The following is a 57,671-nucleotide window of genomic DNA, read 5'->3' on the forward strand; positions in this document are numbered from 1 at the left end:
CCCCCAACATCCGTTGATATAGATAGCATCAGGTCAATTTTTGCAACGAACCTGTTCGGGACTATTGTCCTTACACAAGCAGCAATGCCCTTATTAAAAAAATCTAATGCTCCCCGGATTGTAAACGTTTCAAGTGAACTGGCATCGCTCACCCTCCACGATAATGAACACTGGAAATTCTACAGCTTCAAAGATGCAGGTTATGGACCTTCAAAAACTGCCCTGAACGCGTATACCGTAATGCTGGCATATGAATTACGGGATACAGCATTTAAAATAAATGCAGTTGATCCGGGATATACAGCAACAGAATTTAACGGATTTAAAGGTACCGGGGATGTAAGCGATGCAGCTGACCTGATTTTTAAATATGCAACACTTGATCAGTCTGGGCCTACTGGGCAGTTTCATAGCAAAGAAGGCCAATTGCCATGGTAATCCGGGGCGAAGCTAGCCGGACTCCAATTGCAAATTCGTCTCCGCCGTATGTGTCTATCAATTTTTGGTAAGGGTTATGCTGCACAATTTGGTTTTGATAGCTGTGGTCGCCCACAGCATTTTAAATCCAGGGACTCCTCAAGCACGGCAGCCATACGGATTTCTGCATAAGCAAGCGATGCTTTCCAAAAAATAAAAGTAGTGATCATAGGTCCGTTGTGCAACTCCATTGCCAATTATGCCAAAGTGTTAAAATAATAACTGTGCAAATGGTTTTCTGCCATTACTGCATTCTGGGTGAAGTGGATAAAAGCCAATGGATCCCCTGGTTTACTACGCAGCGCTGCGATCAGGGCAAGCACTTTACTAAAATTCCAGGCAGGAATCCTGCACGATATAAAATTGGAATTTTTCTCCTCCGATGTGACACCTATCAATTCGGTAATAAAGGGCATCTTTGTTATTTTTCTGAATGGGTACAATTGCCTTCCATACCCTTTCAGACCACTTCATGTTTAACAAGTTTTTTAGGGTTGAAAAAATGATTTAACGGCCCGTTGCCTTTTCCTGTCCTCACATCTATTCCCCCGGATATCGCCTGATGCACATAAGTTTGTCCCAATTGCACAGCTTCATGAAGGTCTTTGCCCAGAGCTAAATAACTTGCGATGGCACAGGACAAGGTACATCCCGAACCATGGGTATTACGAGTGGTAAACTTTTCAAATTCAAAAGTGTTTACCCGGCCTTTATCATCAAAATACAGGGAGGTGATTGTTGGGCCGTCCATGTGTCCCCCTTTCAGCAAAAGGTGCCTGCATCCCAATTTTAGTATCTTCTCGCCTGCGGTGTACATATCTTTTAATGTCTTCACTTTGGTTTTCGCCAATATTGCAGCTTCATCCATATTGGGCGTGATAAGCAATGATATTGGAAACAATTGTTTGATGATGGCTGCTACTGTTTCTTCCTCTATCAATTTGTCTCCACTTGAAGCAACCATTACAGGATCAAAGACAATGGGAGTGCCAGGATATTTCTTTAATGTTGCTGCGATTGTATTGACAAGTTCGGTGGTGTGAACCATTCCGATTTTAATTGCCTGTGGAAAAATATCATCCAAAACCGTTTCTATTTGTTCTTTTATCGCTACGGTAGGGATTGGATATATTGCACTGACGCCTTGTGTATTTTGCACCGGTAAGGCGGTAAGTACGGAGGTGGAATAACAGCCCAGGGCAGAGGCTGTTTTTATATCTGCCTGTATGCCTGCTCCGCCGCTTCCATCAAAACCTGCAATGGTCATGACAGAGGGATAACTATATTTTTTCATTTTGGTTTTATTATAGCTTCTTTAAGTTGATAGGCTGCTTTTTGCGGATCCTCGGCACTGCAAATCGCTGAAATAACAGCAATGCAGTCGGCGCCAGCATTCATTACTTCCCTTACATTCCCAGTACCGATCCCGCCAATAGCAATAAGGGGTTTTGTTGTAAGCTGCCTGATTGTTTCGATGCCTTTTAATCCCCAGCTGTTCACGGTATCGGTTTTGGTTGGGGTATCAAAAACCGGGCTTACAGCTAAATAATCGGCCGTGGCCGCTTCTTCGGTTTGAAGCTGGTGCAGGTATTCTACGGAATAGCCAATGCTCTGCCAGGAATGCCATGTTTTGCGTATTACCGTAGGTGGGATGTCGTTGCAACCCACATGTATCCCAAAGGAATTGACCTGTTGTGCTACCTGCAAATTGTCGTTGATGACAAGGGGAATGTTATAGCTGTCCGTTAGTGTTTTCAACCGCCTGGCACTTCGCAGGTAATCTTCCGTATTCAAATGCTTTTCCCTTAGCTGAACCATATCCACGCCGCCCAATATGGCTTCTTCCACTACCTTGAGCATGCCCAATTTGCAATTGGCCTCAGAAACAACCAGATACAGTTTATAGGGGAACCTGGGATTATTCATTTTCGCTTAGTTTTAAAGTACCGGTGAATTCCTGCTCGGTAATGTGGTAGGGTTTGCCTAAGATCTTAAATTGGGGCGTTCCCTGGCCTTTACCCTGTCTTTCTGCCACCTCTCCACATATACCCAAAAGGGCTATTGCGGAACAAATGGCCTGATAAACATCATCAATTAGCGCAATAAAATCCCCGGTCACCGCCGTGGAAAAACAACCCAGACCAATTACTTTTGTCATCAGGATATTTCCATTATAAATAAAAGCCTGCTTTCGGTAACCAACAATAATGTAGGTTTCTCCCGAAACACAAACAACACTTCCATATTTTCGCTGAAGCACTTGTGCCGCATGCCCGGCTTCACCGCTGTTTGCAGTACTGTAACGTCTTTAGTATGTACATCTTTGGCCTGGCAATAGCTTAAAAGGGCTATTTCCCAAGCGTAAAATCCAGTATTACGATATTCCACGATTCCTCGCCATCGTTATAGTTGCCAATCGATTTAAAACCGGCTTTGTAGTGGGCCTTTAAAGACACCAGGTTACGGGATGAAATTTCCGTAACACACAACTTATAATGGTTAGCTACCATCTTCTTTAAAGATTGATACAATTGGTTCATCAGGCCCAATCCCCTAAACTCTTCGTCCACACAAACCTGTCCACCGACCATAAACTCATAATCCGTTAATAGCCGTCCCTGGTATTGACAATTTTCAAACTGCGCAAACATAGGAGTCAAAGTTGGTAAATAGTATTGCATAGCGCTATTCATAGCCAGGCAATACCCAACAACTTTTCCATTATTTACTGCAATCATTTGAGGCATAACTGAAGCCATTGTATTTAATATTTCCGTAGAATGTTCTGCAAAAAGAAATCCATCTTGCACCTGTTGTTCCTCACTCAGGTATTGTTTGTGGTTGCGTTTTTGAAGATCAACAATTTGGATAAAGTGTTCATCCGTAGATGCGGCCTGAAATATTATGTTCGCCAATTTTTTCATTATTAATTTTCCTTAATTAGGGATTTTCGTTTTATCGTTGCCAGTTACCAAAACTCCGTTTGGTTGATGATGGCTTTTTCCAGGATAACAGGAATGGAATTGCCTACACCCTAACGCGAAAATACCCGGGATTAATCAGGGCTGTCACATTACTTAGTGGGGCTGGTAAGCTATGGTACTTTTTTTTGTCATTCATTGTTGCAGGGAATTTTCTTCCGCAAAGTTTCCTCTTCACCAAAGCTATGTGTATTATCCATATGCCAACTGATACAAGTTGTGAATTTTTAACCAGTACAGTTTTGCTGTATTGAAGCTATACCCACAACTGTATCGCTTAAACAGTTAGGTTCTGTATTGGCAAAGCCATACATTTCTTTGCTTTTTTTGTCGGGTTAAATCATATACCCAAATGAACGCAGATAAAGCAATCCAAAATACTGTTTCTTCATTAACAAATCCAGCCCCTTCACTCTCTTTGGTGGTAATTTTATCGCTGGGTACTTTCATCGTTTTTTTTCAGGGATTTATGGTTGCCCCTATTTTACCCCAGCTTTCTTCCCTTTTCGGGGTATCTGTCCGGCATGTAAGTTTCATCGAACCGGCTTATCTGTTAAGCTATGGTTTTTCTACTTTAATATATGCCCCGTTATCGGACAAATACGGACGGTTTCCCGTCATTATATTTTCCATTAGCGGCTTTATATTAATGACTGCCTGTACCGGGTTTGCAGGTACAATCAACCAAATGATGGTTCTCAGATTGTTGACAGGGCTGATAGCTGGCGGGGTGGCACCCACCACAATTGGCTGGATCGGAGACAGCTTTCCTTATCAAAAACGGGGGCATGCATTGGGTGTCTTTTTTGGCTTCATGGCCGGTGGCACAGCGTTTGGTTCGAGCTCTGGCGCATTGTTGACAGCTTTTCTGGGATGGCAAATGTTGTTTTGGATTGTTGCGGTAATGGGCTTGTTGATTTTGGCAATCCTATTGATAAACTATAAAAAATTTGGGCAGCAAAAAAGTGGTAATCCATTCGGTTTCAAAAACACAATTATTGCTTACAAGGATATTATTGTTCTACCACGGGGGTGGCGAACTTATATGTTTGTGCTTTTTAATTCGATGTTTCACAGCGGGGTATTTGCATGGGCGGGATATTTCTTTTTTAAGAACTACCATCTGAGCGAAAAAGGTGTTGGTTTAGCATTGCTTGGCTATGGTATACCTGGATTGCTTTTGGGACCATTTTTAGGTAAACTTGCCGATAAATATGGCCGTAACAGGATTATTCCGATAGGCATTTGTGTAGGGGCATTTTCAGCGTTTCTATTTGGCATGAACCTTTCACTATTTTTTTCCGGTATTTTGGTAGCCACCCTGTCTCTTGGCTTTGATATGACACATCCTCTTTTTGCGGCGATCATTACCACGCTTTCCAAACAAAAAGGAGTTGCAGTCGGGTTGTTCGCTTTTGTTATGTTTATGGGATACGGTTTGGGCAGTTTGGTATTCAGCCTTATTATAAACATAGGGTTGAATGAAAGCTTTAAACTATTTGGATTTATAGCCATTATTGGGGCTGTAGTATCTGCTTTTACTTTTAAGAATGTGAAATGAACTGTTTTCAAATGTTATCATTCCAAAATTTTAGCAGGATCCTGCTGACCATTATAATACGCGGTTTCCAGCTTCTGGAAAAATGGCTGTGTGCAACTACCCTAGGGCATGATGTAAAGTCTGGTATTACTACAGCCGGGGTATTCCAGCAAAATAGTCCTTCCCCATTTAAGTGGTTATCAATGATAGACCTGGTCCTTTTCATCACCTTTAGAAGTATAAAAACTTTTATAACCGGACAGCCGGGCAAACATTCAAAATCAAAGCGCAGCCTAAATGCGGCTGCGCCTTAACTGTATAAGCATTTAAGTTATGATCGTAGTTGTTTTTCACCATCAGGGCTGACCGCCACCACCCATTGCGCCGTATACCTGACCGGTTGAGTAACTGGCATCATTGTCCGCGAGCTGTACATAAATTGAACCCAGTTCGGCAGGCTGTCCCGGTCTGCCAAGTGGGGTTGCCCCACCAAATGATTTCAGTTTCTCCATGGTGGCTCCGCCGCTTACCTGTAATGGTGTCCAGATCGGTCCCGGGGCCACCCCGTTCACCCTGATTCCTTTTGGTGCTAGCTGTTTGGCCAGTGAGCGAACAAAACTTGTGGTCGCTGCTTTGGTCTGCGCATAATCGTAAAGTTCTGCGGAAGGGTCATTTGCCTGCTCCGAGGTCGTACCAATAATTGATGAACCGGGTTTTAAATGCGGAAGTGCTGCTTTGATCAACCAGAACGGCGCATAAATATTGGTTTTCATGGTCCAGTCAAATTCTTCCGTACTGATATCGAGTATCGATTCATGCGTCTGCTGTCTTGCCGCATTGCTGACCAGGATATCCAGTCCTCCCAGTTGTTTTACCGCATCTTCAACGAGTTTCTTACAGAAATCCTCGCTCCGCAGATCTCCGGGTATGGCAACGGCTTTTCTTCCAGCTTTTTTGATCAGTCCGATCACTTCTTCTGCATCTGCTTGCTCATCAGGAAGATAGTTGATGGCAACATCAGCTCCTTCCCTCGCATAGGCTATTGCAGCAGCCCGCCCCATTCCCGAATCACCTCCCGTGATGAGGGCCTTTCTTCCGGTCAATCTTCCTGATCCTTTATAACTTTGTTCACCGTGGTCGGGTTTGGGCTCCATTTTACCTGAGAGTCCCGGCCAGGGCTGTTTCTGTTCTTTAAAAGGTGGACGGGGATATTTCATTTTGGGATCATCCAGTGGAACTGGTCCCTGCGCTTCTCCTGCCGTATTTCCCGAAGCGTTAAACAAAGGTGCTGCAGCCATTGCCGCGATTCCGGCACCGATACCTCCAAGGGCAGTCCTGCGCCCGATTTTGTTATTTTTTTCGTTTTCCATGGTCATATAGGTTTTACCATAGATAACCCTGTTTTTCATCGAACAGTTTGATGTTTTTGATTTAAGCCATTGACCTAAAGGATTACGGTGTTGGTAAACGTTAAATATGGGATTTTGACCATACCCGTTCTTTGCATTGCGGACAGACAGGAAAATGTTGGCCTGCGCGGTAGTTTGTTGTGTAACCGCAGTTCCTGCAGCTGAACGCTCCCGATTGACTGACTGTTTTGCCTGCAGCTATATAGGTGCTCCCCGACAGGTATTCTTCGGGCAGAATACTCAGACCGGGCCTGATATCTGGTTTCGCATAACACCAGACCGATACCAGTCCCGAAGTTTCAAAAAAGGCATCTTTGATCTGCCCCAGCTGTTCCACGTCCTTACTCCTTAAAAAGCGGAAAAGATCTTCCTGACTGAGGTTATTTTTGGATAGGCTTTTAAGCACGATCATGCCGTCTTTAACAAGGCAGTCCGGCCTGCCCTCCATAAACTGTTCCAGCCGTTTATTCCTGTTGATTACCCATTCGGCCCCGATCTGCAGCAATGCAACAGTAGTAATGACTACAATACCGTGGAGAATCGGAATATCCTTGCCCATCATCGGATCACCTACCGCTGAACCAAAACAGATAATGATGGCCAGCTCCAGTGTCGAAAGCTGTCCCATACTCCTTTTGCCAAGCAGGCGCAACAGCAGAATGGTATAGCAGTACATGACTGCCGTCCTGAAAAGGATCTCCAACAGAAAACTGTATGGAAGGTCCCCGAAAAAAATCCTGTGGAAATCAAAGGTCTGAAAATCTTTCATGCAAGGTTCTGATCAGTTCTACATATCAATCCAGACAACAGTCCTTTTTCCTAAATGGTTTTAAGTCCTTTTCCATTAACCGGCCGGATGGGTGACCAAACAAGCTCCTTTCACTTAAAAAATGGGGATTTTCAGCTTTACAAATTCCATTACCGGATCGTTTTATCCCGCGGTGTGATTTTACCGGTATCTGCCGAGCGTGCGCAGGAGGCGAGGCATCCGGGCCGTCCGAAGGACGGCGGCCGGATAAATTATAACAATCTGGCCCTTTACGATCACATTGTTATATCCACCTTATTTTTTCCTACACCTTTATTGCGGTTGTTTTAAAACCCGCAAGGTTCAGAAAGAATCCCCTGTAGCAGAGCATACCTGTGCGGAACATTGTCCATAAAAGCGAAGCCCCCAAATCTGCCAGGCTTGAATTGATGAACAGATCCTGCCTGCCCAAAGCCTGCGCCAGGGAACAGCTTGGCAGCTCGTCTTCCCCTGAGGCTTCCAATAAACTCCCGTATTGTTCAATAATTGTCGGAAGTGTGCCGATAGTCCGGAACTTCTTGGATTCGGGCTGTTTGATTTCTCCAATGGTGGACAGCAGCACCTGCCCTGAATCCCTGCTATTCCCAAAGTCCATCCAGTACATCGGATTATCCCTGTGTTGCCCTTTCAGTGCTGTTTCAGCGAGCAGACCAGCAATACCCAATCTCGCAGCTACCGTATCTACGCAGGATAAAGTAATATTGGCTGTCGGTTGGTCTTTCACATGATCCAGTTGACCGGAATAGGCGCAATCAAATGCTTCCCACGATGTCCCAAAAAAACGGTTCACCCGATTGATCAGCGCAACGGCTTTGTTCATTCCTATTTCGTGGTGTGAAAAAAGCTGTCTGCCCAAATTTGGTTGTTCCACGCTGTCGGGGTCAAATGCCCTGACCATCAGCCCTGCATGGCCGAGCTGCATAAGCGCATGGTTAATCCTTGCCAGTGCCGTCAATAGTACACTTCCTGTACCGCCCACACCAATCAGATTGACCGAAAAGGGGTTAGTAGGATGCAGAAAATAATGTGGTACAATGTGTATATTTTCTCTATCTATGTTTTTTTCCGTTTTCATTTCAGTACGTCCATTAAAGTTTTTGCTGTGCTGTTCATCTCACCTACAGGGAATTTCTGCCCCGTAGCGGTCTGTTCTTTCCAAAGCCTGTCCAAATCCCCCTTGAAAGCACCACCACCAATCAGGTGGCTAAAGGTGCTATCAAAGAAATAGTGTTCCCACATTTTCAAAAATGTACTCAGACTACAATCGGCTGGGATTTCGATTTTCACATTACCGAAGCACACCGAAGCGTTTTCATACACATTGAAAAAAGGGGCATGATACAACGCAGTTTTTTCCTTTGGTCTTTTATTATCTGCCAATGCCCATACCGATAGCTGTTTTCTGTCCGCTTTCCATAACATGGGGGGAACATAGGCTATACCGTCAGAAATATGAAGCCCCTTTATAAAATGCAGTTCTTTTTTCATCATCGGTGTATGCCATACCGCGCTTCCATCCTTCCCTGTCCTCAAATGCAGGACGCAGGATGGCAAAAGCCCCCGATGATGCAAAAAGCTTTCCCCTTTCACCTGGGCGGAATCGAGTGCTGATGCCAATGACTGGCTTTCCTTTAGCGAAAGCGGATGCGCATTTAAGGCCATCCCCTTAGCATCAAGGTCATGGCTTTCGATGTAATAGCTGTTATCGCTTTCTGCCCTGTAAACCATTAGTGCCTTAAAGGGCACATACAGGTCAGTGATTTTATCCATTAGGTTCTCCATGTTCCAAATCATATAATACATCACTCAATCCATGCAGGATTTCAAAAAGCCTGCGTTCATAATCCATATCGTGCAGTGGATATTCTTGCCTGCTCTCAAAAAACTGGATGCTAACAGGCTCTTCAATTACCCCATATTCGTTGAGTTCGGCATTTACCGTATCGAACAGGTGATCCTGCAAACAGTCCACACCGCTCCAGTAAAAACAGAGGTACTGCTCTGCCCTGATATACCCATCATCGTAATCAGTCTCTATGGGCGGCCGCATCCTCTCCATAACCGACCGATCTGGATAATCCCTTTGCAAGGCCACAAGTTTATTGGCGCAATCCAAAAGATCGGTTTCCGTTTGGGTTTTAGCCTTGAAACGCCTTACACGCTCCTCAAATTCCATTACCTCTTTTTTTGCCGACATCCTGCCCAAAGTATAATCCCCCCTGGCATACATCATTTCAAAATGATCGGTCATAAACTGCCGTTCCTGCTTATCCTCGCTGTAATCATCATCGGTCACCCATTCCTCGATCATTCCGTAAATGCCTTCGAGATACACATAATCCTCCCTAAAATGGGGTACACCTGTAATCTGATACAGGTAGGCCATTACGGAAAGCAACAGGTCTGCAAAAGCCTTTTGTTTACGGGATTTTAGCAGGGCGTAAAGTGGGGAAACAGGCAAGTAAAAAAGCGTCCTGCCTGTATCGAAAGTTTTTACCGTGACTAAGCACCTGCGTTCCTCCTCTTGCAGGAATACCAGTTCCAATGCCGCTTCCCTGCTTTCCAATTGTTTTTTCAGCCTGTTAAAATCCTGTATAATATTGAGCGGATAAGGCATATCCCTATCTCTGCTGCCAGCATCTCTATCCCCTTACGGATCGACCCATACCGTCTCGCATATTCATAAACTTTCAGTTTCTCCGACTCTTCCGTCGTATAGGTTAAATACTCCTCAAGCGATACTTCCGTCCTATACACCTGCGAATGGTTACCCAATACAAAAGCCACTTCTTTATACTTCCTGCCAGGCTCATTAGCCCTATTCATCGAAAGGATTAATGATTTATCCTTGTCGGACAATCCCAGCAGCGCCTGTATCTGCTCAAACCTGTTCTGGTATTTGCTCTGATCGAGCAGTATCTTACAGTCAGCATTATTGATGATGGCCTGTTTAACGATCGGAGAGGAAATAATATCTTCGATCTCCTGCGTCACCACCACGGCCTCACCAAAGAACTTCCTGACAGTCTTAAATAAATATTTAATGTATTCCGCCATGCCCTCTTTGGCAATCGCTTTCCAGCATTCCTCGATCAGGATCATCTTACGCACGCCTTTAAGCTTTCTCATCTTGGAAATAAAAGATTCCATAATGATCAGCGTCACCACCGGAAAGAGTATGGGATGATCCTTGATTTCATCGAGTTCGAAAACAATAAAGGGTTGGTGTAACAGGTCCAGGTTCTCCCTGGCATTGAGCAGATAATCAAATTCACCGCCCCGATAATACGGCCTGAGCACATACAAAAAATTCTGGATATCAAAATCACGGCTGCTTACTCCCCTATCTCTTAGGGCCTCTGAATAGCCAGCTCCCAAAAACTCATAAAAGCTATTGAAACATGGGAAGACATCACCTGAAACGGACAAATGCTCAAAATACATCGTCAGCGCATTGCTCAATCCCACATACTCTGACCTTCTGTATTCCTCATCCTCCTTCTTCCATAGCGATAGCAAAAGCGTCTTCAGGCTTTCCTTCTTCTCGGTATCCAGCACTTCCCCTTTGCTCAAGTAAAATGGATTAAAAGCTATGGGATCAGACTCACTGTAGGTAAAGTAATAGCCACCTACCAGCTCACATAAGCCGCGGTAACTGTGCCCAACATCAACGATCAGCATGTGTGTACCCTGCTCAAAATAACTGCGTTCTAGGTGGTTGGTAAAAAAGCTCTTCCCACTGCCACTTCCACCAATAATGAATTTATTACGGTTAGTGATCCAGCCCTTTCTCATCGGCTCATCAGAAAGGTCTACATGCAAAGGCCTTCCGGATAACCGGTCCCCCATCCGTATCCCAAAGGTAGAAAGCGAGGACCTGCAGTTACCCTCCAGGTTAAAAAAGCAGGCCGCCTGCTCTGGGAAAGTATCAAAGCTGTCGTTCATCGGAAAATCTGCCCCGTTGCCCGGTATCCCTGCAAACCAGATCTGTGCCGCACCTTCACTTTCCTGCTTTGCGACAGCATCCATCTTTGACATGGCCGATGCCACCTTGTTCTTGATCTCCCTTCTCACCGATATATCCCTTGACCAGGCCAAAACATTAAAATGCGCCTTAACCGGAATCCTCGACATCGCAACAGCTTCCGACAGGTAATCATTTACCGCATCCCTAGCTACCGCATTTTCCCTGGAATAACCCGCCAACGATCCCAAACGCAGCTTTTTAGCTTCAAGCCGCTTGATTGTTTCCTGCGCGTCACCCACAAACACATACTGGTTACAGATGTGCTCGCAGTCCAGCAGCTGCCCCAAAGGCGCTGCAAAACCGATCGAAAACCTGCTCTTATCGGTTGAATAAGCATCATAGTCGATCCTGCTTCCACAGATTGCTGGCAACGATTCCACATCGCCCAGCGTATATAACTCCAAAGGCAGATCCCCTACCTCCAGGCCATCCTTTACCCTGATGTCCCTGACCACACTCATCTCATTCTGGCCCAACAAAAAACAGTATTTTTCGATCAGGCCAGGTTTTACAGCGGTGCCGGCCAGTGCATCATCACCCAAAGCCTCAAGGCTCACAAAACCGCTATCCACCAGAATCTGGCAGAACTGGCTGCACCTGTCCCTGAAATCTTCCATAGCGCTCCTTTCCACCGCCTGCACCGGAACTAAACTCTTGCGCAGGATATTGCTGTAAGCAGAACTGGAAAGCTTTTTCCCGGAAGGACGTTTGCCCAGCATCAAAAAACAGCTGTGCTCAAGATATTCCCGCTCGGCAAAATACCGCTCTGAAGACCTGGACAAAAATGCATCCCCACAAGTCTCAAAATCCGCTTTCACCTTTTCCCGCATGAACCAGTCCTGTTTGTGTAAAACCGAATAGGCTGGTAATACCCTGATCGCACGCACCCATACTTCATGGAAGGCTTCATAGTCGCTCGCTGACAGGGAGAATATCTCCGGCAGTTTCAGCTCATAGGCATAAGTGATATCTCCTTTGCGCGAAAGGATGCAACCGTTCTCGATCTTGTAGATGGGAAATATGTTCGCTGATTCGATCATAAGGTGGTTACTTAAAACTTAATTATTTATTTTTTTTTGACCAGGTTATGCCTCGCTCTCACCCCGTCCCACATCCTCGCCCCTTACCTGAGTATCATTTCTATTTGCCAGGCGAAACCAGGTTCTAACCCAGTGCAGAATCATTTGACATTTCAAGCTTTTATTTCGCAATGGGTCAGAACCAGGTTCAAACCCAGCCGATAAAAACTCTTATAGATTTTGCTTTAGGCCGGCCCTGGATCAAACCCGGTCCATAAAAACTATCCTTCAGGCATTCAGAAGAAAATTTGTGCAGCTCATGTCTTTACTTTTAGCGAAGTAAAAGTCCTCCTCGAGCGGAAAACAATCACTTTAGGCAGCGACCTCCTCGCCAGGTACTTCATCAGCCCGTACTGCACGAAACGCCTGCTCAAGGCAAACACCCCATAAAACAGCAGCGTACCCAGCCCCAATATCACCGGCAACACCAGAAAAAGCGACAGGCCCAAAATGTACAGCCCCGCAAAGGTGATCAGCAAGCCCACCAGCCCCGAGGCCAGGTAAGCGATATACTGCGCTTTTAATCCCTTAAAAACGATTGGCCTAGAAACACCTTTATTGATCTGGAATACCCTTGCCATAGCCTATATCCCGAAAAACGATTTCAAAACAGTGGCCACGACCACCAAAAATATACAGCTCCCAAACCATGCCGCTGCCAGTTTATTCGTATCGGTAGCCATCTCTCTAAAACCTGCATCCGCACGCATTCTCAGCGTCCTTTTACGGTATGTGGTAAACAGCAGTCCCAAACACCACAGCAGCCCGACTGCCCCATGACAGCATAAAAACTGTCCCCATGTAAATTGTGCCAACATAATCGTAAATTGTTCACCCTAGCCCTATTGCCCTGGCGACAGTACAAAGTTGCTTCACCGACAGGGCGTTAGCAGGTAAAATGGGGTCAGTACCCTGATATATTTTACCCACTGTTATTTTACTCCCCTAGTTTCCAAACCTAAAGCCTTACCGTAAAAATCCCCGCCGGGCTTGAAAACTTTCGGAATGGGAAATAGGTTAGGTTAATCTGGACAATAAAAGAAGCCATAATATTTTCCGCACAGCAACCTCAATCGTTTTACACGTGGCTGGACTAATCGTTCTGCTCTGATTTTTATATAAAGTACTCAGCGTGCTGCTGCTTGGGATTTTTGCGGTTGTACTGGGAATTATCATCAATGCCCCCGGTGAGCAGGTTGCAAAGGAGAGGGATGAAACAATGGCTAGCCGCCTCATTGTTTTTACATTGATCTTTTTTACCGCCGGACTTCTTAGGTGGATGGTCCGTACCCCATTTAAGCGATCAGCTCGATGTCTTTCTTTTCGGAACTGATTTAAAAGATTGGTTTTTATATCATATCCATTCGCCGGCGCTTGTTGCATTATCGGTAGGCTACTGGGCTCTGGTTACTGATCTTCTTTCTGCTGCTCGATGAGCTAGTAGCGGATTTCCTGATGCCAAAGTTCAGGTCTTCTACTATGAATATCCGACCGATGCGCTCGCTATTCCTCCTACTGGTAATGGGCGCTGCTTTCGGCCTGACAGGTGGCTTACTGGCCACACCGATGGCTGCGGTAACCAAGGCTATCTTGACGGGTTCTATACCAACTGCCAACTTACAGGATCCGGAAGTCAAAAGCCGCGTTGATGCTGTGGTTTATCCCTAGCAATACAATCCTGATATACAAAATTGGTAAAGTAATATACTTTTTTTTATTCTTTACCATGCATCATTTTCGTAATGTTTCTAAAAAACCGTTGCAGTAAAGTACTTTCCTCCGTAATGATCTCGGCATCCGCCTGCATGCCGTTCTTAAGTACAATTTTATTTAAAGGATCCTTGATTTCGAAATTATCGAAATGAATTTTTGCAATAAATACACTATCCCGATAGGCAACATCCGAAATATAGGTTAGCCGTCCCCTAATCATGCCATATTGCTCAAAAGGGAAACTGCGCATTTTAATCAAGGTTCTGTTCCCAAGATGGATTTTACCCATGTTATACTGCGGTATCTGTACTTCACCAAAAAAATTTACATTCCCCGGGTTGACAACAAATACTTCTTGGTTTGCCGCAATATTTTGATTTTCTTGAACAATACCTGCATAACTCAACCTTCCCGTTACCGGAGACATTAAAGTGTACTTTAACAGCCAAGCATCACTATCTGTAATACATTTATTCAATGCTTGTATGAACCTGGCCTTTTCATCAGAAATAAGGTGCTTTAACTCAAATAGCTCCTTCTCTTTTGATGCATATCCAATAGCGTTATTTAAGATCGCTGTTTCTGTTTGCTGCAAGGGATATTTAGCCGCCAAATATTTATTTTCCTGCAGGGTAAATTCACTTCGGGATATTACGCGATTTTTATAAAGTTTCTGGTAAGCTCGGTATTCTTCTTGCTGGTTTGCAAATTCCTGCAACTGAACCTTTTGTTGCGTAAAAATCTGGCTTTTCAAAGCATTGTAGTTTTTGAGATCTTTATTTATGAATGCCATTCTGTCTAAATAGTATCCATTAGTTTGTGTTGATCGGTATTGCAGGTATTCCTGATGAAAGTTCTGATAGCTACCTTGCAGCTCTCCAAGATTTAGATCCGTAGGCAAATTCTCCAATACACTAACATTCAGCACACTGATCTGTAGCTTTTTGAGATATTTATTTAGTCTTAGTATGTCATCGGCATTTGCGGTGCTTTCAAAATAAGCCAATAACTGCTTCTCTTTAACCATTGCGCCATCAGGAACCAGTAACTTTGTCAATTTTCCACTCTGTACTGCAAGCACTTGCTTTGGCGAATTAAGGCTATTTACTTTGAGATTTGTCCTGACCACATCCGGGTATTCGATTAAAGCAGACATCAGAACTATTCCAATCAAAATGGTAAAGACAAGCGTTATTCCCCAGCGCAAAATCCAGGATGGAATACTAGTGATTATCTCCTGAACCTCTTCACTATTTTCCTCTGTGTATAAATATTCACGCGGCATTGTTACTCTAATTTTCTAGTTCTAACTGATTTCTCACCAATTGGTAATACTCACCTTTATTTTTGGTGAGCTGGGCATGGGTGCCCTGTTCGATAATCCTACCCTTATCTAATACGATAATATTATCCGCATTCTTTACTGTACTAAGCCGGTGTGCAACAACAACCACCGTACGATGCTTAAAGAAATTTTCCAAATTTTCCATTATTACTTTTTCATTATTCGCATCCAATGAATTAGTCGCTTCGTCAAAAAAAATATATGTTGGATTCTTGTATACCGACCTTGCAATAAGTATCCGTTGCCGCTGGCCCTGGCTGATCCCGCTTCCTGCCTGTCCTATTTTCGTATTGATTCCCAGCGGCAGGCTTTCGACAAAATCATTGATATTTGCAATCTGAATAGCATGATCCAGTTTTTTTTTATCAGGATATTCATCCCCAACAGCTATATTCCTCTCGATTGTGTCTGAAAATATAAAACCGTCCTGCATGACAACCCCACATTCTCCGCGCCAGAAGCGATAACTGACCTGCTCAAGGTGGGCCGCCCCAACCCTAATCTCGCCCTTTTGAGGCTCATAGAAACGCAGCAACAACTTTAATATGGTTGTTTTTCCGCTCCCACTCATGCCAACAATTGCCGTCGTTTTCCCTTCCGGTATATTCATGCAAATACCTGAAAGTACAGGTTCGTTTCCTGCCCCTGGATAAGTAAAGGAAAGATTGTGGATCCTTATCCCTTTATCAGTCGGTAATTCCTTTAGGAAAACACGCTCCGAAGGCTCCTCATCACCCATTTTATGAATTTCATTCAATCGCTCAAGGCTTATTTTTGCGTCCTGTAACTGTTGTAGAAAACCCAAAAATTGCTCAACTGGGCTATTCAACTGCCCAATGACATATTGGATAGCCATCATACCTCCCAAAGTTAGCTGCCCATCGATAACGCTTTTTACTACAATAAACGTGATCAATATATTCTTGCCCTCATTGATAAAAAAGGCACCCGTTTGCTGTATCTGGCCCAATGATAGGCTCTTGACGCTAAACTTAAATAAAACAGCCTGAATCCGTTCCCACTCCCAGCGTTTTTGCTGTTCACAGTTGTTTAATTTTATTTCCTGAATCCCAGTAATTAACTGCATAATAGTGCTTTGGTTTTTTGCTGCCGCATCAAAGCGCTTAAAATCCAATTCCCTGCGTTTTTTCAAGAATAAAACCACCCAAATAGAATATAGAATACTGCTGAACAGAAAAATAAGGAAAATACTGATATTGTACCAAGCAAGCACGAAGGCAAACACCAATAAATTGACCATTGAAAAAATAACCGTCAATGTTGACCCCGTTAAAAAGCCTTGGATACGCCCCTGGTCATTCATCCGTTGCAAGATATCTCCTGTCATTTTGGTATCGAAGAAGCTCATCTTAAGCTTCATCAGCTTGATGATAAAATCTGTAAGGATTGAGATATTGACCCGTGTACTAATATGAAGCAATATCCAGCTTCTAATAAAATCCACACTCATCCGGCCTAAAAACAGCATGGTCTGAGCAATGAGAATCATATACACGAAGCTGATATTTCGGGTATTTATCCCGGTGTCGACGATACTTTGCGTTAGAAAGGGAAGAATCAGTTGCAGCAAGCTTCCAATGAGAAGTCCTATAAATAACTGTACAATAAGCTGTCGATACCTACGCAGATATCCCATTAAATATTCCAGGCTTAAACCATCATCCTTATCTGGCTCCTGCATAAAAAAACCAGGTGTCGTTTCCATAGTCAAAGCAATACCTTCCTTACCTTCATCACCTCGCCTGGATATCCAATGTTTTATAAACTCTGAAAGAGTGTATTCGATTAAGCCTTTGGCAGGATCAGCAATATGATACCTTTCGGAATGCCCATTTCCCTTAAAAATCAAAGCATTGGTGTCAGATATTTTGTATAACACCACGAAATGATTCTGATCCCAATGTAACACTACCGGAAGCTCTATTTTCTTAAGCTTTTGAGGACTGACCTTAATACCGCTGGTCCGGAAACCAATTTTTTCTGCTGCCTCGCTTATGCCCAGCATCGAAACGCCGGATTTACTCAGGCCCGAGATTTCCCGAAGTTTCTGCAAACTCACTTTTCTGCCATAATGTGCTGCAACCATCCGTAAGCAAGTTGGTCCACAATCCATTTGGTCAGGTTGTTTAAAAAATTTAAAGGCCATTTATACTTCTTAAAAAATTAAAGGTTGAGATATCGATTTAAAGGTTCATAGAAGCACGAACACGTCGTCCTCTCCTATACGAGCTACCTTTTTATATCCTTTGAATACCATATATTCATTAAGTCCAGTATTATGATAAGTATTCTCAACTGAAATAACCGAAATGGAAGTTTTTGAAAAATCAATACTTTTTATTATTGAAAATTCACTGCCTTCAGTATCAATGCTCAAATAGTCGATGTGTTCGATAGAATGGTCCAGAACCAACTGTTCAAAAGTATAGCAATTAACAGGCATGATTTCAGATTGCTCGCCAAAACGTTTCAATTCATTCTCAATTCTCAAAAGATGCTGCGAACTGAACTCTCTTTTCAGACCGCTTAACATTTCCATTTTACCAGTCATACATAAAAATTCCTCGACTCCCGGTTGTGTTGAGAGACAAGCATTCAGTGTTACACAACTTCTATTTCGTTTAAGGTCAGGGTAAACTTTTGGATTGGCTTCGATACATATTCCGTTCCAGCCCCTTTTAGATTCAAGGAAGTAGGTATTGCTATACTTGATACCATCATAAGCTCCGATCTCCATAAAAAAACCGTTACGCTGTTGGTCAAATATTTCCAGGTCAATTAAAAAATCCTGGCCGTTCTGTGAATAATAAGTTCTATTCATGATGGGTTTATTTTAGTTAGAACCGGGATTGCTGGTATGGTCACGGAACGACATGCTTGCTAATAGCGCTGTACTACGCCCTAAGAATCTCATCAGATTACCCATCCACAAACATACCCAGATTCTTGGCAGGCTATCCAACATGTCGAGTTCGCCTCTATGGATAATGAGTTGTTTGATAACGAGCATTTTGTAAGGCCGGAGATTTTCGAGATTCATACGCCGGATCCGAATCGCGGAATACCCCTCCATCCTCCAAAACCTTAGGCTTCCGTAGCCAATCCTAAAAGATTTTTTCAAAAACTGGATAAGCCTCTTAGCAGGATAAAAAGCAATTGCCTTTTCACAATAACCAATAGTCAGTCCATTCCTGGTTGCTCTTTTAGACCAGATCGCATCACCGTTCGAGCGTATTTCCTCATCGAACAATCCGTTTACTTCAAATGCACTGGCTCGTATAAATGCATTACCACCAGGCAATCCACCAGACTTCACCGAATTCTCTACATTAACGAACACCAGCGAGTCCGCTATCTCGGAAATACGGTAGGCATCAGAAAACTCAAAAATAATCCTTCCCGCTACCATATCTGTTTTGTTTTCGTTAAGGCTTTTGACTCCCTCTTTCAACCAGTTCTGTGCCGGAAAACAATTTGAGTCCAATAATACAATGATGTCCCCCAAGGCGTTGCTTATACCGATATTTCTGCAGGGATACGGGCTTTTGTACCCAGTGAACTCAAACAACCTGGTAAAACTAAAATCGGTTAAAAACTTTTTGAGACTCGATAGGTTTTTAGACCCATTATCGATTACAATCACTTCAAATTTACCAATGGGATAATCCTGGATACTGATACACCTGATACAGCGCTTTAGTCTCTCCAGGTTATTAAGGACAGGGATTACGATTGATATGAAATCATTTTTATTGTTCATTGTATTATTGGTTATTTGATATTATGATGATGCCACTGTGTCTGCGAATACTTTAAAAACAGTAATTACATAATCGATTTCTTCTTTTTCTGCACCAATCCTCCTGAGCACATTTAAAAACTTGTTTTCCCAATTGATGACTGGGTATTTCACCATGTTAACGTAGAGTCCCAAGGTTTTACTGATAAGAGTTTCAAAAGATTTTATCACTTCATCCTTCTCATCACAACCTATCCAGGCTACTACCTCTGCATAGTAATCGGTAATCAGATTACAACTTGCATACAGCGCATTCTCGACTTTATGTGCCGTAAACGATCCTTTAACGTATATCGAATCTGGTCTATCGGCTCCAAATCTCATCCTTGCTCCCTTAAGGAGAGCACGTATATTAATTTCTACATCCTGTAGCCGCTGATAGGCTTCATTCCATCCGCCGATCTTTTTGATAAATACCCTGTCCCAAACCACTGAAGTCGTGTGCCATGGTATTTCATGTCTTATAAAAGCAGATATTAGTTGCGCAGGGAGATCGGACTCCCGGGAGAAAAGACCAGTTTTCATACTACCGTCCGAAATTTCGGTCTTAAAGACATACATATCATAGTCACCGTTATCATAAATGAATTTCATCCGATCTGATATACAATTTTCTTCCAGAAGATCATCGGCATCCAAAAATATCAGTCGGCGAGATGAACTCATGGCAATTCCTAGATTTCTGGCGGCATTTGCACCTTTTTTCTCAGAGTTGAATATTTTGAACCTCTTGTCCCGCTCTTTGAAGCTCCTGTATATATGATCAGAACCGTCGTCCGAATGGTCGTTCACAACAAGGCATTCCCAATTCATTTCAGTTTGATATGCCACCGAAAATAGCGTATTCTCTAAAAATGCCACGGCGTTGTGGACAGGTATGATTATACTAAATAGTGGAACTGACATCATAATTTGCAAATGTTCAACAGATCTTTCTCATGCGCGGCAAGCCAGATCAAGTTCATTGGATGGAGGGTTGTTAATAGACGTTTTTTTTGGGCCCTGATGTACCTGATACTTTTTGACCATAAATTATCGCTGATAGATCGAATGATCGTATCTATAGACTCTTGTGGACGTCTTATATTTATCTTTACGAACGAGCGTTCGTCTATGAACGATTCAATGTCCATGCAGCCATCATAAAAACATAGGTTCTCCGCAATGATGGGATCAATTATCTTTTCGGTGAAATAACCATATTCAAACGAGTTTTCACACGCCAGATGATATTTGTACGGCCAGAGTCCTTCATATTTATCTATTATTCCACCCCGATAATTATCGATATTGGAAAAGTAAATTTTCCCATGCGATTTCCCCCAGATATCCAGCCCTTCGTCAATCATCTTGTCCAGGTAATAGACAAATTCCAATCTCGCCTGATGTCCGCTTAGATAATTTAGATCACTTGTAATAATAGACAAAAGCTTATTTTTACGGATAGGGCTTCCTGAGCCTTCAAAATCAGTTCTCCCCAAAATTTCCTTGGGGAACCAGGGCAAGGGAAGATACATCTTTTCAGTCCTACCAATTGAATGGGTAACCCTATTAGGTGAAGCAGGTGGTTCAGTTAACATGGTGATACATTTCACAGGATCATAGTCAACCGTATTTTTGTGTGGGCTTGTGAAAATAATCATCTTATCGTAGCTATTGTCTGTAACAAATTCCAAATCTTTCCAACGAAAGTTTCCGGACAGGTATCTTCCCGAAATCAGTGTTCTCAAGCTTTCATCATTCCTTGCAAAAGTGGTAAGTCTAATTTTCATGCATTTTATTTTATTTAAGCCAGGCTTCCCTCCAGCCATACTGATTCTCACTGTCTAAAGACATCAGATGGGTGTAGATTCTCCGGGGATCTTGGTGGATATTTCTTATTTGGTCTTGCAGTTCTATCTCCACTTCCCGATACATTTCCGATTTGCATCGTGGCATAACATTTAAAATTGATCTCCAAGCCGTCAGATGATTCAAGGACTCCGATTGTCGCAAACGCTTATCTACAAAGGCGTCCTCAGTTATTTTTAAAATGGCTGAGATGGCCCTGACTACAGTTTGGTTACCGATTTTGGTTGGTTCAATTTTTGAAAAGAGCAAGAGGATTTGGCTCAACACGACAACGTTATCACGATTAATGCCTGCCTCAAATATTAAAGATTCTGTCTTTTCACAGATTCTTTCAATAAGGATACATAAACACTCAACATTACATATCATTCGGAAAAACAAGTCGTGAGTTTGTTGATTTGAAATTCTTTTATATAGATATAGCGCCATTCCTACATCACCACCCTCCAGTCCAAGATTTGGATTTTTTTTCATCAATACATTCAGGTATACCTGGTCGTCAAGATCCATAAGAAAACTGTGGGTATCCATTTCGATGATACTATTAGCGGCAAGGTATTCGGTCATCCATCCGAAACCAATTATGCCTGATGAAAAAGTCCAGTCATTCAGGTCAGCGATCTCTTCAGCGATCTGATAAAAAAGTTCGCTAGCCTTTTGCTTCAAAATCAAGTCTCCTGACTTCAACCCTGCAACACTGTAGGCCAGGCACAGGCCGAGCTTACCACAATGCAGCCCGGATCCCATGAGGTTCAATTTTTCGAGATCTGCTAACATACATATCGATATGCGGTATCTTCAAGATAAAGTACCCGTTGTAGGAATCCCAAATTAGTAGATTGATCAGTCTGATCATCGATTAAGACATCTAGAATTTCGGTTAGGTAAATTTTACCTCCCATCATGCAACTCACATCAAAACCATATGGTTTCAGGGTTAACATTTTCCCTTCGTTCTGGGTGAAGAGATCTATATCCAACAGTTTTGCAAACATAGAATGGAAAAGTGTATCTATTTGCAAAATCCGTGTATATGGAACTACCACCACGTCTTGAGCTTTAACCATTCCACAGGCATTTGCTAACTTTTCTATACTGATAAAAATATTGTAGGATTGAACTATTATAAAGTTTGAGTTTATCTTGGGTATTATCTTCGCCCTTTCCAGGGCCGAACAATGTGAAGGGACAAAATAATATTTTACATTTTCATTAATGCAACAATCACTCACATGTTCGCATACGCCCACCTCCAGCACAAGGATATCACAATCGATGTTGGTCTGTAAATATTTCAAAACTGTTTGAAACTGCAGGACATCAAAAGCGTGGTTAGTCTGGCAAAGAATGACCATGGTAACATCCAGCATTTCCATTCTCTGTACCAAGTTGGATCCCACATATGCTGCAATTTCCCTAATCACCAGGAAACTGGCCGAATCACGGTCGATATGTGAAAAGTCATCAAAGAACGGTGTACAATGGTGGTAATTATTTTTCCTGAAAAAACATTTATTGGAGAGCGGAAGACTCCCCGTATAATGCACAATCATTTTTGCAGCATCGATAGGATCGTTTGCCCATAAAAAATCCAGTTCAGGATGCGTTTCGGCGTCAACTCCTATCCTGGCAGCCTCCCACCACAAACACCAAATATCGGCACACCAAGCTTGTAGCTTTGGTCCGTCCACTATCTTTTCATTATGCTCGCTAATCAGGTTAAACATTTTTTCACAGTTTTCCTCAAGGTTACTCCAAAAACGACTGGTCAAAGATTTCAAAATATATTGCGCGCCTCCCGAGTGATGACTGCGATTCACGATCAGTTCAGATGGAACCCCAACCAATTGGCACATCTTTTCAAAAAGTTCCTCACCGCCAACCTTTTTCAGGTGACTCGGCCCTGTGTAACTAGCTGTGTCTGAACCATACCACTTTGGGTCATCTGTGAAAGAACCAAAATGGGGTAGTTTGGTGAAAATGATATCAGAGTCATGATAGAATATAACATCACTTTCCAACCACGGAAGTTCATGAAAATGCTTTGCTATGATGTGCGGGCGTATTGATGAGGCATATCTGGTTGCCCTTCGAGTGTCACCATAGCAGAAAAAACTTGCTTGTTGGTTAGCGCTTATAAATTCGGAAAAGAATGGGGACAATCCTTTTGTAATATCATAAGCAATAAGCACATGGATATGCTCCGAAGCCACGCCAAGCCTGTTCAGATTATTTAACAACAATTTAATTTGCCATAAAAAATAAAAGCTATCGGGCTGTGCAGATAAGTAGATCATATGAAAACAGCTTTTAATCAGTTAGTCTCACTATCGGAACCAGCTTTCCTGTAATAGTCCCGTATTTTTTCTTCCAGGCCGATAATCCTATATTCATCATCGATTTTATCAAATTTAGATATCAGCGACCCATTTTTATCAAATAAGAGGATACTGGGAATGTAATCAATATTCCATTTTCTGCCCAGGGGTATCCCATCGGGATTTTTTAAGTCGTCTATTGTGAGTAGACGATTAGGTATATCCCTAAAGTTGATAAAAATATCGTATCCATTTTTTTTAACAGCTGATATCCAATCATCATTCCTCTTATCAATTGATATTGTGATGACTTGTAAACCATTCCTCGAATATGTATTATATATTTTTTTAAGATTGGGACTCGATTTGATGCATGGAACGCACCAACTTGCCCAAAAGTCAATTATAACCAGGTTCTTTCCAATGAAATTACCAAGTTTGACTGTTCGATTCTGGTCATTTTGTAATACAACTGACTCAAGATTATAGTTATTGTTAAAATTGACCAACTGATCCCCTGCTAATCGGTTATTAATCCTGAGTAAATTATCTTTTCCTAATCTACTTTCCTTTACATCTCCCGCAAAGCCTTGGTAAATTGATTTGATCAGAGAGATTGGGATAGACCGGTCAGTAATAAATTCGGTAAATAGATATGCACTGGCATAAGATCTAGGATGGTTTTTAATAAAATCTATTTTATTGGATTTGATATTTTTAAGCACTCCAGCTAATTTGGACTGTAACTGATCCCGTTGGCCTACAAGCATTGTAGTGGTATCGTTATTAGCAGACATTTTTATCCTGTTATTATATATAGCCCTTTTCATTGACAGGCTCTTCATCTCCAATACAAGTTTACTATTTTGCTGACCTAACAGATCCATGTCTCTTTGGGTATCAGATCCTGTAATTTTAGCATGAGGAAAATTGTTTTCGGCAATAGAAATCGACATTTTTTTAGGTTCAAGAAAGAATCTTACGGTATTGGGATCTTCATAATTTTTGGTTTTTACCATTCCTGTCAGCATTGCCAAGGTCGGTTGTTCGATATTACCTTGAAAATTTAATTTGCCATCTCTGATGTAACAGGTGTCGATTATGTTTTTACCTTGATTATCAACAAAACGAAGGACGACGAATTTGGTTGAATCACCCGTTAATTCTCCCGATATTTGAAATGACTTATCAGTCACTGTTTTTTGTGCTGCACAATGCAAAATCGCCAGGCTAGAAAGCACCCATCCTACAAAAAAAACCAAAACTACTCTCATAAACATCTTGTTCTTCTTTCTTACTAAAATTATGTTTTATTTTTAACAAAGTTGTGCCGGAGTAAATCCGGCACAATTGTTATTCTTTTGGCCCACATTCCCCCGGATCTGTCGGAGCTCCCCCTACATTCTTGCAGGAAGGACAATCAGACACCTCGCTACATCCGGTATCATTGAAACACGAAGTAACAGTTGCACATCCGGTTGAACTTGTATCAAGATTAAATCCGCCAAGCACATTTTTCAGTTGGCTACGAGTAAGAATTTCCCCATCAAGAAGAATTTCCTTTTTTAAAACTAATTTTTTCATAATTTTCTTAGTAATTGTTTTGAAATAATAATCTCAAACGCCCGATTATTTAGGCTGCACAGTTTTATAACCTAGGCTGGTTAGCGGCACTTCCGTTTGCAACCGTAAGTGTCATTATTGTACAATTTCTTTGGATACCCTGAGCCTATGCGATAAGGTACTCTATATCGTCCAATCTATAAGGATGGGAGAGTCTCTGTCCGTTGATAAAGAACGTGGGTGTATTTGTAATTTGCGCATCAAACAGCCACTCATTCTGGATTTTCGTTACTTTTTTGATAGCCTGTGTACTTTTAACGGGATACTTGTTCATCAGGAATTCTAACTTATGCCCGTTCTGGTACCAGTCGTCTATAGCTTCTGCTATCGTCCCCGAGTCATTTGTCTGCAAACTTAAAGCACTGAGGTATTCAATCACTTCGATCCTTGGGTCATTAACATAGGCAGAAACTGTGAATATTATCTCCAGTGAAATATCATCACGATAGCTCAGCCATTTTCTCAACGTTTTATGGGCTTCGCCACAGGGATTGCAATATAAATTGCTTGCCATTGTTATTGTTGTTCTGGCTTCAGGGCTCCCTAGTTTTATGGACACAAGGTTTTCTGGAATGTCAAAATGACCACCTATCGCAAGGAAACTATCAAAAAGCTTCGTGTTATTTTTGAAGCCATTTAACTGTTGTTTCATAAAATCAGTTTGATAGGCTTTAAAAAGCATGGGTTTAACCAATGCCCAGAGGGATACAATTATCAGAAGAATTGAGACAAGGGTAATGATGTGTGCTGAGGAGAAACCTGTCAGTTCAAAATGTCCGGACAGAGCAAATGCACCTGCGTCCAACCAAAGTATTGCCTGTACACTACAGCATAGAACACACCAACTTTTTTTCAAGTACTGATAACCGATAGAATAAAAAGAATATGGCAAACAAGCCAAAGCAATCCAAGAAAGTATATTGGCTGAACCAGGACTGAAGATGATAGCGGTGATGGTAAAGGAGAAATAAAACAATCCTATCTCACTCCAACTCAGCCAGTCCGTAAGATTCGCTGCAGAGGATTTTAGTATTGTATTGCACCCATTTTTCTTTCCGATACTGCAAAGATTTTCGATAAAGGGGTTTTTTGAATCTATGCTGTGACCGATTAAAAATATACTAAAAATCAACCCGGCTGTTTTCAGCAAAAGATTTGTCCATAATTTGGAATTAGTAATTTCAATCCCAATAAAAAAAATGGCACTTAACACACATATGGATATAAAAAATGGCAGTCTAGCCTTTTCCAGATAGCCCATAACAAGATTCTGAAAATACAATTGTTCACCACTTGTAGCATCCTTTTCAGCATAAAGCGCTATCCCGTCCCATTCCTTGTAAAAGTTTTCTTCACTTATCCCTAATTTATTTTTTTTACCGTCACTGAAGTGTACATTGCCATCAGAAATATTGGTGACCACGATGAATTTACCAGGATTATCTGATTTAAGTCTACAGATAAAAGGGCTGGGCAGGTCTTTTTTGTTGGCAAATCCAGGTTTCACCTTAAAGGCAATATTTGGAATCCCAAAATTCGACAGGCCATCTGCCATGCTGAGCATACCTGGATAATCCGGATGGTTTGAAAGGCGTTTTTTTATCGAATAGCCACTTACACGTGCGCCAAGTTCTTTTACCAGCTTTTCAACAACCAAGACACAGTTAACTTCATTCATTAGGAGCGTTTTAAGCGTTAAAACTAAACTATTAGTGATGGCAATCTAAGCGTTTTTTTTTCTTACTATCACTACAATATTAACGCAAACGTTTGTTTTCTGAAGATCAATATCATTCAGAAATAGCCCTATATCAATCAAAACCTGTAACCTTACGCATACAATTCAGTATCCATTAAAAAATGATGACTCCTATTCGATCATTTTACAGGACAAACGATTAAGTAATGATAAATAGTCAGTAATTTAATTCCAGTAACGATTTTTCAACTATCTTGAACGGTAATACCATTGCAAGCATACCTGGCCTAGTTATTGTGAATTGGCGTAATGTGAATACTTATCATTTACACAGCGGTGGGGTTTTATTTTGACTCATAATAACCGATGCAAGGATGGGGAATGGGCTATTCTAAACAGGTTTAAAATCATGATTTACATTGGTAGCTTGCAAGCTTTTATATTATCTAAGAACATGACCCATGCTGAATCTTCCCTAACAGCTTTGTCAGGCAATTAGATCATCTATTTGCCTGTTATCATTTTGGTTGATTCTCTTTTAATCAGGTTTGCGGCAACTTTCACCCTGCAAAATGTTTTTTCATCTGCCCGCAGGCCCGTTAGTTCCCTAAGAAGTATATCTACAATACTTTGTCCAATATTCTCGGCCGACTGGGAGATCGCTGTAACCGGTGGGGAAAGATATTTAAGGAGGTCAAAGTCATCGAATACAATAATGCCTTTTGTTTTGAATATGTTTATTTTATCCCTTAAAGCGATCTTCAGTACAACTTCCGTTAGTTGGTAAGATGCAAATATCAATGCTTCCAGATCGTCTATGGCATGATAGAAATTAGCTGTTGCAACCATCGAAGAAATTCCCTCATCCAGCCTGATAATGACCGGGATGATATTGTGATCACCCACGGCTTTCAAGTAACCGTCCAATCGCTCTGACGCCCCACCTTGATTGCTATGCGAGGTGACAAATCCAATTTTGGATAATCCCTGCGTAATGAGATGCAAGGTTGCATGACGTACTGCGTTATAGTCATCAGTTAATACATAATTCGCTTTGAGGTCCGCAAAGCCCTGGCCGCAGATCACAACCGGTATATTTGAGGAAATCAGTCTCTGCAGTTGCTCCTTCAGGCTAGGAATCCCAGCTATAACATATCCATCTACACACCTGCCCTTTAAGATCTTGAGCGCGTTTTGAAAATTCCTGCCTTCTTTTCCCAGACTGATCATCAAAATAGTGTATCCATGATCAGCCATTCTGCTCTCTAAAAAGCTCGCGAGTTGTGAAAAGAAGGGTAGGGAAATATCACTGACAAGAAAACCGATGATATGTGATCTTCCCTGCCTAAGATTTTTTGCAAGGGTATTTGGCTGGTAACCAAGCCTGGATACAGCACTAAGAACCCTGTTAATCATCCCCTTACTAATATTTTTCTCAGGACCTTTGCCATTGATCACAAATGACACTGTTGCAGTTGATACACCCACTATCTGCGCAATATCCTTCATGGATATTTTCGTTTTTTTCATAAAATATTCCACCAGAAACTGTTTTTTCTCCTTCCCAGTTTAATCCTGTTATATAGGATAAATTGCTAGCTACATGTTATTCCAGGCACGATAAAACTCGCTTATTATCAAAAAAAAAAAGGGGGAAAATTGTAAGCAAAAGGATAGAAAATTGGCTCTAATTGGTTGTTTATCTTAGGCAGTATCGGGCACGCTCTAAATTTTTCTTTGTAACTGAGCGTAGGATATTATTAAACCAAACTGGATACTCCGCTTCGTTAAGTAAAAAAATCCGCGACATCTGCCCTTGGTATCTATCCTAAACTTGATTACCTTTTACAACTTGTGCTCTGGTCACCGGGGCATCCTTAAACTGTTTAAAAACAGGCAAGCAAAAATATTTTAACCAGAGCACAATAAAAGCTCCATTATTACGCTAATATTACTGAGAGCGTTAATTTAGATTAAACGGGAACCATTCTTCTGATCGGTTCCCGTTTTTCATTAAGGTCCACTATTTTCCGTGTGTTAGTTGTTGAAACCTTAGCATGATTTTTCTATCCTGGAATACCACAGGTTCAATTAAGGTTGACCTTAGAGATAGCCTTCAACTGCCATTATTTTACTTTGTCCCGGAAACCGTAAAGGTTCCATCAGTCCCGACCTTATGGATATGAAATTTAATTACGTCTTGGCCATTTTCTGCAAACTAAAAATGAACCTTATCTGATGGATTATTCTACTAATACCAGGTCCTGACCTCACCCTACACCTGAACCCTTATTTGAATACCATCTCTACCTGACCGGTCAAAATCTTGGTTTCCTGACTTATCTCACACGCCAAATCCTTATCCTAAACCCAACCCTTCCAGCTAATGCTATTTATTTGCTAGGTATTTACCTTGTCCTAACCAGCGCAGAATCATTTTGGTATTCATCTTATTTTCGCTATGGCTCAGAACCACATTTAAACCCAGTCCATAAAAACTATCCTTCAGGCATCCAGAAGAAATTTGTGCAGCTCATGCCTTTACCTTTAGCGAAGTAAAAGCCCTCCTCGAGCGGAAAACAATCACCTTAGGCAGCGACCTCCTCGCCAGGTACTTCATCAGCCCGTACTGCCCGAAACGCCTGCTCAAGGCAAACACCCCATAAAACAGCAGCGTACCCAGCCCCAATATCACCGGCAACACCACAAAAAGCGACAGGCCCAAAATGTACAGCACCGCAAAGGTGATCAGTAAAGCCACCAGCCCTACAGCCAGGTAAGCAATATACTGCGCTTTTAATCCCTTAAAAACGATCGGTCTAGAAACACCTTTATTGATCTGGAATACCCTTGCCATAGCCTATATCCCGAAAAACGATTTCAAAACAGTGGCCACGACCACCAAAAATATACAGCTCCCAAACCATGCCGCGGCCACTTTATTCGTATCGGGTTCTCCCGCATTCCACTTATTGAAAACTTTGACTGCGCCTATGATGCCAACCACTGCACCGATGGCATACATCAGGTCACATCCCGTATCAAAATATCCCTTCACCTTATTCGCCGCTTCCTGTATCCCGGCATTCCCATCCTGCGCCATTACGCCTATTGCCAATACCAGCAGCAGCATGGAAAAGATGTAGATTACCCTTAAAAAATATGCACGCTTTTCTTTCCTTTTCGCTTTATTCCTAAATCCCATATCCCAAACCCATCAAATGTTATCCCCTAATTGTTTCCCAACTTTTACCTACCCCGTTTTTCTTACTGCCAGGAATCACCTGGTCACAAAAAATACCCTCTCTTGGAAAGATTAGCAGGTTTAATTCCACAACCGTTCCAGTTCATCTTCACTGATCGCGAACGGTGCACTGTCTTTGATAAAAGCATTTACTCTTGCTATACAAGGGCTTGAACCCAATGGTCCAAACTGAGCCTTTAATTCCGAGACCATTCCAAAAAAATCCTGCTTGTTGCCATCGTTGGCTGCTAGTATCTCATAAATCTCCCTGATGCCTGCCGTCAGGTCCTCGTAAAGGCCACCAGTAGTTAACTCACCATCCGCAACCTGATCGGCCCCGTCATTGTCTTTTTGCGTAGGGGCAAATACCAGGTTTCCACTCGCCACCCTTTCCATTCCCTGCTGTGGCTTGGCCTTGCCCATCAGATCATGATCTCCTGCCCCCCCTCTATCCTGTTGATTACTTCCGGCTGGCTTTAATCCCTGTTCCTGATCAGCAACAGATGCTCTTATCTTCCTTTCCCGAACACCTGCATCAATTACACTATCATTAGATTTCCCTTTTTTCTCCTGGACAGGACCAGGTCTATTATCGTGTACCGGATCATTTTGAGACCTGAACTTTAAAACACTGCCTGCTCGATCTCCATGTGCCCCTAAACCCAGCAACGCCAGCGCCTCTTTTCGGTAAGCGGTAAAAAGCAGCCCCAGATACCACAGCAGGCTTACTGCCCCATAACAGCTTAAAAACTGTCCCCATGTAAATTGCCCCAACATAAGTTTGAATTGTTTCACCGGGCGGCTCCATTGCCCTTCCGACAGAACAAAATTGGTTCAGATGCCGAGCCTTGAAAGGTATAAAGGGGCAGTACCCTTACATATTTTTTATCCAGCGCTGATTGAGCTGACAGGCGTTTCTCCAGCGGTATAACCGGCCAGGTAAAACCATTTTTTTACCTAAAAAGGTATCTCCATTAAAAGATATAGGGCTAGTGAACATATCGCAGGCAACACCATCCCCTCTGCTCTATCGAATGAAAATCTTGGGTATAAAAAAACCACCGCTATGGGTGGTTATAATCCTTAAATGAGGTATTATTTATCGCGATTGATATACACCTCGATTGCAATACTTATCCCAACACAGATCAGGATAAAAACAATACTCCAGGTACTCATCTTTTTTCTTTGATATAGGAAAAATATGCCTTTGCATTTGCCGAGAAATTCAGCCTGTATAGCGCCAGTGAATAAACTACCAACCCCACAAACAACGGTATCTTATTTACTATCGGCGCATCTTCAAATACCGGAGGTATAAGTATTACCAAACCGATTGCTGTAAGTACACTGAAAAGGTTCCTTGCCCAGCTATAACCCTGAAAAACTAGATAGAGGATCAAGACAGTAAGCAGGAACCTGATGGTATCTACCACAAGTTTATCCTGATCCACATGTCCAAGAGAGACATGATAGGTTACCGATACATATAAACTAAATAAGAGAATACTTGCCAGGGAGCGGAGAATGTCATTCCTGCCCTGTTTTTCCATTTCGTCCATGAGATGCGTTAATTTATTCTGATAAGCGAATATAACAATTCGCCGTTTTTCTCCCAAAAAAACATGGATAGCATGTAGTCCTGGGATTGATCAATCTCTTTTGAACGCACCTGAGTTCCCAAACAAATTCATGATTTAAAAACCTAAAATACATTCCTTGAAAGCACATCTGTATCCTCAACGATCTTTTCATAATATACCACCGGTTCCTTACCCAACCTAAGCGTCTCCCTGAGGCCCCGGCTTACATCTAATGGATAGTATGCAAAAAAGTAAAAATCATTAAATTCTTCTGGAACGATCTTGAAATGCAGTATGGTATCTATTGGCTTTGCCGGAAGCGCTAAACGTTTATAGTTGACGAATAATACCATACTGTTTGCAGTTGTTTTTGAGACCTTAAGGTGCATCTCCATTACGTTCATTTCTATGCCCCTTATCTTGATATTATTTTCCTTTCCTGCCACTAGCTGATAGGAATAAATGCTTCTCGGACGGACATAATCTTCATTCTCTACCATTGCCACATCATAGCTGTGATAGTTCCCTTCAGCAGTAAAGTCCATCGAAAAATTTACGTTTTGATCAGCGGTGACATCCATGAGCTGATCTGAACAGCTCCTACTGCCGTTTACCGAAAGGATTTTACAGCCGAGCAGCATCACCTTCGCATTCGCCAGACGTTTGTTTTTTGCACTATCGATCACATAACCCTTTACGGTAGTCCTAACGCCTTGCTTCACTTTTTTGCAGGAAAACAAACTTAAAATTGTAAAGACCACCAGAGAGAGCGTGAAAATAGGTTTCATAAATATCAGTAATTCTTGAAGTTTAAAAATAGCGGTAAATTATCTGACTGATGTTAAGCAGCTGTTAACATCTCAGTACCCACATATAATCCTACACTGCCACCTAAAAAAGGCAACAGAGTGATTTTTCCGGTTATTTTAGCGCTGTTTTGATTATGCCGGCAAAAGTTGCCGCCCAGATGGCCCCTTCTCGGTCCTTTGTGATCCGCTCGATATTGACACTGGGAACATTGGAATTTTCGGTGGTGTAAATTTCAGTCTTTTTGCCCACAATATCATATCGGATAATGCCGACGTTGTTCTGGCTAAGCCATAATATATTTTTCTCTTCATCCAGGAAAAAATCGTTGATGCTGTTTCCGGCAAACATTGTTGGGTTATCCTTCCACAAACGCTCCCATTTCCCATCTGGCGAAAGCATATACATTCCTGCCGCTGTACCTTTTTCATTATACAGCGAGAACCAGAGGTTGCCTTTTTTATCTTCCCACATCTTGGATATGTAAGCCTTCGATAGCGGTGAGGATTTATCGTTTAATGCTGTGTTCTTACCTTTTTCAATAATGACATTACCATCAAAAGTACCAATCCAGGTACGGCCCTTGCTATCCACAAACACTCCCAGAACCCTGTCAGATGGCAGCTTTGAGTTCTTCTTGTTCATCACGCTCCATTTGCTGCCGTCAAACTTGGCTACCCCCTCCCATGAAGTAAACAAAATATTCCCCTTAGGATCAACTACGATCTGTCTTGCCCAGTTAATGGGTGAATTCAGCGAATCAAACCTGGTCCAGGTACGGTTATCATAGCGGTAAACATCATAGCCGATCACAAACCATTTGTTATCCTTTTGATCAACCGCCATATCCCTAACCGGTTCAGTCTGAGCCTTATTGTATTTCGTTGCAGAGATAATAGTATTGCCGGAATTGAAATGCTGCCATTTGCCCGATGATATTTTCACGATGCCGTTATCGGTTCCTATCCAGACATCCCCCTTTAAATCGGTAGCTACGGCCCTGCTCATATCCCATGGCAGTTCCGAATTACCCTGGGTAAATACCTTCCAACGCTCACCCAGCTCACCTTTTTCACTTCCCTTGCGGTCCGGAGTGCCGGCAGCTTTCATATTGGACTGGTTGGTAAAGTTAAACGTCCTTCTTTTGGCACGGAATTTCCCACCCTCAAATTCCATGATGAGTGATACAGAGCTATTCTGCTTCTTCGTGCCCCCTATTGCAGGTGTCCAGTTTTCAGTAGCATTGACCGATTGTTTGATACCGAGTTCAGCTGAACCCAGATTGGTCTTGTTATCGATGCTCAGCAGGCAGGGCTTGCCTTGCTGGTCGACCAGGATCTGCATTTCTATGGTACCTTTAAGCGTGGCAAGGTTCTTCTCGCCAATCACGCGCAGGATATTCTGGAATACGGTCTTAGGTGGCTGCGCCTGGGGACTTCCACAGTCCAGGCAGAATTCAGGAAGTTTGCAATCTTCAAACTTTTCGGGGTAAAGATTCTGCGCGTTCAGCAGCGCTGGAAAAAAACTTATTGCAATAATGTATAGTATCTGTTTCACGGTTTTTATCTTTTATTTCATGTTAATAGCATTGCAGTATACACCATGTTTTCTCAAAGCGTCTTGCCTCGAGATCTGCTTCCTTGATCCAGAAATACAGTCTCCCGCTATCTCCCCACATATAATCATTTTGCTCATTGCTATCGATCTGTAGCAACAGCCGCCAGTCTTTGGCATTGGGTTCCAGCTGGGCAGCTCTTGGATCGTTATAGCCCGAGGGGTCACCACAGAAAAGCCCATTGGTCACCAGCTCACATTCCAGCTCCATCTCGTTCTGTATCACATCAGGCTGTCCCAGCAGCTTATTAACGTTCTGTCCTTCGAAGCTATCCATGATCTGTTCGGCCTTGTCCTTACCCATCTCATCATAAACATGATGATAATAAGCTGGCAGGCTGATTTCCGACCGTGCCCCGATCCCGCAGGCAATTAACTTCGCATCTGCATCAATATCTCGTGGAAAACCCCTTCTCTCTAATAAAGAAAGATCTCCTTTATGATAGATGACCCTAAACCTGTTCTGGTCAGCCGGGTCAAATCCCCAGGCCATCTGGTCCTGGCAATAGAAAAAATACAGTATGCCATTATCCGGGAGCGTGCTGCCCGTATCAAAAACACAAAGCTCGGCAAAATTGACCTGGGCGATAAAAGACAGGGATCTCGGGGTCTCAATCTTTTTTTCCCTGTTCAGGAAAAGGAATCTTTTTTCAGTAGTAGTGGTGGTAATCATTTCGGTCGGCCACTCAAGCCCCTGTGGAAGGTCTGGCATCCCGCCGATCTTGGTAGAACCTAAAGCGATATCCGCTTCCGCTACTGATTTTGGATATAGCCTGATGCAGTCCCTGGAATATTGTAAGAGCTTTTCCAATTCTCCGCCCAGTCCCCGGACTGCTAACCTCTGGTGTAATTCTGTTCTTGTCATTTGTTTTTAAGCATTGACTACGGCAATAATGATATTGTTGATTGCGCTGTAAAATGCTGACGATATATTGTCATTTCGAGGCGGGACTTGTTGGCCTTCAAATTCGAAGCGATAAGCCGGGTAAGCGTTCCTTTCATGTTTACTTGAGCGGGTTAGATAAATAATAGGTCACGAAAGATATATTTTTCATTTAATTACTCAAAATTATCTGCCGGTATCCTCATCAGGCCTGGTATATGATCATGCAAAAACCATACGATCAGTTGATATCACATTTTACCGTTTCCATCGATGCAAGCTCAAAGGTAAGGTTCACCGATTTCGCCCCGGCTGGTCTGGTACGGTGCTTAACCATTGCAGGAATGGTAAATAGTTGCCCCGGCTTCAGCTCCACCGTGCGGTCCTCCAGGTCAATTAACAAGTTACCTTCTATGGCCATAAAAGTTTCATCAATATTGGGATGGTAGTGCCAGTAAAAAGGTTCCGTCATTACCCCCACCCTTACCACGTGGTCATTAAAGAAGGATAGCGGGATATTTTTATAACTGCAGATACCGGCTGTTTCCTGCTCAATATCGATTACGGTAAGTTGGGGTATGGTTTCATTCATTTCTTATGGGAGAGAAGTTGCTTATGCCCCCCCCCCCTGCAGAGCCCTATCTGTCCAAGGACCGCGTTACCGGTAATTTTCCAACACGTAAATTTAAAAAAAAACTGAATAACAGCAATTTAAAGCGTCATACTACTACCCATTTTCAAAAACAAAATTAATTAACTGATAACCAATATATTGACTGCGTAAATTTTCTCGTCCTTAACAAAAAGATAAAAAACATTGATAACCAAATTTTAAACCCCTGAAATCTACGACAAAAAGCACACCCAATAATGCCCATTAAGCAAATGTTAAAGCCAAATAGCAGGTTTGCCCTTAAGGGCATGGTGCTTACATAAATACACAATTGTTATCGTAGTAAACTCGTTATTGCTCAATCGCAGTCCTAGATTGGGTAAGAACCTAAAAGTGTGCAACAGTTTTCATTCCAAACTGTGCACCGAGCTTTTTACCATTATCACATCTCCATTTCAGTTTCTCTAGTGCAAACAATCTTTTGAATCCGACCACGCTTTTCAAAAGCTTAAAACTACATAAAATGAGCCGGTTGACCACTTTCAAGCGAAATCGAGCGAACAAAATATAGGCCGAAAAAGCTGGCACGATGGCTGGAAACCAATGGCCACTTTTAGCGAAACCCCATACGTAAAAAATGCGTTTTAGGCTGTAGTTATAGATAACAGAATGAAATAAATATATTTGTTTAATGATGCAACAATTAAGCAATATCGAGATCACCGGCAGAATGCAAGAAATACGCGCCCAAGTTGCTGCACTTTTGCAAGAAGAAAAATTTATAGAGGAATCAATCTTATTTATAGAAAGCCATTTTAAAGAACAGGGCGCTATTGCTAATTATTACGTTTCAACCAAACATTTGAACGTACTCCAAGATATAATTCTTGAAATGGAGCTCAGGGAAAAAATTGGTGCAAATTGGGATCACTTAGATAGTAACTGGACTAAAGCCTGGCAGATTCTTTCTGCTTTTCAACGTCCCATGAGAATAAGCGAAATTACCAAATTAATGGGTGCAATGGATGGAAGAGAAGATTTGGATAAATTGGTGGATACAATTAAGAGCCTTTTTCAATTTAAAATGAGAAAGGGTGTTCTGGCTTGTACACATCTCTCAAAAAAGCATGTCCTATACCATCTGATTAAACCTGAATACACCCCTGAGCATTTAAAGATCTTGGAAGATATTACGCTACAAAAGGAGTTCAGGAAAAAAATGGGTACAAATTGGGATAGTTCCAATAGTAACTGGAATAAAATCCACCAGATTTTATCTGCTTTCCAACGCCCCATGAGAATAATTGAAATTGCCAAATTAATGGGCAAAATGGATGGACGGGAAGATTTGAAGAAATTGATGACTACAATCAGGAGCATTTTTCAATTAAAAATAAGAAAGGGTGTTCTGGCTTCTACACGTCTCTCAAAAAAGTATGTCCTATACCACCTGATTAAACCTGAATGCACACCTGAGCATTTAAAGATCTTGGAAGATATTACGCTACAAAAAGAGTTTAGGGAAAAAATTGGTACAAACTGGAATAGTTCCAATGGTAACTGGGATAAAGTCTGCCAGATTTTTTCTGCTTTTCAACGACCCATGAGATTAATTGAAATTGCCAAATTAATAGCCAACATGGACGGACGCGAGGATTTGGAGAAATTGAAGCGTACCATTGAGAGGCTTTTCCAATCTAAAATGGAAAAAGGTGTTCTGGCTTCTATAAGTTTGTCCAAGCGGCATGTCAGGTATCACTTAATTGAATAATGGAAATTTCTCCCCCCCCCCGCTTTGGAAGTTACTAAGTTTGGGCACCAATGTTTTCGAGGTAATCAGAAACCCAGAACCTGTTTCAAGTAAAAGGCCTGGAAAATTACCAGGCCTTTTCTATGATTCATTTTTTCAATGGCTTTGCTAACCAATATGGAGGCGGATTATGGTTGTAGTTATTGATACACTACCTCAAAACTTCCATACATCGCCATTTCAGCACTATGCGAAACAGTTAGTTTTAGTTTTAACTGGTCAATGAGTTCCTTTGCAAAGGAAATACTTCTATTAAGGTCCTTGATCCCGCGGATTTCGATTCCCCTTTGTAGCAATTTAAATTTAGAGGGCTCAAACTTTTCAATAAATTTTTCGAGGTCTTTAGTAGCTGTTGTTTTATCCATAGGTAAATATTTTTCTAAGCTCAACCACTCACCTGCTATTTTGTTTTTAATGGTGCTCACAAATTATCCACAATGAGAAGTTATCGCAGCTTCGGTTCTAAGGTGCGCATGACCAAAATCCTTTCTACAAACCATTTCAAAAAAAGCGGGTTACTTAAGGTACGGAAGAGACTTTACCGGCGATAGCATATTTAAAATAGAAAAACAGCATAGCCATTGGCACGGGTCTTCACTTCCAGCACCACTTATAAAAAAATGCTAAAATGGAGAATAAGATTATTTTCTTTGGTGATAGCCTGGTAGCAGGCTACGGACTTCAAAACCCTTCAACGGAATCCATTCCTGCGCTAATCAGCGAAAAGCTCAAACAGCAAGGACTAAACTATGAGGTAATAAATGCAGGCATCAGCGGCGATACCACTTCTTCTGCCTTATCCAGGCTTGATGAAGTTTTAAAAGAAAAACCTGGTATTTTCATCCTGGAACTCGGGGCAAATGACTTTCTTCGGGGCATAAGTCCTCTGCTGATTTTAACAAACCTCCAAAACATCATTTCCAGGGTCAAACTTGCCTGCCCTGGAGCTGCTATATTATTATTGGGCATTGAACTTCCAGACTGGGCAACCGGTCTTCACCAGGGAGATTACACCGAAATATTTTCGGCATTGGCCCATAAAAACAATATCGAACTGGTTCCTTCATTCTTAAAAAATGTCGCTGGCATCCGCTCGCTCAATATGCCGGACGGAGTACACCCGCTAAAGGAAGGTTATGCGATTGCGGCAGAAAATATATGGCCCGTATTATACGGGGTTATCCAAAGCAGGCAAAAATAAAAACCAATAAACAGAGAACAGATGTTAAATAAAACCAGGCTTAAATAAAAGACCGAATGGAAAAGGCAAAAGCTTTTGAACTCGCCGATGAGCTACCCCAAGCGATCAAAACCTACTGGTCTGCTCCTGCTGCTTGGGCATTTCGGCGAAATAGTAGTGTATTTATTTCGTTGCAAGTGGCCGCTAAACCGCTTGCCGGATGGTGTGTTTAAAGTTCCTTTCCCTCTGAACCATTAAGACCACCAGCCCTAATTCCTTATTGGGAGCTTTTTTACCATAAGTTAAAAATTTCTCAATTTCAGGTCAAATCTTCCTTCCCTGATTTCCACTTTTTCCCCTGCATCATTTACTGCATCGAACGAAAAAATTCCAGAAGCAATCTTCCCATCAAAATATATTAAGTGCAGTTTTCCATTCACCTGGTTATTTGTATTGTAATCCGTCCCGTAAGAGTCCTTGGGACCGCTATAATTATAATGTGCACTAGGATTGTCGTTCAACCGAGGGCCGCTACCAAAAGTGTATTCATCCCCCTGCTTAAATGCTGTCGCATTAATGAACAACTGGACATATGCGGAACTTTTTGATCCACTGCTTTCTACACTAATGCTTATATAATTTTTATTATTTGCTATTCCGTATGAGAAATTTAAAGGTTCCCTGCCACTGACGCCGGCAGCTTTTGGTAAAAACGCCTGTCCATTAACAAGACAACCGAAAATATTGGCCCCTGTTGTGCTAAGCGGTGGCAAATGATCTATAGGGTTATCGCTTTTTTTCTTACACGAGAGCCCTGTGAGGATCAGGCAGGCCATTAAAATAGCCGTTCGAAATTGCATTGTGTTCATCTGATTTGGTTTATGAGGCTAAAATAATATATATCACAGTGTTGTGTATATTAAGTTTTTGTTACCAGGCCCTCATGTGCCAGAATATCCTTAGTCCCTGCCACCATTTGTTTGAATGATTCCCGGTCAAGTGTATTAACCGATGCTGCTGCGTTAATACGCACGATTAATTCTCGCTCAAAGCACTTCTCCTGCGTTCATCGTCGGCACTGTTGCTCTTCTTTGTATTTTTTACAGTACCCCCAAAGCTGTAATTAAAATTCATCTTCACCATCCTGGTTTCAAACTGGTTTCGCCACAACTGTTGCAGGGTACCACTATCCTGGTTATACTCATTACGGTACGATCTAAAAATGTCCATGGCATTCAACTGAATAGATGCTCTCTTATTTAACAACTGCTGCCTGATACCTGCGGTGACATAAGTAAAAGCTCGGTTCGTAATTGTCCTATCTACACTTTTGCCTCGATAATTAAAAAGAAACATAATCGAGAAATTTTTGCCCAGCGAAAAACTGTTATACGAAGTTGCGGAAAGACTGGCTATTCCATCACTCTCTAGCAAAGCCCCGTTAAATTCTCCCCTAAATGAACGTTTGGATAAAATGGCATTCGAACTGGTATACCACCATGGCAATACCTGCTTGCCATACATGGCCTGAAGCGTAAAGTAATTCCCATAATCAGCATTTCCTGGGAGTGTTGATATCACACCATCTGCCAAAGGAACGGAAATACTGGTAAAATCGTTTATGCTGTGACTATAGGTTACACCAAAGAAAAATGCATTCTTATAACCATACCATAAATCCGCATTATAGGCAACCAAAGGTTTCAGTGCGGGATTTCCCTGTTGCAGGTTGTTATTGCTGACAATTCGCACCAGCGGATTTAGGCTTTCATAACCTGGGCGCTCTACCCTTTTGTTCATACCCAAACTAAGGCTATGGTTTTTGGTAAACCTGTAGTCCAGGTGTACAGATGGAAAGGGCTGGAAATAATTCCTGATAAACCGTTCTTTTCCAAACTCCTGTTCACCCTGCCCATTCGTATATTCGCCCCTTATACCCAACTGATAGGAAAATTTCTTACCATTGCGGGCATAGGTTAGATAAAGTGCTGAAATACTTTCCTGGTAGTCAAATAAATTAGTTTGCTGACCAGCAAAACCCTTATAAAAGTTGGAATTTTTAGCATTAACGTAGCTCGATTTTATACCAGTTTCTAACTGGTGGCCTTTCCCTAAAGGAAGTGTATAATCCATTTTTAAGGCATAAACATCAAAAACACGGTCTTGGGCTAATGAACTGGGAGAATCTGATGAAGGATTAAAATTGATGTTCCGGTTATCCTGGTTGTTATAATTGCCATAACGGTAATAATCTAAATCGACTGTTAAATCCCTTCCCAGGCTATCTACTTGATGTTGTAGCCGAAGTCCCGATGAGAAATCAGTCGCATGAATATCAACGAGGTTAATAAACTGCGATTGCCCAAGGGCATCATCGGTATTGGCAGTGCTATTGCGACCGAAAGCCTGGAATCCAGGCCTAACCGTAGCGGAAAGTGTGGTGCGCTTGGAAAGATAAAAATCCATTCCCAGATTTGGCGTGTAATTCGCATTGGTCCTGGTGCTTTTGATAGCAGTGGTTGATTGACTTAAGGCTATCCCCTGCTCATCGACAAAAGTGGAAGCAATATAACTGTCGTAGAAGTATTTGTTGTAATTGTAATCCAGGTTAAGCAGCAGGTTATAAGCTTTTCCTTTGTAGTTAAGGTTAAGCCCCCCATTCGCTTTCCCAAATGCGCCTTTCCCTCCTCCCGCGTAAACATTTCCATTCAGCCCAGCCTTATAATTACGTTTACGGATAATGTTAATGATGGCACCATTCCCGGTAGCGTCATATTTTGCTGAAGGTTGGGAAATAAGCTCAACTTTTTGGATGGCAGATGAAGAAATCCCTTTCAGCATACCGGCCAATGCCTCTGATGAAAGTGTTGTGGCCTTGCCATCAATATAGACCTGAACCGATTTACCGTTCAGGGTAATCCGGTCATCCGGGGTAACACCAACACCGGGCAATTGGTTCATCACTTCCATGATTGGTGCACCAGAACCTAAACCGTTGAGATTTACAATGAGTTTGTCTGCCCGCCTTTCCACAAAAGGAAGTGTTGCAGTGACGTTTACAGCAGCCAATTGTGTTGCCGTTGGAGATAGCCGTATGGCCCCGAGCGATTGGATTTGTGCATTAGCAATGCCAAGAACTTTCGAGCACACCGTACTGTAACCCATCATCCTCAACTCTATAAAATATTGACCATCAGCAACTTCGAAACTAAATTGCCCCTTATCGTTAGCCAATATAGTTTTAACGACGCTAGAGTCCGCATTTCTTTTTAAAAGGATCTGTACAAAGGGGAGTTCAGCAAGCTTTTCATCAACTACATTCCCAGTAATTTTACCCAACTTTTGCTGGGCATTGACAAGCATGGTACTGAAAAACAAAATGAACACCAATCCATAATAAAAGCGGGCTGGTTGAAGTAAAATAAAAAGCATATCGTTTGGATTAATTTGAACGATCCAAACATATAACTAATTATTTAGCCAAACAACTAATAAAATAGCTATTGTAGCTAATCTATTAGTTTAAAACACATATCACTGATTATCAGGATTAAAATTTATAGCAATTTGGTAAGCTGAGCGTACCTTTTCTCCATTTTGCAATGCAGGTTTCCATTTTTGGCTGGATTTAATAAGCCTCAACGCTTCTTTATCGCTTGCTTGATCTAAACTTTTTTCAATTTTTCCATTGCTGATTGCTCCATCGGTTTCCACAACGAAGCTAACCGTTACCCTTCCATTTCTACCAGAAACTTTTTTTGCATGGCCAATCAAGTATTTCCTGAAAGCATTAAACCCACCAGGGAAACTTGCTGCCTGGTCAACTTTGTTATTGTTACCAGTAATGCCTGGGGTATTAAAGGAATATAAAATTGCAATTAGGGGCAAACATAAAACATACTTCCAGAGCCTGGAAGGATTAGATCGATTACGTTGTAACATCTTTATCCTCGATTCTAGCAAGGAGGTATCATAGAAAGTATTTGCCAATGTTGGCCCCGCATTCAGGTTCTGTAGAAACAGCAACATCGCATATTGCTTTTTGCTTTCCGTAAATTTACACGCATACTCATCTGCCAAATATTCATGGATCAACTTCAGGCTTCTTCGATAGGCGTAGACAATGGGATTGAACCAACAGAATACACCGAATATTTCAACCAGCAGCAGATCGAATGTATGCAGCTGTTTAACGTGTATATTTTCATGTGCATCAATCACGGTTAGGCCAGGAAGCTTCCGGTCTATCACCTTTGTTTTCCAAAAAGAGAATGCATCCCCATCCCTAGTCACCGTTAACTGTTTTTTCACACCTGCTATTTTGATGGATAATCTTATCGCACCCAGCACAACGCCAATCCAATACACAATGGCCAACCAGCTTAATTCTTTCCCTGGATTATTCCCTGATTTCCCTACCCCAACAACTGCCAGTGTATTGGTTATAAGCTGGACTTTTGGCAGCACGGTTAACCATGATAGATCCAGGAATGGCATTAGCATAGATAAACAAAGCGCAACAAGCAGGTAAACCCTGTTAAAAACAAAAAAAGTTTCTCTCTTAAGCAATAGTATATAAAAGAGGTAAAACATAACCAGCGAAACGCCAGACCAGAGAAAGTAAAATTGGGGTGCCATGATTAATCTTTTATTTGATCTATCATTTTAAGCAGCTGTTCGACATCTTTCAGGTCAATTTTCTTTTCCCGGACAAAAAAGGAAAACATGTCTTGTACTGAATTGGAAAAATAACTGCCCAAAAATTTATCCGCCTCATGGCGCATGTATTCTTCTTTGCTAATTAAGGGAAAGTAGCGATGGGTTTTCCCAAAAGCTTCATAGCCGATTACCCCTTTGCTCTCTAAAATCCTGATGATGGTTGATACAGTACTGTATGCAGGTTTTGGATCCGGGAGTTCACTTATAATTTCCTTTACAAATGCTTTTTGCAATGTCCAGAGCACCTGCATTAATTGGCTTTCAACCCTCGTTAAATCTTTAATGTCCATAGATGTTTATTTGAATCCAAATATCAGCTAAAAAAGTAGTTGCCACAACTAAAAGTTGACACAAATAAAAATCAAGCAAGCAATCATGCGCTACCCTATGCTACCTACCTCCCGTCATCCTCATCCATTTTCCGTTCCAGCGCCTCTTTCAGCTCGTCCAAAAACTTGGCCCTGCTCAACCGCTTCCTGCTACGGATCGAAGCCAGCCTCCTCGCCGGCACACCTATGCTTATGCAAAACTTCTCCTCCAGCCACCGGAATACCTGCGCAATCGCTGCCTGGCCATGGTTCAACTGCCCGCTCAGGGCGAGCGCATAACCCAGTTCAGCTAAATTTACGCTATCTCCCGTCCATTTCAACTCCACTGACTCTGCTCCCGGCACATAAGCTATTAAAGGGTTCCTCTCCAGGTAATCCAGTCTTTCCATGATCCACTCCTTCAACATCCCGTAAGCCTTAAACTTGGAAAACAGGTAATCAGCCGGACTTGAAAAAGACCTGTCGCGCTCGACTCCCTCAGGAAAGAGCAATCCCGGCCCTTCACTTTCCCGCAAGAAATAAAGTTCATCAAGTTCAGTCGCCCCTATCCTGAAATATTCAAATACAAAGGGATGTGATAAAAAGAAGCGCTCCACATAAGCCACTTCCCCAAGCAAAAACAGCCGCTGAGCCTCTGCATCCCTTACAGGCATGTTCCTTTCCAGGGTATACCGCTCCACCACAAAAACCTGCCAGGCATAAAAGTCCGTTTTGATGTGTTTGAAAAAATGAACCTCTTCTTCCCTTGAAGCAAAGCCATGCTCCAGCACGATCTGCTGGAGCCTGGTGATGGCGGTTTTGGTTACTTTTAAAGAGCCGCTCATTTTCTCGAGCGGATCGCTGGCCAAATAATCCAGGCTGTGCAGCTCATCAACTAATCTCTCCAGGCTGCGTTTTGAAAACTCCCTGATCATCGGATAAATGTTTAGTGAACAAAAAGCGCCGGAGACCATCCCCGGCGTTCAGAGAGGAAACCAAAAATGAATGCAAAAGCTTTGCAATATTTTTCCGATATTCACTTTCTGTATCCCCCATCTGATAAGACAAATCTATTTCCCCCGGTTAAGAAAAAAGTTGGTTTGAAGCACAATCGAACCAAATGGAAAACAACGCTGACCAGGCCACCGAACTGCTTGCCGTATTTTCACGCATTACCCCTATCTCACAGCCCTTCCAGCAGCGGCTGTGCGGGCAGTTACTGATCCGGAAATTTCCCCGTCGCCACATCCTGCTCAGGCCGGGAGAGATCGCAAGGAATATCTACTTTATCAAAGAAGGTTTCCTACGCGCCTATTTCATCGACCGCGAAGGCCGCGAATGTACCACCTGGTTCATGGGAAAATACGACCTGATGATATCGGTATACAGCTTTTTTACCCAGCAGCCCGCGCACGAATACATTGAAGTCCTCCAGGAAAGCACCCTGCAGTCGATCAGTTACCTCCAGCTCCAAAGCTATTATGCCGACTTCCGCGAAGGCAACCTCATTGGTAGGGCCATGATGGAACGCTATTATATATTAAGTGAAGAACGCGCCATATTCCTGCGCTGTAAAACACCCTACGAGCGCTACGAACAGCTCATCAGAAACCATCCGGACATCATCCGGCAAACCACCCAGATCAACATCGCCTCCTATCTCGGTATCGGCCGCGAAACACTCAACAGTTTAAAAATGCACATCCAGGCAATCCAAACAAAACGCTATACCGAACTTTCCCTGTCAATCCATTCAAGTTCTAGGAATGGTGGCAGTTTATTGTCCATTCCGGGCGTTACCGGCTGCCATACCAAACCACGCAAAAAAATGAAAATCCGTAAAATATTGATACAAAATGCGTTGCAAATAAAATACCCAATACTGGGTATTGATAAAAACAACTTTATGGAATAAATTTAATAAACCAAACCAACCATCTTAAATTATCTCCAACTCATGAAACACTTCATCTTATTTGGCACAATGTGCCTTGCCGTACTTTCTGCCGCGGCCCAAAGTGTAGAATACAAACTGATCGATTTCAAAAAAGATACCAGTCAGATCAATACTTTAAAGATCAAAACAGGTTCAAGACTAGGCTTAAAAATCAGTAACATCAACAAAAAACTTTACACTATTGACAATACTGTTACCCAGACCAGCTACAACGAAACTGCCCCCGCGCTGTTTGAACTCTTCAGCAAGGCTAAACTGCCGGACGAAAATCCACCTTCAAGCGCGTTTACAGCGGAGGATTTTAAACTCTTCACGTCCTCACAGATTTCTAATGCCAAACTGCAGGCCCCAATGGCAAAAAAACTAACCGAGTTGAATGAGCTATATTCTAATACCGCAGAAACTTTGATAGAAAACGAGAAAAAGCTGATCGCCTTTGGCGAAACTTACAAAGAAGTCAAGAATATCCTGCGATATCAAATGATCCTAAAAAGTCTTCAGAATGACTGCGACAGGCCTTTCACAGAAATTCGCAACAGAGTATTTGAAGAAACCAAAAATGCTTTCACAAACTCAACCATGGCACCTGAGGACAGACTCCTACTGGACGCACCTGATTACGCTATTATTCCAGGAGTGCTGGAACGGTATTTCGACAAAATCATCGAGGCCGACGTAAGGGCTCCCTACAAGGAACTTACCAATGACTTCTCCCCTAGTAAACGCGACCAGCTTGATAAAAACATAACAAAGATCAATGCGCTCATCGGTGAACTTACCGGTCCGATCGAATCGGACAAAAAACTTAAGGAAACAGCCAAAACCGTTGTGGTAACACTGAAAGACCTAGGAAGTGGCTCCAAACTTTCCCAGCTATACAAGGACAACATGGACCACTATGCCAAAATCGATATCACCAAGCTCAACAGCGACATGGAAGCTTTCAATGCAACCGCCAGATTTGAAGTGATAAATGATTTTAAATATTTCAATGAAGGAAACTGGACTTACATTGTAGATCCTCAGCCTATTGAGGACGACCTGACGGTGATTACGGTAAATATAAAGGCGAAAGAAGCCGTTACCTGTTCACAACTCATGAGGAGCTATATCTATAAGATACGTCCAAAGGGCGGGCTGAAAATTGATTTCAGTACCGGACTTTTCATCAACTATGGCGGAAATGACTTCAAGGACCAGACTTATCGTTACGATCCTATTGAAGGTAATACCACCCAGCAAAAAATCGTGAAAAACGATTCCAAAAATGCGATATTCCCTTCTGTCGGTGCGCTGATGCATATCTACAGGCGCACGGGTAGTGAGGTTAAATTAGCAGGTGCCTTTGGCCTTTCTACCCGTGACCTGGAACGGATCAACTATCATGCAGGTGCATCACTGATCTTTGGAACCAGCAAACGTTTTATCTTAAGTGCAGGTGCAACGCTAACCAAGGCTACACTGATAACAGATAAATATCAGGACGGACAGGTGATCGATAAAGCCGGTGCACCAGAAGCGATTCCGACAGCATCCTTCAGCCGGTTCGGCTTCTTTGGGGCCTTCACCTATAACCTAAGCGCAAAATGAAAAAACTAATCATTTTTATTGGAACAGCTGCCCTGGTACCGGGCCTTGTTTCACAGGCAACGGCTCAGATAGCCTGGCCGGCACAAAAAAAACAGGAACCGATGGTCTGTTCATTCAACTGCAGCAATACCTATCAGGAACTTCAGAAAAGATGCAGTCCGGCGCTTCTGGGAAAAGTGGCAATTGATCCGCTGATTAGTATCAACCCTTTCACTGAATTCGACCAGATTATTGCAACCCTGAAAACAGACGCTACCAACCCTTTTCCGCTGAGCTATACCTTCAGGCAATGTGAGGCTACCTGTAATGCAGCCAGTACACTTGATCAGAGTTCCAGGGAAGTGATCTACTACAATCAGGCATTTTTGGACAAGATCAAAGGACCGGACACAAAGGTACGCTGGGCAGTGCGCTGTATCATCGCCCATGAGATCGGTCATCATTTTATGGGGCACACCCTTCCTTCAGCTTCCGGGGGGGATAGCAATATTCGAAGAAAGCGGGAACGGCGTGCTGATTTCTTTACGGGATTTGTCATCAGTCGCTTTCCTGGCGCAACAGAGCAGGACGCCATTGAGGGAATTCTCACGCTTGACCCCGCAACATACCGGCCGCGGAATGAGGAAGAAGAAAAATTCAACATTTATCCAACCCTGCAGAACCGCATCGCAGCGGTAAAGGAAGGCTTTAAGGCTGCAAAAAATCCTAAAGATCCTTTGAGCATAGCGATGTTCAAAAAAATCGATAGTGTTGCCAAAGTACAGATGAAAAGGAACGGTAGGTCTTCTATTTACCACGTGATCGACTTCAAACTGTCCATGGGGCAGTTCGATGAGGTGAAACAGATCGCAAGTGAACAGCTTTTGAATCCAGCTTTCTCTGATAAGGCTCAGTTATGGGAATACAAATCTATTGCCGATCAGAATCTGGGAAATCTCACTGAAGCTATTCAGAGCCAACGTGAGGCAACAGCGATTAGTAAAAATAGTCTGGTAAATCTTGAACGTCTTCAATTGCTATTGGATAATGGTAACCCAGTGCAAAAACTGGAATCCGAAAAAATCAGGCAAAAACTCGAATCAGAAAAGTTCAAACAAAAAGTGGGATCCCAAAAAATCAAGCAAAACATGAATCGGTCCCAGATAAAAATAAACAAATAATGTCGCAAGCGTTGGCACGGGTTTTCAATCATCAGAAAGCTTCCTTCTAAAATCAATCATTATTATCCATGATAATCGAAAGCCTCACCAAGTGCGGCTTTCGATTCTACACTGGTTAATCCTATTTAACCTGAATCTCCTTAATGTTAGCAAAATTGTTCTTTCCCGGTTAAAACAAAATAATTATTCTGCAACAAACCATCTGAATAAATCCCCGCAAAATTAAATTGCCCATAAATAACCAGAAACAGCCCAATTGACTGATTAATCATATTCCTTTCTCCCTTATCACTCCTGCCGCCATCTTTGTATCAGATTAGAAAAATCCCTGTACCATCTTATGGACCAAAGTAAAAGCATCAGGCTTTATTGTTTGCAGGGATATCCCTTGATAGTTAGTTGAGAGCAGCTATTGAGTTAGTAATGATTAGCAGCAACCAGCGGTGCTGGTGGATACCGCACCGCTTTGCCATTAACATTTAAACCATTTGATAAACCAGAAACTTTGGCAGCCAGCCCATATCTCATGCCCCCAAAAACCTGTTCCATCATGCCCTATAGGCTCTAAGCCACGCGATACGATCATCACTGACATTACCTCTGCAAAAAAATCTTTTAAAATTTATGATAAGTGGCAAACGATGAATATTATAAAAGCCAGCTGTATCCTCACAGATAACAGCTGGCTAGGGTTTGCTACCCGGAAGCTTCAGAAAGGTTACATCCCGTAAAAACTAACTAAAATACCCCTCCACCCAGACTTCGGTATAACTCCGAAATGGCATCCAGTTCCGATCGTTTAATCGCGGCTAAATCCAGTTCACTCACCAAGGCGTTGCTTTGGGCGGTAATTACCTCCAAATAAGTTGCCATGCCGCTTTTGAAGAGCTCATTTGCATTCATGATAGCGCCCTGAAGCGTTTTTATACGGTTCAACGCAATGATCTCCCTGGCCCGAAGCTTTTCAATATTAGCCAGTGCATCAGATACCTCGCCGACCGCCTTTAGTACCGTTTGCCTGAAAAGAAGGACTGTTTTTTCTCGTTCTATCATGCTCAGCTTATATTGTGCGTTTAATTCCTTATGCTCAAGAACTGGTTGCAGGATACCCGCTCCTGCAATTGCAAACAATGATCCGGGAATATTGAACCAGTTGGCGGCCATAAGCGAATTTACTCCACCCGATGCAGTGATGCGTAAGGCAGGATACATCTGGGTTTTAGTAATTCCAACGCGGGCATTTGCAATGCTCAGATCAAGTGCTCTGCTTTTTACATCTGGCCTTCTGCTTAACATCTCTGAAGGGATGCCGGTAGATAAGATGTCAGGAAAACTGATATCCCCGAGAAGTGATTTTCTGTTTATCCGCTCTGGCAACTGCCCGGCAAGTATTCGCAGGGCATTTTCCCGGATGACAATGTCCTGCTCCAGCTGGGGCACTAGCCCGGCAGCTACTTCCCGCTGCCCGCTTGCCTGCTGGACGCCGAGCAAGCTGACCTGGCCGGCATCATACTGCAATTTAACAATCTGGAGGGTATTGTCGTTTAAGTTCAGGTTTTTGCGGGCAACGTTTAACTGGGCATCAAGCATCAGCAAACCAAAGTAAGCCTTGGATATGGTTGTTATCAGACCGGTCTGCAGTGTTTTCCGCGCTTCCTGTGACTGCAGGTACGAGGCGAGCGCTGTTCTATTGGTATTGCGGATTTTCCCCCAGATATCAGCCTCCCAGCTCAGGCTTAAATTAGCCGAGTAATCTTCCAGGTGGTCCCTGCCCAGAAACTGGCCAAGCGTAAGGCCATTCAGGCTGTTGTTTGATGGATTCGTTGTGCTGGCGGCAAGGTTTAAACCGATCTGGGGAATATTGTTCCATTTTGATTGCCTTAGCAATATGCCCGACTGCTCCAGGTTCTTTAGCGCTATCTGCATGTCATAGTTCCGGGAAAGTGCACTGTCTATCAGTTGCTGCAAAAGCTGATCCCGGAAAAAAGATCTCCATGAGATCCCCCCAATACTGGCACTGTCAGAAACGGTAGCATTGCGAAATGTTTGCGGCAGTTCGGGCTCAGGCATTTTAATATCCTTTGAAACCGAACATGCGCTTGCTAAGGCCAGCAGTAAGGAAAATACATATAATTTGATTACTTTATTATTCATTGTCTGGATTTTAATAATTAAGCGCAACATGTTCTTGATACCCTGGTTTTTCAATTTCCGGGGCACTTTCTTTTCTTCCGGAGACTTTCTCATGTAATGCCTGAAATATGACAAATAGGACCGGAATGATGAATAGTCCAAGGATGACTCCGCTCAGCATTCCACCAGCGGCTCCGATACTGATGGAATGGTTACCCATCGCCGATGGTCCGGTTGCGCGCATCATTGGTGTTATACCCGCCACAAAGGCAATGGAGGTCATAATAATCGGCCTGATGCGCAGTCTTGCTGCCTCAAGTGCCGATTCCAACAGTGTATGCCCGGCATGCCTGCGCTGGAGGGCAAATTCCACAATCAGGATGGCATTTTTTGCAAGCAAACCGATGAGCATCACCAGCGCTACCTGGATATAGATATTGTTGTCGATTCCCGCCATGCCGATCGCTAAAAATACGCCGATAATGCCTGTCGGTACAGAGAAAACTACAGCCAACGGCAGGATATAACTATTGTACTGGGCGCATAGCAAAAAATAGACGAATAATAGCGATAAGATGAAAATGACCACAGACTGTCCACCGGAGGAAATTTCTTCCCTGGTCATTCCTGAAAATTCGAAAGAATACCCACCGGGCAGCACTTCAGCAGCAACTTCCCTGACAGCCAGGATTGCATCACCCGTGCTAAATCCCGGCTTGGGCACCGCGTTGACACCTATAGAATTGAAAAGGTTGTAACGGGTGATCACTTCCGGCCCGAAAACCCTTTTCAAATTTACCATCGTTTTAACAGGCACCATACTGCCGTTTTTATTTTTGACATACACTTCATTTAGAGAGGCAGGATCAGCCCGCTCATCTTTCTCTGCCTGCACCATCACCCGGTAATACTTTCCGAACCTATTGAAATCGGAAACCTGCGCACTGCCGAAATAGGATTGCATCGTAGCCAATACTTCCTTCTCATCAACCCCCAACTGTTCAATTTTCTCGTGATCCAGGACCATTTCGTACTGCGGATAATCAGCCCGGAAAGTGGTAAAGGCAACAGCAATTTCCTTGCGTTTCATTAACGCAGCGATAAAGCGGTTAGCAATGCCACCAAATTTATCCAGTTTTCCACCAAGCTTATCTTCCAGTACCAAATCAAGTGCATCGACATTGCTGAATCCAGGCACTGTCGGAAAAGAAAATACGAAACACTGGGCACCCTTTATCGTGTTCAGGCGCTTCTGTAGTTCTGCTATATTCTCACTTACATTATTCATCTCACCCCTTTGCCCATCTTTTTTCATCCTGAAGAAAGCTACACCTGAGGAAGGACTGGTCGAACCCGTCAATACATTAAACCCTGCTACCTCGTTGAAAGCGAATTTTGCTTTCATATCCCGGACTTTATTTGCGGCTTCATCAAGAATTGCCTGTGTTCTGTTCATCGAGGAGCCAGGAGGCAGGTTCACTGAGATGGCGATAAAGCCAAGATCTTCAGAAGGAATAAAACCCGTAGGTGTTCTTCTGATCAGCCAGGCCGTTAACAGGACAATCAGGATTAATCCCCCAATACTAGCCCACTTAAAGCTGATCATCTTCTTAACAGCGCCTACATACCTACCTGTCACATTTTCAAATCCTTGGTTAAATGCAAAGAAAAACCGCTGTTTGAAACTTTTTGTGTTTTCATGGCGGTCATGGTTGACATCTTTCAGTAGCAGGGCGCACAGTGCCGGGCTTAGCGTTAATGCGTTGAGCGCGGAAATCGCGATAGCAATAGCCAGCGTAAAGGCAAATTGTCTATAGAAAACTCCCGCTGATCCTTTCATGAAGCCCACCGGAAGAAACACTGCGGCCATAACCAGGGTAATCGATATGATGGCACCGGTGATTTCGTGCATCGCGGAAATTGTTGCTTTTTTGGGACTGAGGTTTCTATGTTCCAGTTTGGAATGGACTGCCTCTACCACCACAATGGCATCGTCCACAACAATTCCAATAGCCAAAACAAGCGCAAACAAGGTGAGTAAGTTGATAGAAAAACCGAAAACAGACATAAAAAAGAAGGTACCGATAATCGCTACCGGGACGGCAATAGCAGGAATAAGTGTCGACCTGAAGTCCTGCAAAAAGATATATACAACAATAAACACCAGGATAAATGCTTCGAGCAAGGTATGCTCAACCTGCTCGATGGATTGATCCAGCATATCTTTGGTATTGTACAGGATCTGTTGCCTGATGCCAGGGGGAAAGTCTTTTTCTGCTTTTTTAAGGAATTCACCAACTTTTGTCTGTATGTCCCTTGAATTGGACCCGGGTAACTGGATTACCTGGAAGAGTACACTCTGTTTATCATTGACGGTATTTAAAGAGCTGTAGGTATAACTGCCCAATTCAACCCTTGCAAGATCTTTAAGTTTGAGTATACTACCATCAGCATTTGCCCTGATAATCATATTGCTATAATCTTCCGGTTTTGTATATTTCCCGGAATATTTGAGCACATACTCAAATGAGCGGTTACTGGATTCACCAAACCTCCCCGGGGCGGCTTCCTGGTTTTTGCTTCTGACTGCCGCCATCACCTCTGTTGGGGTAATATCATAGGCAGCCATCTGCGCAGGATTAAGCCAGATACGCATGGAATAATCCCTGTTGGCACCATAAAAATTAACCAGTCCAACCCCTTGTATGCGTTTAAGCTCCGGGATGATATTAATCTGGGCGTAGTTGGTCAGGTAGGTGGCATCATACAGATCCGGTTTTTCACTCATCAGGTTGATCGCCATGATCAGTGAATTCTGGACTTTTTGGGTGGTAATACCTGCCTGTACTACCTCGGTTGGTAAAAGCCCGGTGGCAGACGATACTCGGTTCTGGACATTTACTGCCGCCTGGTCCGGATCGGTACCCAGTTTAAAATAGACCGATATGGTTAGTGTACCGTCGTTACTTGAGGTGGAACTCATGTAAGTCATATTTTCTACACCATTGATGGCCTCTTCCAAAGCGGGAGCTACCGCCCGCACCATTGTTTCGGCATTGGCACCGGGATAATTTGCCGAAACCTGTACAACAGGGGGCGCAATATCAGGAAATTGTTGTATCGGAAGGTCCATCAGACCTACCGCGCCCAATATAACCAGCATGATGGAAACCACCGTGGCAATAACAGGTTTATCGATAAAAATTTTTAACATGATTCTATATTATATTTAGTTACTGGCTAACTTTTCCTGGGACTTCTCCGCCTTTACTTCCATGCCGTCCTTGATCGATTCGAAGCCTTTTAAAACCAGGCGGTCACCGCTTTTCAGTCCACCGGAGAGATAATAAGTATTCCCGCTTGCCCCGGAAATGGTTAAGGCCACCTGACGGGCTTTGCTGTTTTCATCAACTATAAAGGCAAATATTTTGTCCTGCATTTCAAATGTTGCGGACTGTGGTATACCGATTACCCCTGAATGTTTGAGGCCTAGCCTGATCCTGCCGGAATTACCCGAACGGAGCAAACCCTGCTGGTTGTGGAATGTTGCACGCAGGGTAATCGCGCCCGTATTTTTATCAAAGGCCGCATCAACCATATCCAATGCACCTGTCTGCCGGTATGGTTTTCCCCCGGCAAGGATCATCGTCACTCCTGGTGCATTCTTTAGTTTCTCGCCGATCGAAAGGCCCCTCAAGCCTTCTTTGAAGGAAACAAAATCCGCCTCACCTATGGAAAAATACGCATGTACATCCCGGTTGTCTGACAGGTATGTTAACGGCTGGGTGTCTGAAGGAGCCAGCAGACTCCCCGTTTTTTTTGAAAGCCTGCCTATAAAACCGCTCTCCGGCGCTTTAATGGTGGTGAAACCCAGTGTGATCCTGGCATTTCCTGCTTTCGCCCTGGCCTGGGTTTCCTTTGCCAATGCCGCCTCATAGGCGGCCTGCGCCGCTTTGATCTGGTAATCCGAAACCACCTTATTTTCTACCAGGGGTTTTAATTTATCGACCTCCAGTTTGGCGCTTGTTACGCTTGCTTTTGTAGCAAGCACATCGCCCAGGGCTTCGTTGTAGACTTCCCGGTATTGGCTTGGATCCACCTGGAATAAAGCAGTCCCTTTTTCTACGTAATCACCTTCATTAACCAGGATTTTTTCCAGTATCCCAGCAACCTGCGTGCGGATCTCCACATCGGTCTGCCCCTCGATCTTCGCGGGGTATTCAGTATAAAGGATCTCATCGCTAGGGTTAACTATACTTACCGCCACTGAGGGCGGAGTTGCCTTTGATGATTGCGGTCCGCTGGAGGAACAGCCCGATAAGATGATGGTTTGGGCCAACAAAAAATATATCAGCGTTTTTTTCATAAAAATTAAATTATAAATGTTAAAAAGTGTGTTATTTACATTGGGGGAGGTTAGTTCGGATAGTAAGGGGAGATCAGGAGGTAAACGATCACGCCGGTAGAACTGACGTATAACCACAGTGGCATCGTCCACGACGCCACTGTGCGGTGTTTATGGATATTGCCGTTCAGTCCATAACCCATGGTTAAGAGCGCCATCGGAACAATCAGTGCTGCAAGGAAAATATGGGTAAACAGGAGAAAAAAATAGATACTTCTTAAAATCCCCTCACCTGCAAACCTGGTAGAGGGCGTTGAGAAATGATAAAGCAGATAGGAAAATAAAAAAGCGGCTGTAAAAGAGAACGCCAAAAAGACGAAGGCTCTATGAACCCCTTTATTTTTTTTCCTGATGGCCAGCAGTGCAATCAGCAACGCGATAAAGGTCAATCCATTCAATATAGCATTTAACAAGGGCAGCCTTGAAAAATCAAATCCCTCCAAAAAGTGCATTTTAGGTAAGAAATAAGCAGTGGTAATGAGGCCATTAATTAAAATGGTCAGTATCCAGATCGCTGGGGTATATTTTCTTTCTTTCATCAATTTAAAAAAATCATGCTCATGGTCGTTTTCCCAAACACATTGGGACAGAAGACCAACCAGTTAATATAATCATCAAAAGATAGCAGGATCAGGCGTTCGGCGAACGCCATAGAACATACCATGTAGTATGTTTTAGGATAAAGTAAGGGCATCTTCATGGTCTGATTGCTAGATAGAGGGCCGTGCATGTCTGAAGATGAGAATTGCCATGTTTATTCCGCTAGCACCATGGCACCCGCTGCTGCTTTCCGGTGCAGAAGGTTTTGCGGGAAATCCTTTCTTGTTTATTTGTGAATTTGTCATTTGATATGGATTGGTACGGCGCAAAGTTATCCAGGTTTTTCCTTTTAATTATCATTCGTCCAGGCCGGGGCGAATAGTCCCACAACTAAAATTCCGTCAAAAAAAACAAACTAAAAGGCCTAAAAAACAGGTAACACACAGTTCAACAATTACATACAAAAGCAAACACCAGAAACTTTAAAAAAATAGCCCGCTTTAAAAATGGCCTAAAGTGCGCTATTTATGTCCTTTGAGACAACAGGTGCAAGCTGTAATTTTGTGTTATGAAGAATTCGGAATTTATACCAGCTCCTGTTTCCCGGAAAAAAAAAGTCATCATCGTAGCCATGACCGGTCGCATGATGATGGACTTCGTTGGACCGGCTGATGTTTTCACGACGACCAACCTGTTCTTAAAACATTCCGGTCTGGACGAAGGATACGAGGTCCTTATTGCCGCCCCTACTGCCGATAAAAAAGTAAGCACAGGAGCAGGCGCAGATCTGTTATGCAACACAAGTGTACTGGACATCCGGTCCAGTATCGATACACTCATCATTTCCAACTACGAGTCGCACGAATCCCCGGCAGAAATTTTTGAACCATTTTATAAATGGCTTTCCAAAAGGACAGAAAAAAACACCAGGAGGATCGCCTCTGTATGTGCCGGTACGTTCGCGCTGGCAAAAGCAGGGCTTATAAACAACAGAAAGGTGACCACGCACTGGGAGCAGAACGAAAAACTACAAAAAAGCTACCCGCTATTAATGGTTGATACCAATCCCTTTTATGTAAAGGACGGGCATATTTACACATCTGGCGGGGTATCCTCGGGAATCGATCTTGCTTTGGCGATGGTGGAAGAAGATTTCGGAAAAGATGTAGCGATACAGGTCGCAAGGGAACTTGTTGTTTACCTTTACCGCCCCGGATACCAAAGCCAGTTCGGAAACCTTCTTCCGGTGATTGAAAGTTCAGCGCTGAGCCAGAAGTTACGAAGCTGGGTCCTTGAACATCTGAACGAACAACTCGATGTGAAAAGGATCGCTGACCATCTTAATATGAGCCCCCGCAATTTCACAAGGGTATTCCATAAGCGCACCGGGACGCCGCCGGCAAAGTTCGTTGAAAAGGTCAGGGTGGAACAGGCACGCAAATTACTTGAAGACACTGACGATTCACTGGAAAACATAGCCGAACGATGTGGTTTTGGCGCTCCAAGTTCGATGCGCCGGACCTTTCTGCGGTTGCTCATGATCACCCCTTCTGATTACAGGCGGGCATTCCGCGTACCAATCAATGCTCCAGGCATGCCGGAGCTAAATCCCATAAGCTAAAATCCAGGCCCAAAAGCTAATACCTTGGGGCAACGGAAATTGATGTTACCTATACCATCAATGGAAACTGAATTAATTTAATACCATGACACATAAAACCAAATTTGGGGATACAGCGAATCTGATGGCGGAAGCGCTAAGGCTGTTCGATGAATATAACTTAAGGGATCCCAGATCTGTAACCTGGAAAGATACCGTACTACCCCTTGAATATGCTTATTCACTGATGCTGACTGACTGGGTAGTCTCCTTGCAACCTGCCTCGAGTGAAGAACTTTTGCTGGCATCCCGCAGCCAGCACATCGGCAGGTGGGAAATCCCCAGAGACAATTATCCCCAAGGAAGGGAACATTATTTAAAATGGCGTAAAGACCTGGCGGCCCATCATGCAGAAATCACCAGTGAATTGATGAAAAAGGCTGGATACGACCAGCCAAAGATCAGCCGCGTGCAGGAGATCATCCTGAAAAAAAGGATCAAACAGGATGTGGAAGTACAGATCATGGAAAATGCATTATGCCTGATTTTTTTGGAATATCAGTATGAAGACCTCCGTAAAAAGTATATCAATGATCCCGGTAAAATGGTGAACATTCTCTATAAATCACTGCTAAAAATGGACCAGCACGGTCATGCGGTGGCCTTGCTGCTTAATTATGGCCCCGAAGGAAAGGCTTTACTGCTTAGAGCTGTCGAGGACATCAGGTGCGCGAAAAGCCATTAGTTTTTTTGCCTTGCCCGCAGCTACCGATATCCCCCAGTTTAAAGCGTTAAGGAATGTTTAAAGGATGAATATAATTATAATCAGATGAAG

Annotated in this window: 53 protein-coding genes and 3 pseudogenes (2 of these 56 cut by a window edge); 13 read left to right on the forward strand and 43 right to left on the reverse strand. The window is 42.8% G+C overall.

The window, feature by feature from the left end:
- Positions 1 to 438, forward strand: the 3' portion of a protein-coding gene (locus DRW42_RS03185) for an SDR family NAD(P)-dependent oxidoreductase (protein WP_113947396.1). It extends 285 nt beyond the left edge of the window; 438 of the gene's 723 nt are visible here — the last part of the coding sequence; its start codon lies off the left edge, out of view; the stop codon is at positions 436 to 438.
- 236 nt (positions 439 to 674) lie between these two features.
- Here the strand turns inward: DRW42_RS03185 and DRW42_RS03190 are convergent, their stop codons facing one another.
- From DRW42_RS03190 to DRW42_RS03210, 5 genes and pseudogenes are all read right to left on the reverse strand, one after another.
- Complete coding sequence (locus tag DRW42_RS03190; protein WP_113947397.1) at positions 675 to 893, reverse strand: TenA family protein; 219 nt, start codon at positions 891 to 893, stop codon at positions 675 to 677.
- Positions 894 to 937: 44 nt separating this feature from the next.
- Positions 938 to 1,771 (reverse strand): bifunctional hydroxymethylpyrimidine kinase/phosphomethylpyrimidine kinase, encoded by an 834-nt coding sequence (gene thiD, locus DRW42_RS03195; RefSeq protein WP_113947398.1) that lies wholly within the window; start codon positions 1,769 to 1,771, stop codon positions 938 to 940.
- Positions 1,768 to 2,403, reverse strand: coding sequence for a thiamine phosphate synthase (thiE, locus tag DRW42_RS03200; protein WP_113947399.1), 636 nt, complete (start codon positions 2,401 to 2,403; stop codon positions 1,768 to 1,770). The genes thiD and thiE overlap by 4 nt, the downstream gene beginning before the upstream one ends.
- Positions 2,396 to 2,746 (reverse strand): annotated as a pseudogene (locus DRW42_RS03205) (hydroxyethylthiazole kinase); the annotation flags it as partial. The gene thiE and the pseudogene DRW42_RS03205, both read right to left, overlap by 8 nt.
- A gap of 79 nt (positions 2,747 to 2,825) precedes the next feature.
- Positions 2,826 to 3,392, reverse strand: coding sequence for a GNAT family N-acetyltransferase (locus DRW42_RS03210; protein WP_158544264.1), 567 nt, complete (start codon positions 3,390 to 3,392; stop codon positions 2,826 to 2,828).
- Positions 3,393 to 3,810: 418 nt separating this feature from the next.
- Between DRW42_RS03210 and DRW42_RS03215 the strand changes: the two genes are divergently transcribed.
- Positions 3,811 to 5,019 (forward strand): MFS transporter, encoded by a 1,209-nt coding sequence (locus DRW42_RS03215; protein ID WP_113947402.1) that lies wholly within the window; start codon positions 3,811 to 3,813, stop codon positions 5,017 to 5,019.
- A gap of 335 nt (positions 5,020 to 5,354) precedes the next feature.
- On the opposite strand, the gene DRW42_RS03225 is transcribed toward DRW42_RS03215, so the two are convergent.
- The 8 genes and pseudogenes from DRW42_RS03225 to DRW42_RS03265 form a co-directional block, all read right to left on the reverse strand.
- Positions 5,355 to 6,368, reverse strand: coding sequence for an SDR family oxidoreductase (locus DRW42_RS03225; RefSeq protein WP_113947501.1), 1,014 nt, complete (start codon positions 6,366 to 6,368; stop codon positions 5,355 to 5,357).
- A 100-nt stretch (positions 6,369 to 6,468) separates the two neighbouring features.
- Complete coding sequence (locus DRW42_RS03230; protein ID WP_113947404.1) at positions 6,469 to 7,176, reverse strand: DUF421 domain-containing protein; 708 nt, start codon at positions 7,174 to 7,176, stop codon at positions 6,469 to 6,471.
- A 304-nt stretch (positions 7,177 to 7,480) separates the two neighbouring features.
- Complete coding sequence (locus DRW42_RS03240; protein ID WP_113947406.1) at positions 7,481 to 8,290, reverse strand: PRTRC system ThiF family protein; 810 nt, start codon at positions 8,288 to 8,290, stop codon at positions 7,481 to 7,483.
- Positions 8,287 to 8,985, reverse strand: a complete 699-nt coding sequence (locus DRW42_RS03245) for a PRTRC system protein B (RefSeq protein WP_158544265.1) — start codon at positions 8,983 to 8,985, stop codon at positions 8,287 to 8,289. Before DRW42_RS03245 ends, DRW42_RS03240 begins: the two co-directional genes overlap by 4 nt.
- Positions 8,978 to 9,832, reverse strand: a complete 855-nt coding sequence (locus DRW42_RS03250) for a hypothetical protein (RefSeq protein WP_113947408.1) — start codon at positions 9,830 to 9,832, stop codon at positions 8,978 to 8,980. The genes DRW42_RS03245 and DRW42_RS03250 overlap by 8 nt, the downstream gene beginning before the upstream one ends.
- Positions 9,790 to 12,282 carry a TraG family conjugative transposon ATPase gene (locus DRW42_RS03255; RefSeq protein WP_113947409.1) on the reverse strand — a complete coding sequence of 831 codons (2,493 nt, stop codon included), beginning with the start codon at positions 12,280 to 12,282 and terminating at the stop codon, positions 9,790 to 9,792. The genes DRW42_RS03250 and DRW42_RS03255 overlap by 43 nt, the downstream gene beginning before the upstream one ends.
- Before the next feature lie 296 nt (positions 12,283 to 12,578).
- Complete coding sequence (locus DRW42_RS03260) at positions 12,579 to 12,902, reverse strand: DUF4133 domain-containing protein (RefSeq protein ID WP_113947410.1); 324 nt, start codon at positions 12,900 to 12,902, stop codon at positions 12,579 to 12,581.
- 3 nt (positions 12,903 to 12,905) lie between these two features.
- A pseudogene (locus tag DRW42_RS03265) lies at positions 12,906 to 12,995 on the reverse strand (DUF4134 family protein); the annotation flags it as partial.
- Positions 12,996 to 13,728: 733 nt separating this feature from the next.
- Here DRW42_RS03265 and DRW42_RS03270 point away from each other — a divergent pair.
- Positions 13,729 to 13,989: pseudogene (locus tag DRW42_RS03270) on the forward strand (hypothetical protein); the annotation flags it as partial.
- Positions 13,990 to 14,035: 46 nt separating this feature from the next.
- On the opposite strand, the gene DRW42_RS03275 reads toward DRW42_RS03270, so the two are convergent.
- The 20 genes from DRW42_RS03275 to DRW42_RS03370 all read right to left on the reverse strand — a co-directional run bounded on the left by DRW42_RS03275 (position 14,036) and on the right by DRW42_RS03370 (position 35,413).
- On the reverse strand, positions 14,036 to 15,319 hold the full coding sequence (locus DRW42_RS03275; RefSeq protein WP_113947412.1) for an HlyD family secretion protein: 1,284 nt from the start codon (positions 15,317 to 15,319) through the stop codon (positions 14,036 to 14,038).
- A 7-nt stretch (positions 15,320 to 15,326) separates the two neighbouring features.
- Positions 15,327 to 17,546: a peptidase domain-containing ABC transporter gene (locus DRW42_RS03280; RefSeq protein ID WP_113947413.1), complete on the reverse strand. Its 2,220-nt coding sequence runs from the start codon at positions 17,544 to 17,546 to the stop codon at positions 15,327 to 15,329.
- Positions 17,547 to 17,591: 45 nt separating this feature from the next.
- Positions 17,592 to 18,221 carry an FkbM family methyltransferase gene (locus tag DRW42_RS03285; RefSeq protein ID WP_113947414.1) on the reverse strand — a complete coding sequence of 210 codons (630 nt, stop codon included), beginning with the start codon at positions 18,219 to 18,221 and terminating at the stop codon, positions 17,592 to 17,594.
- Positions 18,222 to 18,233: 12 nt separating this feature from the next.
- A complete protein-coding gene (locus DRW42_RS03290; RefSeq protein WP_113947415.1) occupies positions 18,234 to 19,160 on the reverse strand; it encodes a glycosyltransferase family 2 protein in 927 nt (308 codons plus the stop codon).
- A gap of 21 nt (positions 19,161 to 19,181) precedes the next feature.
- On the reverse strand, positions 19,182 to 20,108 hold the full coding sequence (locus DRW42_RS03295; RefSeq protein ID WP_113947416.1) for a glycosyltransferase family 2 protein: 927 nt from the start codon (positions 20,106 to 20,108) through the stop codon (positions 19,182 to 19,184).
- Positions 20,105 to 20,971 carry a glycosyltransferase family 10 domain-containing protein gene (locus DRW42_RS03300; protein ID WP_158544266.1) on the reverse strand — a complete coding sequence of 289 codons (867 nt, stop codon included), beginning with the start codon at positions 20,969 to 20,971 and terminating at the stop codon, positions 20,105 to 20,107. The genes DRW42_RS03295 and DRW42_RS03300 overlap by 4 nt, the downstream gene beginning before the upstream one ends.
- A gap of 10 nt (positions 20,972 to 20,981) precedes the next feature.
- Positions 20,982 to 21,827 carry a hypothetical protein gene (locus DRW42_RS03305; protein WP_113947418.1) on the reverse strand — a complete coding sequence of 282 codons (846 nt, stop codon included), beginning with the start codon at positions 21,825 to 21,827 and terminating at the stop codon, positions 20,982 to 20,984.
- Positions 21,821 to 23,347 (reverse strand): hypothetical protein, encoded by a 1,527-nt coding sequence (locus tag DRW42_RS03310; protein WP_113947419.1) that lies wholly within the window; start codon positions 23,345 to 23,347, stop codon positions 21,821 to 21,823. The genes DRW42_RS03305 and DRW42_RS03310 overlap by 7 nt, the downstream gene beginning before the upstream one ends.
- 17 nt (positions 23,348 to 23,364) lie before the next feature.
- On the reverse strand, positions 23,365 to 24,642 hold the full coding sequence (locus DRW42_RS03315) for a TlpA disulfide reductase family protein (protein WP_158544267.1): 1,278 nt from the start codon (positions 24,640 to 24,642) through the stop codon (positions 23,365 to 23,367).
- 79 nt (positions 24,643 to 24,721) lie between these two features.
- Entirely contained in the window at positions 24,722 to 24,952 is a 231-nt protein-coding gene (locus tag DRW42_RS03320) for a hypothetical protein (protein WP_113947421.1), read from the reverse strand.
- Between the two features lie 145 nt (positions 24,953 to 25,097).
- Entirely contained in the window at positions 25,098 to 26,669 is a 1,572-nt protein-coding gene (locus DRW42_RS03325) for a cysteine peptidase family C39 domain-containing protein (protein WP_113947422.1), read from the reverse strand.
- Between the two features lie 525 nt (positions 26,670 to 27,194).
- Entirely contained in the window at positions 27,195 to 28,220 is a 1,026-nt protein-coding gene (locus tag DRW42_RS03330) for a LacI family DNA-binding transcriptional regulator (protein ID WP_113947423.1), read from the reverse strand.
- Between the two features lie 1,003 nt (positions 28,221 to 29,223).
- Positions 29,224 to 29,547, reverse strand: a complete 324-nt coding sequence (locus DRW42_RS03335; RefSeq protein ID WP_113947424.1) for a DUF4133 domain-containing protein — start codon at positions 29,545 to 29,547, stop codon at positions 29,224 to 29,226.
- Between the two features lie 3 nt (positions 29,548 to 29,550).
- Positions 29,551 to 29,895, reverse strand: coding sequence for a DUF4134 domain-containing protein (locus DRW42_RS03340; protein ID WP_208643486.1), 345 nt, complete (start codon positions 29,893 to 29,895; stop codon positions 29,551 to 29,553).
- A 120-nt stretch (positions 29,896 to 30,015) separates the two neighbouring features.
- Positions 30,016 to 30,711, reverse strand: coding sequence for a hypothetical protein (locus DRW42_RS03345; RefSeq protein ID WP_147243657.1), 696 nt, complete (start codon positions 30,709 to 30,711; stop codon positions 30,016 to 30,018).
- A 398-nt stretch (positions 30,712 to 31,109) separates the two neighbouring features.
- A complete protein-coding gene (locus DRW42_RS03350) occupies positions 31,110 to 31,496 on the reverse strand; it encodes a hypothetical protein (RefSeq protein ID WP_113947426.1) in 387 nt (128 codons plus the stop codon).
- A 143-nt stretch (positions 31,497 to 31,639) separates the two neighbouring features.
- Complete coding sequence (locus DRW42_RS03355; RefSeq protein ID WP_113947427.1) at positions 31,640 to 32,305, reverse strand: hypothetical protein; 666 nt, start codon at positions 32,303 to 32,305, stop codon at positions 31,640 to 31,642.
- Between the two features lie 133 nt (positions 32,306 to 32,438).
- A complete protein-coding gene (locus DRW42_RS03360) occupies positions 32,439 to 33,881 on the reverse strand; it encodes a ligand-binding sensor domain-containing protein (RefSeq protein WP_113947428.1) in 1,443 nt (480 codons plus the stop codon).
- Between the two features lie 22 nt (positions 33,882 to 33,903).
- A complete protein-coding gene (locus DRW42_RS03365) occupies positions 33,904 to 34,803 on the reverse strand; it encodes a YwqG family protein (RefSeq protein WP_113947429.1) in 900 nt (299 codons plus the stop codon).
- 259 nt (positions 34,804 to 35,062) lie between these two features.
- Complete coding sequence (locus tag DRW42_RS03370) at positions 35,063 to 35,413, reverse strand: cupin domain-containing protein (protein ID WP_113947430.1); 351 nt, start codon at positions 35,411 to 35,413, stop codon at positions 35,063 to 35,065.
- Between the two features lie 712 nt (positions 35,414 to 36,125).
- Here DRW42_RS03370 and DRW42_RS03375 point away from each other — a divergent pair.
- Entirely contained in the window at positions 36,126 to 37,205 is a 1,080-nt protein-coding gene (locus tag DRW42_RS03375) for a hypothetical protein (protein WP_113947431.1), read from the forward strand.
- 179 nt (positions 37,206 to 37,384) lie between these two features.
- On the opposite strand, the gene DRW42_RS03380 is transcribed toward DRW42_RS03375, so the two are convergent.
- Complete coding sequence (locus DRW42_RS03380) at positions 37,385 to 37,609, reverse strand: hypothetical protein (protein WP_113947432.1); 225 nt, start codon at positions 37,607 to 37,609, stop codon at positions 37,385 to 37,387.
- A 263-nt stretch (positions 37,610 to 37,872) separates the two neighbouring features.
- Here DRW42_RS03380 and DRW42_RS03385 point away from each other — a divergent pair, with 263 nt between their 5' ends.
- Positions 37,873 to 38,445: an arylesterase gene (locus DRW42_RS03385; RefSeq protein WP_113947433.1), complete on the forward strand. Its 573-nt coding sequence runs from the start codon at positions 37,873 to 37,875 to the stop codon at positions 38,443 to 38,445.
- Positions 38,446 to 38,501: 56 nt separating this feature from the next.
- Positions 38,502 to 38,657, forward strand: coding sequence for a hypothetical protein (locus DRW42_RS28660; RefSeq protein ID WP_158544268.1), 156 nt, complete (start codon positions 38,502 to 38,504; stop codon positions 38,655 to 38,657).
- Positions 38,658 to 38,726: 69 nt separating this feature from the next.
- Here DRW42_RS28660 and DRW42_RS03390 read toward each other — a convergent pair whose 3' ends face one another.
- The 3 genes from DRW42_RS03390 to DRW42_RS03400 all read right to left on the reverse strand — a co-directional run bounded on the left by DRW42_RS03390 (position 38,727) and on the right by DRW42_RS03400 (position 42,735).
- Positions 38,727 to 39,293, reverse strand: a complete 567-nt coding sequence (locus DRW42_RS03390) for a Riean_0653 family protein (RefSeq protein ID WP_113947434.1) — start codon at positions 39,291 to 39,293, stop codon at positions 38,727 to 38,729.
- 166 nt (positions 39,294 to 39,459) lie between these two features.
- Entirely contained in the window at positions 39,460 to 41,856 is a 2,397-nt protein-coding gene (locus tag DRW42_RS03395; RefSeq protein ID WP_113947435.1) for an outer membrane beta-barrel family protein, read from the reverse strand.
- 102 nt (positions 41,857 to 41,958) lie between these two features.
- Positions 41,959 to 42,735, reverse strand: coding sequence for a M56 family metallopeptidase (locus DRW42_RS03400; RefSeq protein WP_158544269.1), 777 nt, complete (start codon positions 42,733 to 42,735; stop codon positions 41,959 to 41,961).
- 13 nt (positions 42,736 to 42,748) lie between these two features.
- On the opposite strand from DRW42_RS03400, the gene DRW42_RS28665 reads away from it, so the two are divergent.
- Positions 42,749 to 42,955 carry a hypothetical protein gene (locus DRW42_RS28665; protein ID WP_158544270.1) on the forward strand — a complete coding sequence of 69 codons (207 nt, stop codon included), beginning with the start codon at positions 42,749 to 42,751 and terminating at the stop codon, positions 42,953 to 42,955.
- A gap of 109 nt (positions 42,956 to 43,064) precedes the next feature.
- Here DRW42_RS28665 and DRW42_RS03405 read toward each other — a convergent pair whose 3' ends face one another.
- Both DRW42_RS03405 and DRW42_RS03410 read right to left on the reverse strand, forming a co-directional pair.
- A complete protein-coding gene (locus DRW42_RS03405; RefSeq protein ID WP_113947437.1) occupies positions 43,065 to 43,433 on the reverse strand; it encodes a BlaI/MecI/CopY family transcriptional regulator in 369 nt (122 codons plus the stop codon).
- Positions 43,434 to 43,537: 104 nt separating this feature from the next.
- Positions 43,538 to 44,425, reverse strand: a complete 888-nt coding sequence (locus DRW42_RS03410) for an RteC domain-containing protein (RefSeq protein WP_113947438.1) — start codon at positions 44,423 to 44,425, stop codon at positions 43,538 to 43,540.
- A gap of 146 nt (positions 44,426 to 44,571) precedes the next feature.
- On the opposite strand from DRW42_RS03410, the gene DRW42_RS03415 reads away from it, so the two are divergent.
- The 3 genes from DRW42_RS03415 to DRW42_RS03425 are packed head-to-tail and all read left to right on the forward strand — an operon-like array spanning position 44,572 to position 48,158.
- Positions 44,572 to 45,366: a Crp/Fnr family transcriptional regulator gene (locus tag DRW42_RS03415; RefSeq protein WP_113947439.1), complete on the forward strand. Its 795-nt coding sequence runs from the start codon at positions 44,572 to 44,574 to the stop codon at positions 45,364 to 45,366.
- A gap of 42 nt (positions 45,367 to 45,408) precedes the next feature.
- Complete coding sequence (locus tag DRW42_RS03420; protein WP_147243658.1) at positions 45,409 to 46,998, forward strand: hypothetical protein; 1,590 nt, start codon at positions 45,409 to 45,411, stop codon at positions 46,996 to 46,998.
- Complete coding sequence (locus DRW42_RS03425; RefSeq protein ID WP_113947441.1) at positions 46,995 to 48,158, forward strand: ImmA/IrrE family metallo-endopeptidase; 1,164 nt, start codon at positions 46,995 to 46,997, stop codon at positions 48,156 to 48,158. The genes DRW42_RS03420 and DRW42_RS03425 overlap by 4 nt, the downstream gene beginning before the upstream one ends.
- A 738-nt stretch (positions 48,159 to 48,896) precedes the next feature.
- Here DRW42_RS03425 and DRW42_RS03430 read toward each other — a convergent pair.
- From DRW42_RS03430 to DRW42_RS03445, 4 genes are read right to left on the reverse strand one after another with little or no spacing between them, the layout of a single operon-like run.
- A complete protein-coding gene (locus DRW42_RS03430) occupies positions 48,897 to 50,312 on the reverse strand; it encodes an efflux transporter outer membrane subunit (protein WP_113947503.1) in 1,416 nt (471 codons plus the stop codon).
- A gap of 10 nt (positions 50,313 to 50,322) precedes the next feature.
- Positions 50,323 to 53,505 carry an efflux RND transporter permease subunit gene (locus tag DRW42_RS03435; RefSeq protein ID WP_113947442.1) on the reverse strand — a complete coding sequence of 1,061 codons (3,183 nt, stop codon included), beginning with the start codon at positions 53,503 to 53,505 and terminating at the stop codon, positions 50,323 to 50,325.
- A 15-nt stretch (positions 53,506 to 53,520) separates the two neighbouring features.
- Complete coding sequence (locus DRW42_RS03440) at positions 53,521 to 54,657, reverse strand: efflux RND transporter periplasmic adaptor subunit (protein WP_113947443.1); 1,137 nt, start codon at positions 54,655 to 54,657, stop codon at positions 53,521 to 53,523.
- Positions 54,658 to 54,707: 50 nt separating this feature from the next.
- Positions 54,708 to 55,235: a DUF420 domain-containing protein gene (locus DRW42_RS03445; protein ID WP_113947444.1), complete on the reverse strand. Its 528-nt coding sequence runs from the start codon at positions 55,233 to 55,235 to the stop codon at positions 54,708 to 54,710.
- A 569-nt stretch (positions 55,236 to 55,804) separates the two neighbouring features.
- Here DRW42_RS03445 and DRW42_RS03450 point away from each other — a divergent pair.
- The 3 genes from DRW42_RS03450 to DRW42_RS03460 form a co-directional block, all read left to right on the forward strand.
- The gene (locus DRW42_RS03450) at positions 55,805 to 56,857 is read left to right on the forward strand and encodes a GlxA family transcriptional regulator (RefSeq protein WP_113947445.1); all 1,053 of its coding nucleotides are present in this window, start codon (positions 55,805 to 55,807) and stop codon (positions 56,855 to 56,857) included.
- Positions 56,858 to 56,942: 85 nt separating this feature from the next.
- Positions 56,943 to 57,581, forward strand: coding sequence for a DUF4202 domain-containing protein (locus tag DRW42_RS03455; RefSeq protein ID WP_113947446.1), 639 nt, complete (start codon positions 56,943 to 56,945; stop codon positions 57,579 to 57,581).
- An 84-nt stretch (positions 57,582 to 57,665) separates the two neighbouring features.
- Positions 57,666 to 57,671, forward strand: the 5' end (the start) of a protein-coding gene (locus DRW42_RS03460; RefSeq protein WP_113947447.1) for a rhodanese-like domain-containing protein. It continues 387 nt past the right edge of the window; only the first 6 of its 393 coding nucleotides appear in the window; its start codon is at positions 57,666 to 57,668; its stop codon lies off the right edge, out of view.

Source organism: Pedobacter miscanthi, from assembly GCF_003315595.1.
In the GTDB taxonomy this organism is placed as follows: domain Bacteria; phylum Bacteroidota; class Bacteroidia; order Sphingobacteriales; family Sphingobacteriaceae; genus Pedobacter; species Pedobacter miscanthi.

Coding starts and splice junctions, on each gene's coding strand:
- DRW42_RS03365 (WP_113947429.1), bottom strand. CDS start 34,803: ATGACAAGAACAGAATTACACCAGAGGTTAGCAGTCCGGGGACTGGGC.
- DRW42_RS03345 (WP_147243657.1), bottom strand. CDS start 30,711: ATGTTGGGGCAATTTACATGGGGACAGTTTTTAAGCTGTTATGGGGCA.
- DRW42_RS03375 (WP_113947431.1), top strand. CDS start 36,126: ATGATGCAACAATTAAGCAATATCGAGATCACCGGCAGAATGCAAGAA.
- thiD (WP_113947398.1), bottom strand. CDS start 1,771: ATGAAAAAATATAGTTATCCCTCTGTCATGACCATTGCAGGTTTTGAT.
- DRW42_RS03310 (WP_113947419.1), bottom strand. CDS start 23,347: ATGATCTACTTATCTGCACAGCCCGATAGCTTTTATTTTTTATGGCAA.
- DRW42_RS03260 (WP_113947410.1), bottom strand. CDS start 12,902: ATGGCAAGGGTATTCCAGATCAATAAAGGTGTTTCTAGGCCAATCGTT.
- DRW42_RS03190 (WP_113947397.1), bottom strand. CDS start 893: ATGCCCTTTATTACCGAATTGATAGGTGTCACATCGGAGGAGAAAAAT.
- DRW42_RS03340 (WP_208643486.1), bottom strand. CDS start 29,895: ATGGGATTTAGGAATAAAGCGAAAAGGAAAGAAAAGCGTGCATATTTT.
- DRW42_RS03440 (WP_113947443.1), bottom strand. CDS start 54,657: ATGAAAAAAACGCTGATATATTTTTTGTTGGCCCAAACCATCATCTTA.
- DRW42_RS03350 (WP_113947426.1), bottom strand. CDS start 31,496: ATGGACGAAATGGAAAAACAGGGCAGGAATGACATTCTCCGCTCCCTG.
- thiE (WP_113947399.1), bottom strand. CDS start 2,403: ATGAATAATCCCAGGTTCCCCTATAAACTGTATCTGGTTGTTTCTGAG.
- DRW42_RS03335 (WP_113947424.1), bottom strand. CDS start 29,547: ATGGCAAGGGTATTCCAGATCAATAAAGGTGTTTCTAGACCGATCGTT.
- DRW42_RS03280 (WP_113947413.1), bottom strand. CDS start 17,546: ATGGCCTTTAAATTTTTTAAACAACCTGACCAAATGGATTGTGGACCA.
- DRW42_RS03295 (WP_113947416.1), bottom strand. CDS start 20,108: ATGATGTCAGTTCCACTATTTAGTATAATCATACCTGTCCACAACGCC.
- DRW42_RS03385 (WP_113947433.1), top strand. CDS start 37,873: ATGGAGAATAAGATTATTTTCTTTGGTGATAGCCTGGTAGCAGGCTAC.
- DRW42_RS03215 (WP_113947402.1), top strand. CDS start 3,811: ATGAACGCAGATAAAGCAATCCAAAATACTGTTTCTTCATTAACAAAT.
- DRW42_RS03445 (WP_113947444.1), bottom strand. CDS start 55,235: ATGAAAGAAAGAAAATATACCCCAGCGATCTGGATACTGACCATTTTA.
- DRW42_RS03410 (WP_113947438.1), bottom strand. CDS start 44,425: ATGGTCTCCGGCGCTTTTTGTTCACTAAACATTTATCCGATGATCAGG.
- DRW42_RS03330 (WP_113947423.1), bottom strand. CDS start 28,220: ATGAAAAAAACGAAAATATCCATGAAGGATATTGCGCAGATAGTGGGT.
- DRW42_RS03250 (WP_113947408.1), bottom strand. CDS start 9,832: ATGCCTTATCCGCTCAATATTATACAGGATTTTAACAGGCTGAAAAAA.
- DRW42_RS03305 (WP_113947418.1), bottom strand. CDS start 21,827: ATGTTAGCAGATCTCGAAAAATTGAACCTCATGGGATCCGGGCTGCAT.
- DRW42_RS03355 (WP_113947427.1), bottom strand. CDS start 32,305: ATGAAACCTATTTTCACGCTCTCTCTGGTGGTCTTTACAATTTTAAGT.
- DRW42_RS03380 (WP_113947432.1), bottom strand. CDS start 37,609: ATGGATAAAACAACAGCTACTAAAGACCTCGAAAAATTTATTGAAAAG.
- DRW42_RS03285 (WP_113947414.1), bottom strand. CDS start 18,221: ATGAATAGAACTTATTATTCACAGAACGGCCAGGATTTTTTAATTGAC.
- DRW42_RS28660 (WP_158544268.1), top strand. CDS start 38,502: ATGGAAAAGGCAAAAGCTTTTGAACTCGCCGATGAGCTACCCCAAGCG.
- DRW42_RS03425 (WP_113947441.1), top strand. CDS start 46,995: ATGAAAAAACTAATCATTTTTATTGGAACAGCTGCCCTGGTACCGGGC.
- DRW42_RS03245 (WP_158544265.1), bottom strand. CDS start 8,985: ATGGATAAAATCACTGACCTGTATGTGCCCTTTAAGGCACTAATGGTT.
- DRW42_RS03395 (WP_113947435.1), bottom strand. CDS start 41,856: ATGCTTTTTATTTTACTTCAACCAGCCCGCTTTTATTATGGATTGGTG.
- DRW42_RS03325 (WP_113947422.1), bottom strand. CDS start 26,669: ATGAATGAAGTTAACTGTGTCTTGGTTGTTGAAAAGCTGGTAAAAGAA.
- DRW42_RS03275 (WP_113947412.1), bottom strand. CDS start 15,319: ATGCCGCGTGAATATTTATACACAGAGGAAAATAGTGAAGAGGTTCAG.
- DRW42_RS03435 (WP_113947442.1), bottom strand. CDS start 53,505: ATGTTAAAAATTTTTATCGATAAACCTGTTATTGCCACGGTGGTTTCC.
- DRW42_RS03430 (WP_113947503.1), bottom strand. CDS start 50,312: ATGAATAATAAAGTAATCAAATTATATGTATTTTCCTTACTGCTGGCC.
- DRW42_RS28665 (WP_158544270.1), top strand. CDS start 42,749: ATGGATAATCTTATCGCACCCAGCACAACGCCAATCCAATACACAATG.
- DRW42_RS03240 (WP_113947406.1), bottom strand. CDS start 8,290: ATGAAAACGGAAAAAAACATAGATAGAGAAAATATACACATTGTACCA.
- DRW42_RS03450 (WP_113947445.1), top strand. CDS start 55,805: ATGAAGAATTCGGAATTTATACCAGCTCCTGTTTCCCGGAAAAAAAAA.
- DRW42_RS03315 (WP_158544267.1), bottom strand. CDS start 24,642: ATGAGAGTAGTTTTGGTTTTTTTTGTAGGATGGGTGCTTTCTAGCCTG.
- DRW42_RS03320 (WP_113947421.1), bottom strand. CDS start 24,952: ATGAAAAAATTAGTTTTAAAAAAGGAAATTCTTCTTGATGGGGAAATT.
- DRW42_RS03290 (WP_113947415.1), bottom strand. CDS start 19,160: ATGAACAATAAAAATGATTTCATATCAATCGTAATCCCTGTCCTTAAT.
- DRW42_RS03420 (WP_147243658.1), top strand. CDS start 45,409: ATGAAACACTTCATCTTATTTGGCACAATGTGCCTTGCCGTACTTTCT.
- DRW42_RS03300 (WP_158544266.1), bottom strand. CDS start 20,971: ATGAAAATTAGACTTACCACTTTTGCAAGGAATGATGAAAGCTTGAGA.
- DRW42_RS03230 (WP_113947404.1), bottom strand. CDS start 7,176: ATGAAAGATTTTCAGACCTTTGATTTCCACAGGATTTTTTTCGGGGAC.
- DRW42_RS03390 (WP_113947434.1), bottom strand. CDS start 39,293: ATGAACACAATGCAATTTCGAACGGCTATTTTAATGGCCTGCCTGATC.
- DRW42_RS03370 (WP_113947430.1), bottom strand. CDS start 35,413: ATGAATGAAACCATACCCCAACTTACCGTAATCGATATTGAGCAGGAA.
- DRW42_RS03455 (WP_113947446.1), top strand. CDS start 56,943: ATGACACATAAAACCAAATTTGGGGATACAGCGAATCTGATGGCGGAA.
- DRW42_RS03255 (WP_113947409.1), bottom strand. CDS start 12,282: ATGATCGAATCAGCGAACATATTTCCCATCTACAAGATCGAGAACGGT.
- DRW42_RS03405 (WP_113947437.1), bottom strand. CDS start 43,433: ATGGACATTAAAGATTTAACGAGGGTTGAAAGCCAATTAATGCAGGTG.
- DRW42_RS03415 (WP_113947439.1), top strand. CDS start 44,572: ATGGAAAACAACGCTGACCAGGCCACCGAACTGCTTGCCGTATTTTCA.
- DRW42_RS03225 (WP_113947501.1), bottom strand. CDS start 6,368: ATGGAAAACGAAAAAAATAACAAAATCGGGCGCAGGACTGCCCTTGGA.